The sequence below is a fragment of the Corynebacterium tuberculostearicum genome (genome assembly GCF_030229345.1).
In the GTDB taxonomy this organism is placed as follows: Bacteria; Actinomycetota; Actinomycetes; order Mycobacteriales; family Mycobacteriaceae; genus Corynebacterium; species Corynebacterium tuberculostearicum_G.
In genome coordinates this window covers 173,015-230,685 of sequence record NZ_JASPGP010000002.1, presented here as the reverse complement: position 1 = coordinate 230,685, position 57,671 = coordinate 173,015, and the positions used below count along the sequence as shown (strand labels likewise).

Sequence of the window (57,671 nt, the reverse complement as noted above, 5' to 3'; positions counted from 1 at the left end):
AAGTTGCGCTTGAACTTTTCTACCGCCTCAGGGTCGATGTCATAGATGGTGATGTCCTCAATACCCATAACGCCGCGGAAGCCAAGCGCCTGGAACTCGGACTGGGAACCCGCACCAACCATGGCCATGCGCTTGGAATCCTTGCGTGCCAAGTGCTTTGCCACCATGGCGGAGGTCGCGGCGGTACGCAATGCGGTAAGCAGCGTCATCTCGGCTTCGAAGGTGGGGTAACCATTGTCGACGTCGGCAAGCACGCCAAAGGCAGTAACGGTCTGGAAACCGCGAGCTGGGTTGGATGGGTGACCGTTCACGTACTTGAAGGAGTACTCCTTGCCATTGGAGGTAGGCATGAGCTCGATAACGCCGAACGGGGTGTGGGAGGCAACGCGCGGAATCTTGTCGAAGCGCTCCCACTCGCGGTAGTCGGCCTCAAGGTAGTCCACCATTCCGGTAATGATGTTTTCTACGCCTTCGCGCTGAATCCAGCGCGCCATATTCTCTACATCTACGAACTTAACAGCGTGGTTCATAAAAGTTCCTTTCTATTTCTTTGGGTGAAGGTCTGTTTGCGGTGCAGCCGGGAAGCTGGAGGTTGGCAGGTGCTTGGCCTTCCTCTCTTCCGCGATGGCGCGAATGCGGTCGCGCCATGCGTACCACATTGCCATAAAGACCGGAACGAGGAGCAGGGTCGATGCAAGTGCAAAGGTGCCGATTGGATAATCAAAGGCCATCAAGATAATGACTAGGCCAATGAAGATGAGCACTGCCCAGTCTCCGCCTTCGCCAAACGGCGAGCGGTATCCCGGTCGGGTGTAGCTTCCGCTCTTGGCCAGGCGCACAAATTTGAGGTGCGAGAGCGCAACTGCCGCCCAAGATGCCAATGTGCCCAAGGCTGCCAGGTTGAGCACGATTTCAAACGCCATCTCCGGCACCACATAGTTGAGGAAGACGCCTACCAAGCCCACCATGGCCGCCATGACGATGCCGCCGTAGGGCACGCCAGACTTGGACATGCGAGCGCCGAACTTCGGGCCGGAGCCGGAAGTGGACATGTTGTACATAATGCGGCCGGTGGAATACAGGCCGGCGTTGAGCGAGGAAATCGCAGCGGTAATAACGACAAGCTGGAAAATCGGGGCCGCCGCACCTACGCCAAGGGACTCAAAGAAGGTCACGAATGGGGAAACATCAGCGACGTAGTCGGTGTACGGCAGCACGAGCGTGAGCAGCAGCACGGAGCCGAAGTAGAAAATCAGGATGCGCAGCAGCACGTTGTTGACTGCACGCGGAATGTGCTTTTCTACGTTCTTGGTCTCGCCGGAGGTGGTACCAACGAGCTCAATGCCGGCATAGGCGAAGACGACGCCTTGGACGACGATCACGGCAGGCATCAGTCCGTTGGGAAGCCATCCGCCACTATCGGAAATCAGGCTGAAGCCGGTCGGGTCGCCACTCGGGTGGCCAAAGATGAGGACGCCGATGGCTACCAACATGAAGATGATCAGCGCGACGATCTTAATCAAGGAGAACCAGTACTCCAGCTCGCCGAAGATCTTCACCGAGAGCATATTAAATACGAGGATGCCGCAGATGACCACGAGCGCAAGTAGCCACTGCGGGACGGAATCGAGCCACGAGGTGTATTGGCTAAACCATTTGATGTAAATGGCTACGGCCGTGCCATCCGCCACTAGGGTCATAGCCCAGTTTCCCCAGTACAACCAGCCGGTGACGAAAGCTGTCTTCTCGCCATAAAACTCGCGAGCATAAGACACGAAGGAGCCGGAGCTGGGGCGATAGACGATGAGCTCGCCAAGTGAGCGCAAGATGATGTAGCCGAAGAAGCCACATACGAGGTACAGCACGGCGAGGAAGGGGCCTGCGTCCTGCAGGCGGCCGCCGGTGCCCAGGAGAAGGCCGGTACCGATTGCGGAACCGATGGCAATCATCTGCAGCTGGCGATTGCCCATTCCCTTTTGCAGGCCATGGTCTTCCGAGGCGTAGACCGCCTTTTCATTCTCGTGTGGCCCAGCTGGAGTGGGCGGAGAATTTACTGTCATAGGAGAGATCGTCCTTTCATTACGGTGAATGAGTCTGTTAGGTCACATTCCCTGCAAGAATACTAACGCACCACACTGTTACCCATGTCACCACTACCCCCATTGTGTTCAACAACGCAGTTGACAGGTTGGGAATGACGGTCAATCTCCCACCCCCGCAGCGAGACAAAAAAGAACCGCATGGCCGAAGACCATGCGGTTCTTAAAGCGCACCGAGAACTAGCGCAGCGGCTTCTGTGCCCACGTGCGAGCAGCCGCGGCACGCTGGCGGACAGTCTCGCGCTGCTCAGCCACGCGGACACCAGCGGTGCCGCCCTTGGTGGCACGAGAGGCCACTGCCCCGTCGATAGTGAGTACGTCACGGACGCTAGGCTTCAGCCGCTTGTCGACGCCCGCCAATTCCTCATCGGTGAGCTCCACTAGGTCGATGCCTCGCTCCTCAGCGATGCGCACGCAGGCGCCGGACGCTTCGTGTGCCTCGCGGAAAGGAACGCCTTGGCGAACCATCCATTCGGCCAAGTCGGTAGCCAGCGTGAACCCGCGCGGGGCAAGTTCACGCATGCGGTCCTCGTGGAAAGTCAGCGTGGACACCAGCCCGGTCATTGCCGGCAGCAGCAGGTTAAGTTGCGCGACCGAATCAACGATGGGCTCCTTATCTTCCTGCAGGTCGCGGTTATAGGCCAACGGCTGTGCCTTCAGCGTAGACAGGAGGCCAGTGAGGTTACCGATAAGGCGGCCGGTCTTGCCGCGGGTGAGCTCCGGAACGTCCGGATTCTTCTTCTGCGGCATGATGGACGAGCCGGTCGACCACGCATCATCGAGGGTGACATAGCCATATTCGGGCGTGCACCAGTAGATAATTTCTTCCGAAAGTCGGGACATGTCGACGGCAATCTGGGCCAAGACGAAAGCCGTCTCGGAGGCGAAGTCACGAGCCGCTGTGCCATCCAAGGAGTTCTCCGCGGCGGCATCAAAGCCGAGCTCCTCCGCAATGGCTTCCGGATCTAGCTGCAAGGAGGAGCCGGCAAGAGCGCCGGAGCCGTAGGGCGATACTGCCAAGCGCTTATCCAGGTCCTGCAGACGCTCAATATCGCGCAGTAGCGGCTGCGCATGGCCCAAAAGCTCGTGCGTCAAAAGAACTGGCTGCGCCGCCTGCGAGTGAGTTTTGCCCGGCATAATGGCGTCCGGATGTGCTGCCGCCTGATCAGCCAAGGCATCCACCAAGTCGCTCACCTGAGCCGCGGTATCGCGAATAGCATCGCGTACCCACATGCGAAACAGCGTCGCGACCTGGTCATTTCGGGAACGACCAGCGCGCAGGCGACCGCCTACCTCTGGGCCGACAATCTCGATGAGCCCGCGCTCCATCGCACCGTGGACGTCTTCGTCCGTTGGTGCTGGGCGGAACTCACCGGAGGCCACCTTCTCCCCTAGCTCGGTGAGGCCGGAGAGCATGGTGTCCAAGTCGGCGTCAGAAAGCAGGCCCGCTTTGTGCAGCACCTTGGCATGCGCCTTGGAGGCTAGGACGTCATATGGCGCCAGCACCCAGTCAAAGTGAGTGGACACAGAGAGGGCAAACATCGCCTCAGACGGTCCGCCGGAGAAGCGGCCGCCCCATAGGGCACCCTCATTAGTCTTATGCGGTTCCATGTGCTCCTACTTCTGCGCGCTGGTGGGGAAACCGCCGTCGCGGTCACGCTGGTTGGAAATCTGGGTGGACAGGCCGTGCAGCTGCACAAAGCCCTTAGCCGCGGTCTGGTCGAAGGTATCGCCAGTGTCATAAGTAGCCAGGTCGAAGGAATACAGCGACTGGCCGGAACGGCGTCCGGTGAGCGTGGCGGTACCGGCGTGCATGCTCAGGCGGATATCGCCGGTGACGTTCTCTTGGGACTCCTCAACGAAGGCATCCAGGGAACGCTTCAGCGGTGAGTGCCAGAGGCCGTCATAGACCTCCTCGGACCAGCGGGCATCGGTCAAACGCTTGTAGCGGGCCAACTCGCGCTCCACGGTGACATCCTCCAGCGCCTCGTGGGCCTGGATGAGGACCATGGCGCCCGGAGCCTCATAGACCTCACGGGACTTAATGCCCACCAAGCGGTCCTCCACCATATCCAGACGGCCAATGCCCTGCGCACCAGCGCGGCGGTTGACCTCTTCAATAATCTGCAGCGGGGACATCTTTTGGCCATCGACTGCCACCGGGATACCCTTTTCAAAGGAGATGATGATTTCATCCGGGGCATTACCCAGGCCTGGGTCCTCGGTATAGGCGTAGAGATCCTTTGTTGGTGGGTTCCACAGATCCTCAAGGAAACCGGTCTCTACCGCGCGGCCCCACAGGTTCTGATCGATAGAAAATGGCGAGGAAGCGGACTGCTCAATCGGCAGGTTGATCTCTTCCGCGAAGGCGATGGCCTTATCGCGGGTCCACGCATAATCGCGTGCAGGGGCGATGATTTCGAGGGAAGGATCCTGGGCGCGGAAGGAAACCTCGAAGCGTACCTGGTCATTACCCTTGCCGGTGCAGCCGTGGGAGACGTGGGTGCCACCGAATTCCTGCGCCGCTTTCACCAAGTGCTTGGTAATGAGGGGGCGGGAAATAGCCGATACCAGCGGGTACTGCTTCATGTACATGCCGTTTGCCTTGATGGTGGGAACACAGTATTCCTCTGCAAACTCATCCTTGGCATCGATAACGATGGACTCTACGGCACCGCAGTCAAGTGCACGCTGGCGAACCGATTCCATATCTTCGCCACCCTGACCCAAGTCCAGAGAAACGGCGACAACGTCACCACCGGTCATTTTTGCCAGGTATGGAATGGCAACGGAAGTATCAAGGCCACCAGAGTAAGCCAAGACTACGCGTGCGGACATGGTTAAGCTCCTTGTTCTATTGGAAACAATGCATCTAGGTACATAATATACGATGGTGGTGGGAATTGCCACCACCACCCTCTAAATATTCCGCGTGGTAAGCGTCACTGCCAGATCTGCGCCCGTGACGCCCTCGCGCGCCAAGACGAAGATGGTGTCATCGCCGGCGATGCAGCCAATGACATCGTGTAGCCCCACCCTGTCAATAAAGCTGGCAAGGTACTGGGCCGCACCGGCTGGGGTGCGCAGCATAGCTATATTGCCGGAAGAATCATGGGATACCACCAGCTCATCGAGCATGCGGCGCAGCTTTTCACGGGGGCCGCCCACTTGGTCTTCAAATTGCTCCAGCTCACCACCGACCACGTAGTAGGAACGGCCACCGTCACGCTTTACCTTCTTCGCCCCCAACTCATCCAAGTCACGGGACAAGGTGGCCTGCGTGATGTCGATGCCGTCTGCGAGGAGAAGCTCGGATAGTTGCACCTGGCTGGTGACGCGATTGCGATCCAAAATCTCTAGGATCTTGGCCTGCCGAGCATTGCGGGTGGTCGGGGTGTTCATTACTTAGTTGATCTCCTTATTTATTTCGAGCAACCAGACAAGAAGCGCTTTCTGCGCATGCAGGCGGTTCTCCGCTTCATCAAAGACGTGCGACTGTGGTCCATCAATCACCTCAGCCGTGACCTCATTTCCACGGTACGCCGGCAAACAATGTAAGAATATTGCATCCTTATGCGCTTTGCTCATTATGGTCGAATCAACCTGATATGGCAGGAACGGCGTACGCCTATCGCGGCTATCATTTTCCTGCCCCATAGAGATCCACGTATCCGTAATGACAACGTCTGCGCCTTCAACTTCATTAACGTCATCAGTAATGGTGATATTGCCCCGCTTGCGCGCGCGGTCGACAAATTCCTGGCGCGGCTGGAATCCTTCGGGCGCGATAATTGAGACATCCATGCCGGCCGTGGCGAATCCAATCATGTAGGAGTTAGCCATATTATTATCGCCATCGCCCAGGTAGACGGTCTTTTTGCCTTTGAGGTCACCCAAATTCTCACGACAGGTCAGCAGGTCAGCCAAAATCTGGCAGGGATGCAGGTCGTCGGAAAGCGCATTGACCAGAGGAACGGTAGTAGTCTCCGCCATCTGGAGAAGGTTGTCATGGTCAAAGGTGCGCCACACGATTGCCTCCACGTACCGCGAAAGCACCGCGGCCGTGTCTTGGTAGGACTCCCCTTTGCCCATCTGAGTGGTAGAAGTATCGACAGTAATGGCCTTGCCGCCCATATTCGCTACTGCGGTTTCAAAGGAAAAGCGGGTACGGGTAGACGTTTTATCAAAGAGCACCGCCACGGTCTTAGGCCCCTCCAGTGGGCGCTCTGCAAAGGGATCCTTCTTGAGCTTTTCAGCTAGGTCCAAAATGGTTGCTTGTTCTTGTGGGCTGAGATCGTCGTCAGCCAGAAAGTGTCGCAGGCTCATGCCAGTTCCTCCATTATCGTCCGGAGTGTTGTCAGTGCTGTGTCTAGTTCGTCGTGGGAAATAACCAAGGGTGGGGTGAGGCGGAGAACATTCTCACTGGGCGCGTTGAGGATGAGCCCCTGTGCAAGCCCGTCGCGCACGGCCTGCTTAGCCACTGGTTCCGCTAAAACAACGCTTGGCCGCAGCCTTGTCTAGGGCGCTGTGGAGTGCGGGAGCACTCACGGCGGCGTCGGTAGTAAGGCATACCAACATTGTTGCGAGAGAAGGGGCCATCATGCCTACTCCCTTGCCCATGGCCCCAACCAACCAGCCGTCCGCAGCATAGGTGGCTTCCTTGGTCACGGTATCGGTGGTCATAATGGCGGCGGCTGCCGCGCGGGCGTGTTCCGCACTCGTGCCAAGGCCCTTCACTACGTCGGCCGCACCAGCCAGCACCTTCTGCATTGGCATAGGCTCACCGATAAGTCCCGTCGAACAGGCGGCAATGTCTCCCTCGAGAAGGTGCAAGGAGTGAGCAACCTCAGCTACCAGCGCAGCGGCGTCCTTGTCCCCCTGTGCACCATTGCACGCATTGGCGTTTCCAGAATTGAAGATGACCGCAGCAAGCTTGCCATCGCCTATCGCCTTCCGGGAGAGTTTCACCGGCGAGGCCACCACGCCGTTGCGGGTAAAAACCGCCGCCGCGTCGAAGCGAGGTCCGTTATTGACCACCAAGGCCATATCGGGTGTGCTGGAGGACTTAATCCCCGCTGTAGTTGCGCCGGCGCTAAAGCCGGCGGGGCCGGTAATCCCAGCTGTACTCATTGTATTCTCCTAGTGCTATGGGGCCACAGCCGCTTGCGGCAGACCCAAGGTTTCATCCCAGCCAAGTGCCAGGTTCATGCATTGCAACGCGGCGCCAGCCGTTCCCTTGCACAGGTTGTCTAGCGCTGATGTGACAACGAGCCGTCGGGCGCGTTCGTCCACGTGAGCTTGGATATGGACCATGTTGGTGCCCACGACGTTCTGGGTTTCTGGTTGCTGCCCGGTGGGAAGGACGTGGCAAAAGGTCTCTTGGGCATAAAAGTCGCGGAATGCGCTCTCCACCTCGCGCTTGCCGACGCCCCCTTTAAGCCCCGCCGTAGTCGTAGCCAAAATCCCGCGTGGAAAAGGCGCGAGAACCGGCGTGAAGCTGACGGAGAGCTTCTCCTTGGCAAAAGGTTGCAGGTTTTGCAGGATCTCTGGGGTGTGTCGGTGCGTCCCGCCGGGCTTATATGCTTTGAGGTTTCCCATGGTCTCTGCGCCAAGTTGTGCTACAGAAGCTTTCTTCCCAGCCCCAGAGACGCCGGTGATGGCGATGACCGAAAGGTTCGGCTCAATGAGCTCGTGCGCCACGGCGGGCAGAACCCCAAGGGTGACCGCTGTGGGGAAACATCCCGGTACTGCCACCCGGTTGGTGCGGCGCAGCGCTTCCCTATTGCCGGGTACCTCCGGAATTCCATAGGGCCAGCTTCCGGCATAGTGGCCGCCGTAGAAGGCATCCCAGTCGGACTTGCTACGAAGGCGAAAATCGGCTGCACAATCGATCACGGTGGCCTGCTGGCCCAGTTGCTGAGCGATGCCAGCAGAGTGCCCGTGCGGCAGCCCCAAGAAGACGATGTCGTGCCCGCGAAGATTCTCAGCGGAAGTCTCTTCAATAACGCGATCCGCCAACTGAGGCAGGTGCGGCATGAGCTCACCTACCGTCTTCCCTGCGGTGGAATGCGCTGTGAGCGCGCCAATGCGCAGGCGGCCGCAAAGATAGGCCGAGTGAGATAGCAGCAGGCGCAGGATCTCACTTCCTGCATATCCGGTGGCGCCTGCTATTGCTACTGAAATCGTCATAAGCGTGACTATAGCAATAAATACACTCACCCGTATGTTATTCATACAAATTGGGGAAATCCCCTGGTTATTGCACTGCCTAGAATGAAAAAATGTATGAAAAAGGGGCGGTGAGCTATATCTCACCGCCCCTTCCTAGGGCCTAGCTATGCGCGCATCTCTGCACCCAGGCGCTGCTTAGCCAGCTCCGCTGCCGCCGTGCGGTGCTCGTTGACCTCCTCATCGGTCAACGTGCGATCCGCTGCACGGAACAGAAGCTGGAAGGCCAAGGACTTCTTGCCCTCACCCAATTGCTCACCACGGAAAATGTCGAAGAGCTGGACGGACTCGATGAGTTCGCCCGCCCCCTCTTCCACGGTGGCGCGCACGCGCTCTGCTGGGACGTCTTCATCCACCACGAGCGCAATGTCCTGGTGCAACGCTGGGAAGGAGGACAGTACCGGCGCAGGGAACTTCTCTTCCAATGGCATAGCGGTAACGTCCAGCTCCATAGCGCAGGTGCGCGCCGGCAGGTTCAGCGCTTCCAGAACCTGCGGGTGAAGCTCACCGGCATGGCCCAAGACCACATCGGTGCCAGCCACCTTCACGGCAGCACACCGGCCTGGGTGCCAGGGAAGAACGTGCGCGGCCTCAAGCTCGATATCCACACCGGCGGCGCGAGCGACCTGGCGGGCAGACTCGATGGCGTCGGCGTAGCTATATGCGCGTCCTTCGCCCCACGGGCCCTCATGCTCGATATTGCCGGTGGCCACCGTTGCAACGTGCAGCGGCTGCTCAGGAAGAGTATCCAGAAGTTCGGAAACAACCTGTTCAGAAGGTCGCTGCTCTACAGAGGGCATGGGCGATGCCTCGGCGCGCTTGAATGCCACCTGCTGCAGCCCATATAGGGCGAGGTCGCTGCGGCCACGCGCAACATTGCGGCCGATGGCCTCCAGCATGTTCGGAAGCAGAGTCGTGGACAAGATGGCCTTATCTGCCTCAAGCGGATTTTGCACCTCTACGGTGCGGCGGCGAGCATCATCCTTGTCCAAGCCCCACACATCAAAGGTGTCGTTCGCCACGAACGGGGCCGGCAATACCTCTGCATAACCGGCATAGGCCAAGCCGTGACCAATAGCGCGGCGACGCTTCTGCGCTGGGGTTAAGCCGCGACCGCCGGCCGGAGTAGGCAGGACGGTAGGAATGTCCTCCAAGCCCTCGAGACGTAGGACCTCTTCGATGAGGTCAACGTCCATGGAGATATCGGTGCGCCACGTTGCAGGCGTTACCTGCAGCATTTCACCCTCATCGGCGACAGTGCAGCCGACTTCCTCGAGGCGGGAAATAACGGTCTCGCGGGAGTAGTCTACGCCGGCATACTCGCTAGCCTTTGCGGTGCGCAGGGCAATGGGCTCGCGCTTGGCGACGTCCCCAATAAGCGTCCGGCCTTCCTCAATGGTGCCGCCCGCCAGCTGCTGCAAGAGCGCACATGCGGTGTCTAGAGCGACCTCTACAATCGCAGGGTCCACGCCGCGCTCGAAGCGACGCGAGGATTCAGAAGACAGCTTATGGCGGCGGGAGGTGCGCGCCACGGTAATCGGATCCCAGATAGCGGATTCGAAGACCACATCAGTGGTCTCCGCCGAGATTTCGGAGGTAGTACCGCCCATGACACCGGCCAGCGACTGGATGCCGTTGTCATCGCAGATGACCACATCTTCTGCAGAAAGCTCACGCTTTACGTGATCCAAGGTCTCAAACTTCTCGCCTTCGTCGGCATTGCGGACAACGAGATTTCCTTGGATAACGTTGGCGTCAAAGGCATGCATTGGGGCGCCCAAAAGCAGCATCACGTAGTTAGTAATGTCCGTGGGCAGGTTTACGCTGCGCTGGCCGCAGAGCATGAGCTCGCGCTCTAGCCAGAACGGAGTGCGTGCCTGCGGGTCGATGCCGCTGACCTTGCGGAGGCCGAAACGCTGCGCCTTGGTTTCGGGGTTGAGAGTGACGTCGATAAGCGAGCCCTGCGCCGCCGGAACAGCAGAGGTATCAATGCCAGCAACCGACGGATCCTCGGCAATATCGGCAAAATCCAGGTCGAAAGCCGAAGCGATCTCACGGCTCAAACCGCGCGCGGACAGGGCGTATCCGCGATCCGGGGTGATGTTGACGTCAAAGTCGGTATCATGCAGCCCAATAATCGGGCGAGCGTCCTCGCCTACCTTATCGGCGACGTCATCGCCCAAGACGATGATTCCGTTAGCCTGTGCGCCCAAACCGAGCTCAGCGCCGGAGCACAGCATGCCATTAGAGATGTGGTCGTAAGTCTCGCGCGCCGCAATCTTGAAGCCGCCAGGAAGCTCCGAGCCCGGAAGCGCCACAACGACATAGTCATTCAAACGGAAATTACGAGCCCCGCAAATGATGCCCTGCAGCTCGCCCGTGCCATTAGCCTGGCCTACATTTACCTGGCAGTAGCGGATGGGCTTTTTGAACTGCGTAAGTTCCTCGATCTCTACCACCTGGCCGATGACCAGCGGACCGGTGCTCTCCGGAACGGCAGCGTAGCCCTCGGTTTCAAAACCGACGCGCACGAATCCGGAGTCCATATCGGCAGCGGAAACGTTCCAACCAGGGTTCTTAGCGCCCAGGATGCGGGTGACCCAGTCTTGGGAAATAAGCATTAGTGTGTCTATCCTTTCTGGGTTTTAGGCCTGTACGCCAAACGGCAGGGTGAAGCGGACATCGCCTTCGACCATGTCACGCATATCGGTCAAGCCATTGCGGAACTGCAGCGTGCGCTCGAGGCCCATGCCGAAGGCAAAGCCCGTGTATTCCTCTGGGTCAACGCCTACGGCGCGCAGCACATTGGGGTTCACCATGCCGCAGCCGCCCCACTCGATCCAGCCAGCGCCACCCTTCTTATTGGGGAACCACACATCAACCTCGGCAGAGGGCTCGGTGAACGGGAAGTAATTCACGCGCATGCGCGTCGTGGTCTCCGGACCGAACAGGACCTTGGCCAAGTGCTCCAGGGTGCCGCGCAGGTGAGCCATGGTCAGGCCCTTATCCACGGCCAAACCTTCTACCTGGTGGAAAACCGGGGTGTGGGTGGCATCCAGCTCATCGGTGCGGAATACGCGTCCGGGGCAAGCGATATACAGCGGCACATCGCGCTCCAGCATCGTGCGCACCTGTACTGGGGAGGTGTGCGTGCGTAGCACCTGCTTAGAGCCCTCGCCGGAGACGTGGAACGTATCCTGCAGGGTACGTGCTGGGTGATCCGGCTTAAAATTCAAAGCGTCGAAGTTAAAGTACTCTGCCTCAACCTCGGGGCCATCCGCGATTTCCCAGCCCATACCGACGAAAATATCCGCAATGCGCTCAGAGAGTGCGGTAATTGGGTGAAGAGCACCAGTCTGGGTGCGGGTGGTGGGAATGGTGACGTCAACGGTCTCTGCTCGCAACTGCTCCTCGCGAGCCTTTTGCTCCAAGACATCCTTAACCTGGGCAAAGCGCTTTTCCATCTTGCCGCGGGCCATGTTGACAGCCTTGCCAGCGCTCTTGCGCTGATCCTTGGGCAGCTGCCCCAAAGACTGGCGAGCCTGCGGAATATAGCCGCTATCTCCTAGGTGCTCGCGGCGGGCTGCAGCCAGCTCATCGAGCGTTTCGGCTGCGTCGAAGGCTGCGATAGCCTTATCGGCCGCGGCCCCAAGAGCCTCTTCGGTCAATTCGATCTGCGGTGTATCGGACACGTACTTCGTACCTTCTTCTCGCGCGAAAACTAACGCGTGCAATCTTACTCTGTCCCGGCTAGCCCGACCGCCCCAGGGACCCCCTTTTCATTCGGGGATCTGCTTAGCTGTGCTCTTGGGCCTTCGCGGACTCATAAAGACAAATGCTGGCGGCTGTTGCCAGGTTGAGTGACTCAGCTCGCCCACGTAGCGGAATACGCACCCTCATGTCTGCTTCTTCAAGTAGTTCGCCGAGCCCATGTGCCTCGTTGCCAAAAAGCCACGCCGTTGGCTGAGACAAATCTGCCTCGGCAACGTCTACCTCGCCATCAGCAGCCGTCGCCACAATCTGCATGCCCGACTTACGCAGCTGCCCCAAGACGTCCTTAATATTGGGGTCTCGCGCTACCGGGACATGAAATAGCGAACCGGCCGAAGCGCGCGCTACCTTGCAGCTGAGTGGGTCGACCGTCTCGCCCGCAAAAATTACTCCATCTGCGCCCATGGCGTCGGAAGTTCTAATCAACGTGCCTGCATTGCCCGGCTCCGAAGTGAGCACGGGAACAGAAACCAAGCTTGGTTTGCCGTTAAGGATTTTGCCCGCGGACCACAGGACCGGCTTGCACAGCGCGAAAAGCCCCGTGGTGGTGGCGGTATCAGATAGATGCTTAGCCGCTTTATCGGTGATGGGATGTACGTACACTCCCATGTATCCACAGGCGGTAATAATGTCACCGAAGCGTTCTGCGGCCTTTTCAGTGACGAAAACATCGACAGCAGCGCCAGTAGACACCGCGGCATCTACGGCGTTTTCTCCCTCAATCAGGAATTGCTTCGCCTTTTTCCGGTTAGCCGCTCGGTGCAGCTTGGCTGCGTTAACAATGCGCGGGGTGCGTTCAGTAAAGGCAGAGTCAAAATCCAAATTCATGGCTCCTACCCTACCTACTAGTTGCCTAGCCCCAGACTCAGACCTAGCTGCGTATGCAAAACAAAAAATCCTGTTGCCCGTGTGGCAACAGGATCACAATGTTGAGTGCTACTTAGCTAGTGGCACGCCGCGGGCGTCCTTATCGTAATCTCCGGCGCCGGCAATAATCATGATGAACTCAATGAAGACCCAGATTCCGAGGATGGCCCAAAATGCGAATCCAAGCAAGAACCAGAAAGTAGCCCAGCCCAAGATATTAAGCACCAGCTGCGCTACGCCGAAGGTCGTGCGACCGGTATAGAAGTTATGCGCGCCGAAGGAGCCCAAGAAGAAGCACAGAAGCAAAGTCGCGATCCAAGACTTCTGCTGTCCCTGCGCCACATACTGCTGCTGCACCGGATAGGAACCCATATTCGGTTGTGGTGCATAGCCCTGGTTGTACTGCGGCTGGTAACCGGCCTGCTGGTTATAGGGGTTGTACTGCTGCCCCTGGTTGTTGTCATAGGACTGGCCAGAATACTCGCCATTTTCTGGTTGGTAGCTACCATTTGGGTTTGTCACAGGGAATCTGCTCCTTGGTCTCGGGGTCACTCGTGGTCTGGACTCAATGTAGCACGGGAGACCGAGCTCACTAGACAGATAGCGTGCAAAACGAACAAAGCCCGCTTCGCCCGGCACATAAGCCGGAGAAACGGGCGTTGTATTCCTAGTAACTAGGCAGCCTTAGGAGCGTTGACGTCCTCAGGCAGAGCAGCCTTAGCAGCCTCGCACAGTGCGGAGAATGCCTCGAAGTCATTGACAGCAAGCTCAGCCAGGATCTTGCGGTCAACCTCGATCTCAGCCAGGCGCAGGCCGTGGATGAGGCGGTTGTAGGTGATGTCGTTCATGCGGGCAGCAGCGTTGATGCGCTGGATCCACAGCTTACGGAACTCAGACTTACGGGCGCGACGATCGCGGTAAGCGTAAGTCATGGAGTGCAGCCACTGCTCCTTCGCCTTACGGTACAGGCGGGAACGCTGGCCGCGGTAGCCCTTAGCGGACTTCAAAATCGCGCGACGCTTCTTCTTTGCGTTAACTGAGCGCTTTACTCGTGCCACAGTGATACTTCCTTAATTCGAATTGTGATGGCGGATGTGGGTTGATTCGGCGCTATTATGCGCGGCCGAGCAGGCGCTTGACGCGCTTGGTGTCAGGCTGTGCGACTGCCTCGGTGCCCTTCAGACGACGGGTACGCTTGGACGGCTTGCCCTCCAGCAGGTGGCGGCGGCCAGCCTGCTCACGGCGCAGCTTGCCGGAACCGGTCACCTTGATACGCTTTGCGGTGCCCTTGTGGGTCTTCTGCTTCATGAGTATTAAGTCCTTAAATCCTACGTGGAATCTGGTCTACTTCTTGCCCTTGCGAACCGGACCCAAGACCATGGTCATATTGCGACCATCCTGCTTGGGGCGGGACTCAACAACGCCAACTTCAGCGACGTCATCGGCCAAACGCTCCAAGAGGCGGAAACCCAGCTCCGGCCGCGATTGCTCACGACCACGGAACATGATGGTCACCTTGACCTTGGATCCCTTCTCGAGGAAGCGAACTACGTTACCCTTCTTGGTCTCATAATCGTGATCATCGATCTTCGGGCGGAACTTCTGTTCCTTAACCACGGTCTGCTGCTGGTTCTTACGGGCTTCGCGAGCCTTCTGAGCCTGCTCGTACTTGAACTTGCCGTAGTCCATGATCTTGGCCACTGGGGGCTTTGCCTTCGGGGCTACCTCAACCAAGTCAAGGTCAGCCTCGTATGCAAGCTTGCGAGCATCATCGGTACGGACGATGCCCACCTGTTCACCACCGGGGCCTACCAAACGGACCTCGGGTACTCGGATACGCTCATTGATGCGAGCTTCAGCGCTGATTGTGGTTCTCCTCGATTAGGGGGTGTATGAGTAAGTAGTTCACCTACCGGGACCACAAACGAATCAAACCCGGTCTGCCAAAGACAGCCGGGAGTTCTCACAGTGCCAAGCACGAGTGCTTGGTTACCTTTACCTTTATCCTACGAACCATGTTCGCGGCATCGGGTGGGAGAAGCTCCGCTTGTGACCCACGAACCTCGAAAAGGCGTCATGGGCGGTAGTGGCTTTGAGGATAGCAGCTTCTACCCTTTCCACCAAATCGCAACTCGCTTAGCTGTCCTTGCATTGAGCAGCTGGTTCAATGTTGCCCTTCTCTACCCCTTTATCAACGATGTCCACTAACTCATGGGCGAGATACTTTACCGCTGGCTCGGCTTTGGCATAGTCCTCGCCATCGGTAACCACAGATAACGCGACGCCGACGCGCTTGCCAGCAACCTCATGAACGCCAAATTGGCGGTAGGTGTACTCATTGTCGTCCTCGTCCAAGCCCCAGCCGCTCTTGGCGCGGGTTCGCTTCTCTTTCGACAGACCAATCTTCTGCCAAGCCACAATGTCTTTGAGCACCTTGTGGACGTAGTCCGCCTCCTCAATGCAGGGCAATTCAGCACCGAAGACTGCTTGGTCTTTCAATGACCACGTGGAGTAGCCGAAGGCGGTGTCATGGATATCCGCGTGCGATCCATAGTCTTCGAGCAATTCCTCGACTGCCTTATCGGCGGAGCCTTCGCGCCATTGCACCTGGGACCACAAGGAGTAGGCGGCATCGTTATCGGATTCCTTGATTGCCAAGTCAACCAGGCTTTTATCCGCGCCGTCTTTCAGCGCCGCGATGGCGATTGGCACCTTAATGGTGGACCAGACAGGGCCCTTGCCCTTATCGCCCACAGCAATGGTGTCATCGCCGGCCGAAATAGCGACCCCAACCTTGGCGTGGTATTTCCTTGCGGTCTTGTCTACTGCACGGTCAAGCTGAGTGCGCACTGAGTCCGGGTCAGGTGCCGGAGAGCTAGTCGACGGCGCTGGGACGTTTTCAGTTTCAGGATCGCCGGAGCAGGCGCTCACAGTAAGCAGAGTGAGCGCTGCCAACAGGCTGGCACCGAGGCGGTAACTATTCACAGTGTCCCTACTTCAACATGTCCTTTAGGTACCTTCCGGTATAGGAGCCTTCCACCTGCGCAACATCTTCCGGGGTGCCCTGCGCGACTACGGTGCCGCCGCCGGCGCCGCCTTCCGGCCCCATATCCACTATCCAGTCCGCAGCCTTGATGACATCGAGGTTGTGCTCAATGATGAGCACCGAATTACCCTTGTCAACGAGGCCTTGGATAACCAACATCAGCTTGCGGATGTCCTCAAAGTGCAGACCAGTGGTCGGCTCGTCCAAGATGTAGATGGTCCTACCGTTGGTGCGCTTTTGCAGTTCCGAAGCGAGCTTAACGCGTTGCGCCTCACCGCCCGACAGCGTGGTAGCGGCTTGGCCGAGGCGAACATAGCCCAAGCCGACGTCGACAAGCGTGGCAAGGTAGCGGTGAATCGAGTTGATGGGCTCGAAGAAGTCCGCTGCCTCAGAAATTGGCATGTCAAGAACCTCAGCGATGTTCTTTCCCTTGTAGTGCACCTCCAGGGTCTCGCGGTTATAGCGAGCACCCTCACACACCTCACACGGAACATACACGTCCGGCAGGAAGTTCATCTCGATCTTGATGGTGCCATCGCCTTGGCATGCCTCGCAGCGCCCACCCTTGACGTTGAAGGAGAAGCGGCCGGCCTTGTAGCCGCGAACCTTGGCCTCCTGGGTTTCGGCAAAAAGGTTACGGATCTTGTCAAAGACGCCCGTGTAGGTTGCTGGGTTGGAACGCGGGGTGCGGCCAATCGGGCTCTGGTCAACCTGGACCAGCTTATCCAGGTGCTCCACGCCCTCGACGCGCTTGGCACGGCCGGGAACCTGGCGGGCACGGTTGAGCTTATTGGCCAGGGTCTTGGCCAAAATCTCATTGACCACGGTGGATTTACCCGAGCCGGAAACGCCGGTAATACACGCCAGCACTCCCAGCGGGATTTCGACGTTTATGCCCTTGAGGTTATTCTCGCGCGCGCCTACGACCTTCAGGGTGCGATCCTTGTCAATCTCGCGGCGGTGATCCGGGACGGCGAGCACCTTCTTGCCAGATAGATACTGGCCAGTCAGGGACTCCTCTACCCTTTCAATTCCCGCCGGTTCGCCTTGGTAGACCACCTCGCCACCATATTCACCGGCACGCGGGCCCACATCGACGAGCCAATCGGACTCCCGAATGGTGTCTTCATCATGCTCGACCACAATGAGGGTATTGCCAATATCGCGCAAACGCTGCAGGGTCTTAATAAGGCGCTGGTTATCGCGTTGGTGCAACCCAATGGAAGGCTCATCGAGCACATAAAGTACGCCGGCCAAACCGGAACCAATCTGCGTGGCCAGGCGAATGCGCTGCGCCTCGCCGCCCGAAAGCGTGGACGCACCGCGATCCAGGGTCAGGTAATTCAGACCGACGTCCAGAAGGAAGCGCAACCGAGCCTGGGTTTCCTTGAGTACCGCACCGGCAATGATTTCCTCGCGGTGGCCCAGAACCAAAGAGTCCAGGAATTCAGAGGCATCTTCAATCGAAAGCGCACACAGCCCCGCAATGGACTGCTCACCGTGTGTAGTAGAGGCCAAGCGGACGGCCAAGATCTCCGGCTTCAGGCGCGTGCCCTTACAGGTGCTACACGGCACGCGGCGGGTGTACTGCAGCAGGCGGTCCTTTTGGGACTGAGAATCAGTCGTTTCCAGCTTGCGGTGAATGAAACCGGTGGCACCCTCAAACGGCGCGGTCCAATTGCGTTGGCGCCCATAGCGGTTCTTGTAGCGGACCTGCACCTCCTCGTCCGTGCCATAGATGAGCGCGTGGCGCTGCTCCTTGGTCAATTCGCTCACTGGGGTCTTAGGGTCAAAGCCCATTGCCTTGCCCAGCCCCTCCACGAGCTTGACAAAGTAACGGGAGTTGGGACTGGAGTGCCACGGCTGAATCGCATCAACCGCCGGGGCATCCGGATCCGGAATAAGCAGGTCAACATCGACTTCCAGCTTGGTACCCAAACCATCACACACTGGGCAAGACCCGAACGGGGCGTTGAAGGAAAAGGCACGGGGCTCATACTCCTCAATGGTCAAGGTGTGGCCATTGGGGCAGGCGGCCTTTTCCGAATACGTGTGGGTGAGCTCTTCCCTATCCACGAACTCGATGGTGACCAGTCCATCGGCCAAGCGCAGGGCCGTTTCCACCGAATCCGTTAAGCGTTGCTTCTGCGAGGCCTTTACCTGCAAGCGGTCAACCACTACCTCAATATTGTGCTTGATCTGCTTCTTGAGCTTGGGAGGATCGCTGAGCTGATGGGTCTCTCCATCCACTCGCACGCGGGAGTAACCCTGCGCCGACAGGTCTTGGAAAAGATCCACAAACTCGCCCTTGCGCTTACGAACTACCGGTGCGAGCACCTGGAACTTCAGCTTTTCTTCCAGATCCAGCACCGCATCCACAATCTGCTGCGGCGTTTGGCGTTCAATCACCGCATCGCACTTTGGGCAGTGCGGCGTACCAGCACGGGAAAATAGCAAGCGCAGGTAGTCGTAGATCTCCGTGATCGTGCCAACCGTAGAGCGTGGATTATGGTTGGTGGATTTTTGATCAATGGACACTGCGGGTGACAGGCCATCAATAAATTCCACGTTGGGCTTGTCCATCTGCCCTAAGAACATGCGGGCATAAGAGCTCAAGGATTCCACGTAGCGGCGCTGGCCTTCAGCGAAGATGGTGTCAAAGGCCAGCGAAGATTTACCGGAGCCGGATAGGCCGGTAAAAACAACCATTTTATCGCGGGGGATATCGATATCCACGCCCTTGAGGTTGTGCTCGCGGGCACCGCGCACCACCAAACGATCAGCCACTGTGCTCAGACCTCCAGTACTAGGGATTGCAATCTTCCCTCGAATGTACCCGTAGGCTAGGACACATGACTAACGAGCTTCAGCTACATCAAATTTCCGTCTCCGAGATGGACAATAACTGCTACCTCCTACAGGCGGGCGAAGAGGGCTTGCTTGTCGACGCCGCCGATGACGCCCCCGCAATCCTCGACATGGCCCGCAAAGCCGGAGTGAAAATCACCGCGGTGCTTACTACCCACCGCCACTGGGACCACGTGCGCGCACTCGAGGAGATTTTGTCCGAAACTGGCGCTACTCACTACGCCTCTTTCCTCGATTCCCCCGCCATCCCAGCTGAGGTAGACGTAGAGCTGCGCGAGGGCGATTCCATCGAGTTCGCGGGCCTTCAGCTGCCCATCATTATCTTGCGCGGCCACACCCCAGGCGGGGCGGCACTTGTTGCAAGCATCGATGGCGTCACCAACCTCTTCGTAGGCGATTCCCTCTTCCCCGGCGGCTTGGGCAAGACCACCTCTGAGGGCGACTTCGTACGCCTATATAAGGACGTCACCGCGCGCATCTTTGATGAGTTCCCCGACAATACGATCGTGCGCCCGGGACACGGCAAGTCCACGACCTTGGGCGAGGAGCGCCCCAAGCTTGGTGACTGGTGGGAACGCCGCTGGTGATCCAACGGCGAATTTCCGCGTACAATGGTCTAGCACACGATAGGTCTAGAACAACGAGCTAAGGAGCTTTAAGGACTATGATTCGCAAGCTTGCCCGCCCCATGCTGGCATCCGTATTTGTATGGGAAGGCGTAGACAACCTGCGCAACGCGTCCGAGCATGTCAAGGAAACCGAGGGTTTCCTCAAAACCGTGCGCAAGACCGTTCCTTCTGAGTACCAGGGCTACATCCCTAATGACCCAGAACTAGTTACCCGCGCCATTGGCGGCGCTAAGGTAGGCGCCGGCTCCACCTTGGCTCTGGGCAAGGCACCGCGCACTTCCGCTGCGGTTCTGGCCGCCGCTACCCTGCCTAACCTGATTGGCAAGAATAACTTCTGGGCAGCAGACAACAAGGAAGACAAGGAATCCCGCCGCAACGGATTCGTTACCAACACCGCTTTGCTCGGCGCCCTGTTTATCGCTACCCAGGACACCGAGGGCAAGCCTTCCCTGCGTTGGCGCGCACAGAAGGCCGGCAAGCGCACGAATAAGAAGATTCAGCAGGCGCTGCCTACTAAGTCTGAATCCGAGCAGAAGCGCGAAGAGCTCTCTGCCCGTGCTAACGAGCTGTCTTCCAAGGCCGGCGACTGGATCAACGAGACCTCTGCCAAGGCACAGGCTTATGTAGACGACAACAAGGATGACTGGCAGTCCACCGGCCGCGGTCTGCTGGATACCGCCAAGTCCTATGTTGACGATGCCAAGACCTACGTAGAGGACAACAAGGACGATTGGCAGGAGTCTGGCCGCGGCTTGCTGGGCAACGCCAAGTCCTTCATCGAGGACTCGGTCGACAACGCCAAGACTTACGTTGAAGACAATAAGGGTGACTGGCTCGAGACCGCACAGGCTAATCGCGACATCGCCCGTACCCGTGCTGTGAAAGCAGCTACCAAGGCTCAGGCACGTGCCGATAAGGCCGTCGCCAAGCTGGATGGCGCCAAGTCGAAGCGCGCAAACAAGAAGGCCTCCAAGCACGCTGACAAGCTGCAGCAGGAGGCAAATAAGAAGATTGAGGCAGCTATCAAGAAGCTGGAAAAGCGCTCTAAGTAGCCACATCTTCCTTGGCCGAGTATCTCGGCGATGACTCAACGGCCCAGCCTTATGCTGGGCCGTTGTTCTTTGTCACAGCAGGGTCTAAACTCATCTCTCCCCCTCGCCGGACAGCGTGCCCGGCACCTTCCACCCCCATCAACGTCCAATCACCAAGGAGTCACGTGAACTCAGCATCCCAAAAGCACGCGGCGGCCGCAGGTTCCTCGGAGCGCGAAGCCATCGCTACGGAGCAAGATTATGTGGACGGCCTATTCTCCCGCCTCGACGATGAGGTGGCTGCTGCAAATGAACGGCTCAATGAGGTGCAGGCGGACGTAGATCCCTCCACCCCAGACGCGGATGCCTTGGTGCGCCGCGAAACGGAATACCACGGGCTCCAAGCCAAGCTCGATCGTCTCAATGTGGCCCAAATGGGATTGGTCTTTGGCCGCATCGACATCGACGCCCCAGGTGACAATCCCACCCCGGAAGGCCTAGACCGCCGCTACATCGGCCGCATGGGACTCGATGCGCGTGAAGATGACTATCGCACGCTACTGCTTGACTGGCGTGCCCCAATGGCACGGCCCTTCTACCTCGCTACTACCGCCCAGCCAGAAGGCGTGCACACCCGCCGCCAAATCCGCACCAAGGGGCGCACCGTCACGGGCATTCATGATGAAGTCCTCGCTGGCCCTGGCGTGCGTGAAGAAGAGGCCGGCGTAGCGAGCGAATCCGCTCTCTATCACGCTATGCAGCGAGCCCGCACGGGTCACATGGCCTCCATTGTTGAGACCATTCAGCGGGAGCAGGACGAGATTATCCGCGATAACACCCGCGGCGTGATGGTGGTAGAAGGCGGCCCCGGCACCGGTAAGACCGCAGTTGCGCTGCACCGCGTTGCCTATCTGCTCTATACCCACCGCGAGCTACTTTCTGCCACTGGCGTACTCATCGTTGGTCCCAACAGCAGCTTCTTGGACTATATTTCGCGCGTGCTCCCAGAACTGGGCGAGACCGGCGTGGTGCTCTCCACCATCGGCGGGCTCTTTCCTGGAATTGAGCCGGACCACGAAGAAGACCTCGTGGCTCGGGAAATCAAGGGCAGCGACGCCATGGTGGAAATCCTCTCCACCGCGGTCAAGGACTACCAGCTGCTTCCCGACGCTCCCCGCGAACTAGCAGTCGACGGCCTTACCTTAAGCGTCACGCCAAGCATGGTGAAAAGCGCCCGCACACGTGCACGCCGCTCGCGCAAGCCACACAATGAAGCGCGTGGTGCCTTCATTGAGCACCTCGTAGAGGACCTAGCCCAGCAAATGGCAGAAAAGGTCGGTGCCGATCCGCTCGGCGGAAAGAATCTCCTTTCCCGCGCCGATATTGATCAATTCCACGATGACCTGGCTGAGGACGCGGCGGTTACTGCCTTGATCGATGAGTTTTGGCCCGAACTACACCCCACCGATGTACTTGCTGCTCTAGTCTCCTCGCGCGAGCGCATCGCTTCTGCCGCGCACGGGTATGATGACGAAACCCAAGAAGCGCTCTACCGCGCAGAGGGGCGAGCATGGACGGATTCGGATGCGGCCTTGCTAGACGAGCTTGCCGTCCTCATCGGCCTACCCAACCCTGAAGAAAAGAAGGCAGCCGATGACGCCGCGTGGCGCGAGCAAGTGGCGGATGCGGAAGACGCATTGGATATCTTGTCTTCCTCCGAGTCCACAGATAATGACGATGACATGTTTGAAGCAGAAATCCTCTCTGCCCACGATGTCATCGACGCCGAAACCTTGGCGCACCGCCAGGAGGTACGCGATAAGCGCACCACTGCCCAACGCGCCCGCGAAGATCATACGTGGGCTTATGGTCACATCATCGTGGACGAAGCCCAGGAATTAACACCTATGGAGTGGCGAATGCTCTTCCGCCGCTGCCCTTCGCGGTGGATGACTTTGGTGGGTGATACCTCCCAGACTGGTTCCCCGGCAGGTGTTGATGACTGGGCCGAGGCCCTCGAGCCCTTCGTGGCTCAACGCTTCCGTCACCATTTTCTTACCGTCAACTATCGCACCCCGCAGCCCATTACGGAACTGGCCAATGGACTGTTGGAAATGATTAACCCTGACGCCATTCCGGCGACAGCCATCCGTGATGGAGTGCAGGTGCGCCGGCTTGAGCAGGGCACCTACACCCCTGGAGTACACAGCGAAGAGGACGGCAGGCTCACAGCGGTTATTGATGCCGCCACGGCGGAGCGCTACAAGGGCCTCGAGTTTGACCACGTGGTCGTGCTCGATCCGCAGCGCATCGTGGATGCCTCCCCACAGGGATTGCAGAACCTCTATGTCTGCATCACTCGTGCCACTCAATCGCTCACGCTCGTTGGTGACTGCGGCGAAGTTCTTTAGGCTCCCGTAAGCTTTATGCCATGGCCTTATCTGACATCATGCGCAAAGCTGAAAGCTCACTAAACTCCATTACTTTGAAGCGCTCCCAACGCCGTGGATGGCAGCCCCGGATTGTGGGATATACAGGTTATGGCACCACCGAACAGGTGAGAATCTTCGGCCGCGTACTCATGCACGATCCTGATGAAGGCAAGAGAGATACGTGGGGTCAGCGCGGTTACCAGCAGTTTCTTACCATTCAAGTAGGACACCACGACGTTTCGGTAACTATTGGGGAAAAGACTGTCACCGGCACCACCGATCGAAACGGATACATTGACTTACTAGTCCATGACCACGAACTAGAGCCCGGGTGGCATACGGCAACAATCGAGGCCGCAAACGCGAAAGCCGTAGAGGTCCAGCTACTTATCGTTGATCCGGCAGCCAAGATCGGCATCATTAGCGATATCGATGACACGGTGCTTGTCACGTGGCTGCCGCGTGCGCTCACCGCGGCGTGGAATTCCTGGGCCAAGCGCCCTAGTAAGCGACAGGCCGTTCCCGGAATGGCCGAATTCTATGCTCAGCTACAAGGGCGCTTCCCCCAAGCCCCAGTGTTTTATCTATCTACGGGCGCTTGGAATACCTTTGGCTCGCTCAAGAAATTCCTGTCCCACCATGGTTTCCCCGCGGGTCCCATGCTGCTGACGGACTGGGGCCCTACGGAAACGGGACTTTTCCGCAGCGGTCAGGAGCACAAGCGTGTTCAACTGCGCAATCTACTCATTGCCTACCCGGATATGCAATGGATTTTGATTGGCGATGACGGACAACATGATCCGCTCACCTACGGCGATGTGGCTAATGAGCACCCGGACCGGATTCACTCTGTGCTCATCCGCAATCTGAGCCCTCAGGAGCAGTTGCTCTCCCACGGCTCCCTGAGCCCTTTGGCCGATGCCAATGAGGAGGGCCACTTCTCTATTCCCTTGATTCAGGGCGCGAACGGCAATGCCATTGCCGCCGCATTCAACGCTGCACACCCTGCGGAGTAAGCTGCGCTTAACGACGAAACCCGCCTTGGCCTTCCAGCGAGACCAAGGCGGGTTTTAATCACCGCATTTAGCTGACGGTGTGAACGATCATTACGTCGCAGTCGGACTGGCGAGCAACGTCTGCCGGCACGGAGCCCAGCAGGCGACCGGTCAGGGAGTTGATGCCGCGGTTGCCCACGATAAGCAGGTCAGCATCGTTGTCGTTGACGATGGACATCAGGGCCTGCACTGGGGTGCCCGGGCGAACAGCGGTTTCGACCTTGGAAGCGCCGAACTTCTCGGCGTGTGCCTTAGCATCCTTGAGGTTTGCCTCCGCCTTCTCATCGCCCAAGATGGTTACGGAATCCTGGCGCAGGGTCTTGGAAGCCTGCTCCTGGTTCTCGTAGTAAGCACAACCGATAATCAGATTGGAATCGAATGCAGCGGCAATCTTAGCTGCTCGCTCTACAGCGAGGAGAGAAGACTTAGAACCGTCAGTACCGACAACGATCGTGTTGTAGTCGCTCATGATGACCTTTCTTTGTGGGTGTGTACCCGGAGTGTTTATTTAGCCTACAGAGGCATTACTGCCAGTGTAACAACGAAAAAAGATTAACGTTTCTCGCTGGTATTAACTACGACGACGTCTACCTTTGACTTGTGGGTTAGTTCCGTTGGGACAGAACCGAAGACTCGACCACGAACGGAATTCACGCCGCGGTTTCCCACCACGAACAGGTCCACGTCATAGTCCTGGCCTACTTCCAACAAGGCTTTTACTGGGTCTCCAGATTTCCCTACAATTTCAATGTGTTCCGCACCCTCTGACTCGGCGATACGGGTGGCATTGGTCAGGTAGGTACCGGCCATGTCCTCACTTACAACGGGCAGACCGGCTTCGTCGCCCCTCGGAGCACCAAGCATGGATCCAGCGTGGTTATAAAAAGCTGAGATGATGATCAGCTTAGCGTCGTACGCCCGTGCCATGGACGCCGCAGCGCGGACCGCGCGCAGGGAGGTTTCAGAGCCATCGGTCCCGACGGCAATGTTTTTATAGGTAAGCATTATTCTCCTTGCAGTTGAACTACTTCACAGTGACAACTAAACAGCGCTTCTGGCACTTATCCAGTATAACTAGCGCAGCCCTTTAGAAAAGTACCCGCGGAGCCAATCATCACTTTCAGGGGGAGAAAACTAGATTCCCGCTTCCTTCAATCCACGCAATTCCTTCTTTAGATCAGCAATCTCATCGCGCAGGCGTCCAGCCAATTCGAACTTGAGCTCGCGCGCGGCGGCACCCATTTGGGCCGAGAGGTCGTCGATAAGCGCCTGCACCTCATCGGTAGCCATGCTGGAAATATCCCGCTTCTCCACCACTGCAGAGGGGTCAGAGTTGGACTCTTCGTCCCCACCGTCTTCATAGACTTGGTCAAGGATATCGGCAATCTTCTTCCGCAAAGGCTGCGGGTCAATGCCGTGTTCCTTGTTATAGGCTATCTGCTTTTCGCGGCGTCGCTCCGTCTCCTCGATTGCCTCTTGCATCGAATCGGTGATTCTATCGGCATACATAATCACCTCGCCAGAGACGTTACGGGCAGCACGGCCGATGGTCTGGATAAGCGAGGTGGTAGAGCGCAAGAAACCTTCCTTGTCCGCATCCAAGATGGCAACGAGCGATACCTCGGGGAGGTCAAGTCCCTCACGCAGGAGGTTAATGCCCACCAGCACATCAAACTCGCCAAGGCGCAATTGCCGCAAAAGCTCGACGCGCTGCAACGTATCGATATCCGAGTGCAAGTAGCGCACCTTAATCCCCTGCTCCAGCAGGTAATCGGTGAGGTCTTCTGCCATGCGCTTAGTCAGCGTCGTCACCAGAACTCGCTCTTGCTGCGAAATGCGGGTGCGTACCTCATCAATAAGGTCATCAATCTGGCCCTTAGTGGGTTTGACGGTAACCTTTGGATCCACCAGACCTGTCGGGCGAATCACCTGCTCCACGTACTCACCGTCCGAGGACGTAAGTTCAAAGTCACCTGGGGTGGCAGACATATAGACGGTTTGTCCCACACGCTGTTCAAACTCATCAAAGGTCAGCGGGCGGTTATCCACTGCGGAGGGCAGCCGGAAACCGAACTCCACCAGGTTGCGCTTGCGGGACATATCTCCCTCGAACATGCCGCCGATCTGTGGGACCGTGACGTGGGACTCGTCAATGATGGTGAGAAAATCCTCGGGGAAGTAATCCAGCAGCGTCGCCGGTGCGGAACCGGCCGGACGGCCATCGACGTGGCGGGAGTAGTTCTCAATGCCGGAGCAAAAACCTACCTGCTCGATCATTTCTAGATCGTATTCGGTGCGCATGCGAAGTCGTTGTGCCTCAAGCAGTTTGCCGCGGTTTTCTAGGTCTTCCAAGCGCTCGGCCAATTCCTCTTTGATGGCGGCTACGGCCTTTTCCATGCGTTCGGGTCCTGCCACGTAGTGGGTCGCGGGGAAGATGCGCACCTCGTCTACTTCCTCGATGACATCGCCAGTGACGGGGTGAATGTAGTAGAGAGAATCAATATCATCACCGAAGAATTCAATGCGCACTGCCCGCTCTTCATAAGCCGGAATGATATCGACCGTGTCGCCCTTGGCACGGAAGGTACCGCGGGTAAATCCCACATCGTTGCGTTCGTATTGGATATCCACCAACAAACGCAGGAATCGGTCTCGGTCCAACTCCTCGTCCACGGAAATGATGACTGAGCGATCCAAATAGGACTGCGGGGTACCCAAGCCGTAAATGCACGACACGGAGGACACAACCACCACGTCCCGGCGGGACAGCAGGGCCGAAGTAGCCGAGTGACGCAGGCGCTCTACGTCCTCGTTGATGGACGAGTCCTTTTCAATATAGGTATCCGTCTGCGCAATATAAGCCTCTGGCTGGTAGTAGTCATAATAAGAGACGAAGTACTCCACCGCGTTATGCGGCAAGAGTTGGCGCAGCTCGTTCGCTAGCTGCGCTGCCAGGGTCTTATTTGGCGCCATCACCAGCGTGGGTCGCTGCTGTTTTTCGATCAACCACGCAGCTGTGGCGGACTTACCTGTACCGGTAGCACCCATGAGTACGACATCGCGCTCATCGCGGTTGAGGCGTTCATTGAGCTCTGCAATAGCAGCGGGCTGGTCGCCGGCCGGTTCGTATTCAGAGACAACCTGAAACTCACCCGGGGTGCGCTCGACCTCGCTGACGACGCGGTGCTCAGAATTTGGAATAAGAGGATGTTCAGCAGCAAAAGCCATGCCCACTACTCTACTGCTTATACGGCGCGGCTAACTATGTGCTCAAGGCAAGGAGTTCTGCGCGGTGCGCAGCCACTCTTCCAGCTCGCCGGTGGTCTCCCACAGCGCATAAACAGAAGACGTCTCTGGTCGCATCGCACTATTAATGCGGCGGCGCAGCCACGCTTTAGACTGCGGCGTATACAGGGGCGCAAGATCCTCGCGGTGGATTCCTTCCGGCAGCGCATCAGCTTTCAGCTTCAACAAGGCGCCCAGTGCGATCATGGTTTCTGCGTCATCGGAGTCCATGGGCTCTTCGGCACATGACTTCTGAAAGGCCTTGAGATCGAAAGAGCCATCACGCAAGCTAGCGAGCAGTTCTCGCGCTGCGTGATTATCAAAAGGCCCAGTATCCCACGTTCCCACGGCGAGTAGCTTAAGACGCGAAAGTTAACGCAACTTCGAAACTGCGTAAACTCTAACCACCCAACGGTTAAAGTTTGGGTGACCCCGCGTCTATGACTCCGCTTCTATACGGTTCATGACCTCGGCCGCTCGCGCGCGCAGCTGCTCCAGCGTGCCATTGTTGTCGATCACGTGCGTGGCCGCGGCCAATCGCACCTCATCAGGTACCTGCGCTGCAATGCGACGGCGCGCATCGTCCTCTTCCAGACCGCGTGAAGCAACGAGGCGACGGACGCGCTCTTCTACGGCCACGTCGACCACGATGACGTAGTCCATGTCTTTGTCTAAACCGTTATCCACCAATAGCGGCATATCGTAAACGGCAAAGTCATAGCCTTCTTCACGTGCCTCCTCGAATTGGCGCTGCGTTTCCGCTTGGATGCGTGGATGGGTAATGGAGTTCAACAAATCGGTATGTTCCTTATCCACAAAGGCTCGCCGAGCCAATTCTTTGCGGTTGAGGCTGCCGTCCGCCAAGAGGATATCTTCTCCGAATACTGCCGCCAGCTCCGCTAACGCAGGCCGCCCGGGCTTGACGACGTCGCGCGCAATGCCATCGGCGTCAACCACACGCCACCCTCGTTCGCGGCAGAGCGTTGCAACTGTTGACTTGCCACTGCCAATCCCGCCTGTAAGGCCAATGAGTTTCATGGCAGCCACCCTACGCGAAAAAGAACCCCGCCATACGCGATGGTGCGGGGTTCCTCTGTCGCTTTAGGTGTCAGCGTTTCTCTATTCCGCTGCTTCCTCCGGCTTCGGGGGAATGCGGAGCAACTCATCATTCGGAGTGACCTGGCCGGCTTCGCCGGAGACCGCGCCAAACTTGGTGGCGTTGGTAACTACGACCGGAGTAATCAAGTTATAGCCCTTGGAACGGATGAATTCCGGGTCAAAGCTAATCAACTTATCGCCCGCGGCAATGCGTTGCTTCTTTTCCACGTGCACGTCGAAGCCTTCGCCGCCCAGTTCCACGGTATCGAGGCCTACGTGGATGAGCAGTTGCACGCCATTGTCGAGGCTGAGACCTACCGCATGGCCGGACTTTTGAACGGTGAGCACCTTGCCGTCGGCAGGCGCATAGACGGTATTGCCAGTTGGCTGGACTGCCATACCAGGCCCCAGCTTTGCCCCAGCAAAGATAGGATCTGGGACTTCCGAAAGGTCAACTGCCTCGCCCTCCAGAGGGGAATCCAACACGATGTCCTCCTTGCCAGCCTGCTTGGCGGCAACACCAGTAGCAGCAGTGCCCGCAGCGCTGGCAGCAACGGCGCCACCCGCATTCGAGGACACGCCCTTTTCGGTCTTAGTGGACTTGAAATCCGAACGAGCAGCTACGTCATCCACCGATTCGCCCTGTTCGCGGGCGATGCGCTCCAAGTCTGCCTGCTTTTCTTCCGCCGTGCGGTAGCCAAAGAACAGGGTCAGGAAGAAAGAGGTAAGGAATGCAGCCGTGATACCAAGGACGTAGCCCAGCTGCGGCGTCATAGCGCCAGTGGTCAACGCAGAGGTAAAGACGAAGGCCTCAGCGCGGACATCGAAGATACCGATGATTGCGCCGCCTACCGCACAACCTGGCAGCAACCGGTAGTAGCTGCGGCGGAAGCGCAACAAGATGCCATAGAGGGAAGGCTCAGACACGCCACCGAGGATGCCCGCTGCGAAGGCACCGATAGAAACCTGGCGCATGGCATTGTTCTTTTCCCTGAAGGAGATAACCATGACTGCGCCAACGACGCCGAAGCAGGCGAAGTTCCATGCGCCCATCGGGCCTTGGATGAAGTCGTAGCCGTAGGTTGCGATGTTCTGAATCATGATGACATTCAGCGGCCAGTGCAGGCCCATCGGAACGAGGAATGGGTACAGCAGCGGAATGACGATAGCCAGGATGAACGGCGAGAAATCATTGATTTGGTACAGGACCCAGGAAATGCCATTGCCCACACCAATGCCGAACGGGCCGAGCAGGAAGGCTGTTGCCGGAATCATAATGAGCAAGGAGAAGAACGGCACGAAGACCATATGAACTGCACTCGGGATGATCTTCTTTAGTCCCTTTTCCACCCAGTACAGGCCGATTGCGGCCAAAATGGGCGGGAATACCTGGGAGCCGTAGGAGTTGATGACCAACGGCAGGCCAAACACGTTGACGGTATCGCCTTGCTCACCCAGCGACATGAATTCGGGGGTCAAAAGTGCCGCGGGAATAGCCGCGGAGACCCACATATTCGCACCCAGCTTCTGGGCCGCGGTTGCACCGACCATTACGGGCAAGAAATAGAAGACCGACTGGAACATGGCATGAGCCAGCCGGAAGCCTTCTGGTTGCTCCTCCAGCGGTGCGCGGAAATCCTGGATGTGCGCCGTGTCCGCCAGGATGAGCAGCATGATAATTAGCGAAGCGCCGAGCAATGCCCACAGGACCGGGCGGAAAGTATCAGAAAGGAACTCGAAGCAGTAATCTACCCAGTCATACTTACCGCGAACACCGTCATACTCCTTCTTGGAGGACGCCTCCTTGTCACCAGAAGCATGCACACCGGGTTGCTTGATGATCTCGTTGTAGTAGTCAGCAACGCCGCCGCCCATGACTACCTGGTAGCCGTGAGCACCCTGGGGCACGGTACCAAGCACCGCTGGGTCGCTATCGAGCTTTTCTTGGTCAACTTTCCCCGCATCGGCAAGTTGGAAGCGCAGGCGCGTTGCGCAGTGCGTCAGCGACGTGATGTTGTCGGCGCCGCCGATACTTTCAACGATGTGGGTGGAAGTGTCCTTGATAGATGCCACTTCTTACTCCTCAGTTCAAATACCACTTATAACCAGTACTGCACTGGCTATAACGTCAGGTTTGAGTATAAGAGGATTCCCACATGAACAAAAGCCCGTTTTGTTGGCCTTCCAGGGACTTTTTCTACCTGGGAGTGCTTCACCGCTGGTCAACCACCTAGAGGTGCCAAACAATCTGGCAAACGATTGCACAAACTGTCTAAAAGATCACAAAAGCCGCGCCCACCCCATCTAGGTGATGAAGTGGGCGCGGCCGTGAGCCAAGCCCTCAGGCTTAGCGGAAACTAAGCGGAAGCTTAGTTGCCAGCGAGCTTGTCGCGCAGTGCAGCGAGCTGCTCGTCGGAAGCCAGGGAGCCGCCAACCTCTGCCTGAGTCTCGGATGCCGGAGCTGCATCGGAGGAATCAGAGGAGTAGTTGGAGGACTCTGCAGACTCAGCAGCCTCAGCGGCTGCGGCGCGGTTGCGCTCGATCTGAGCGGTGTGCAGGTTGAAGCGACGCTCGGACTCTGCGTAGCGTGCCTCCCAAGCCTGACGCTGCTCGTCGAAGCCTTCCTTCCACTCGTTGGTCTCAGGGTCGAAGCCCTCAGGGAAGACGTAGTTGCCCTGCTCGTCGTAGGAGTCAGCCATGCCGTACTTGGACGGATCGAACTCTTCGGTGTAGTCCTCGTCTGCCTGCTTAACGGACAGGGAGATACGACGACGCTCGAGGTCGATGTCGATGACCTTGACCATAACCTCCTGGCCAACGGTGACAACCTGGTCCGGAACCTCGACGTGGCGCTGAGCCAGCTCGGAGATGTGAACCAGGCCCTCGATGCCCTCCTCGACGCGAACGAAGGCGCCGAACGGAACGAGCTTGGTGACCTTGCCCGGAACGATCTGGCCCACAGCGTGGGTGCGGGCGAATACGCGCCACGGATCTTCCTGGGTAGCCTTCAGGGAAAGGGAAACGCGCTCGCGGTCCAGATCGACATCCAGAACCTCAACGGTTACCTCGTCACCAACGGTGACAACCTCAGATGGGTGGTCGATGTGCTTCCAGGACAGCTCGGAAACGTGAACCAGGCCGTCGACACCGCCGAGATCGACGAAGGCGCCGAAGTTGACGATGGAGGAAACAACGCCCTTGCGGACCTGGCCCTTCTGCAGCTGGTGCAGGAACTCGGAGCGAACCTCGGACTGGGTCTGCTCCAGGTATGCACGGCGGGACAGGACAACGTTGTTGCGCTGCTTGTCCAGCTCGATGATCTTTGCTTCCAGCTCCTGGCCGATGTACGGCTCCAGGTCACGGACGCGACGCATCTCAACCAGAGATGCAGGCAGGAAGCCACGCAGGCCGATATCCAGGATGAGGCCGCCCTTGACAACCTCGATAACGGTACCGGTAACAGGCTCTTCCTTGGCCTGCAGCTCCTCGATGGCGCCCCATGCGCGCTCGTACTGTGCACGCTTCTTGGACAGGATCAGGCGACCTTCCTTGTCCTCCTTGGTGAGAACAAGTGCGTCAACCTCATCGCCGACCTCAACAACCTCGTCCGGGTTGACGTCGTGCTTGATGGACAGCTCGCGGGAAGGGATAACGCCTTCGGTCTTGTATCCGATGTCCAGCAGTACCTCGTCGTGGTCAACCTTGACGACGGTGCCCTCGACAATGTCACCATCGTTGAAGTACTTGATGGTGGCGTCTACAGCTGCGAGGAAGTCCTCTGCGGTTCCGATATCGTTAATCGCAACCTGCGGGGTGTTAGAAGATGGCATATTGAAAAAATGCTCCGAATAAATGTAGGAAATCGAAATTGGACAACTGCGCGTCTCTCGAAAAAAGCTTGCTAAGCTGCGCAAATGCAGCTAAAAAGAGGAATATTCGATCCCGCCTCGTGATTGCTTAAAGCCTTCCTACAGGGGCTTAGAACAACCCGTGGCATAGACACGCCCATCCAACACTACATCTGTCCAGCTTAAAGGGCAAATACACGGACCAACTATTTCGCAAAGGAATTTCTCCCACCGTGACTTCCCCCTCGCACGCAAACCAGGCCTACTGGGATAGCGACGCCGCCAATTATCACGCCGAACACCCCGACTACCTTTCCTCCTTTTATTGGTGCCCAGAAATGCTCCACGAAGACCAAGCACACTTGCTAGGCGACGTCTCGGCTTCCTCCGTACTCGAAATTGGCTGCGGCTCCGCCCCGTGCACCGAATGGCTGCAGTCGCGCGCGCACTTTGCCACCGGTTTCGACATTTCCCGCGGCATGCTCAACCATGCTGGACCCGGACTTCCCTTAACGCAGGCCGATGCACTGGCACTCCCCTACGCCACGGACTCTTTCGACGCCGCATTTTCAGCGTTCGGAGCCTTTCCCTTCCTTGCCAACCTTGACTTAGCCTTAAGTGAAGTCTCCCGCGTTCTTAAACCATCCGGTCGCTTTGTCCTCTCGGCCACCCATCCCATGCGCTGGATCTTCCCCGATGATCCCACCAACCTAACGGCCGATATTAGCTACTTTGATCGTGCCTATCTGGAGCAAGACCGCGATGGCAACCTCACCTATGCGGAGTTCCACCGCACCATCGCCGACTGGTTTCAGGCTTTACAGGGTGACGGTCCGTACCTCATCGAGCGCATCATCGAGCCCGAATGGCCAAGGGGACTCACCACTACGTGGGGACAATGGTCACCAGAGCGTGGCGAAATCTTCCCCGGCACGATTATTTTCGTCTGCCGGAATTGCCGCTAACCTATGGGCATGTTTCTGGATCGAATTGGCCTACTCCTGCGCCGCGGCTTGGCGTGGTGGATCGACGCCTTCCTGGCAGCGGCCGTTATCGTTGTGGTGCGCTGGGCCATTAATGCGCTTGCCGACGCCCCCTTAACCGGCCAAGCCCTGGAAATTTACAACGCTGTGGCCCTCGCCCTAGTCTTTTATGCCTACCGCGTATGGGCCGAGGCCACGAAAACAACCTCGCTAGGAAAATGGTCGCTCAAGCTGGAGATCGTCGCCACCCACCCCGGCGTGCGCGCGGCCTGCCTGCGCAATTCCTGGCTGTTATTTTCTATGCTCACACTGACGGGAGTGCCGCTTATTGTGCCGTTGCTACTCGGCGTCCTAAGCGTGAGTGTCCTCGCCTTCGGCCAAACCCCTTTTGACATGCTCGCAAATTGCTTAGTCGAGCGCCGACCTCAGATGGACACGCCTTCTTTTCGCGGCACCAAGTAATACAGGAGCGCAAGGACTACCAGGACAGCGAACATCCAGGAAGATGGGAAGAGGAATGCTAGTGCCGTAGCTACCACCATCACCGCTACGGCCGTTAGCCTCCTGACCTTCGGGTTAGGCGCCACGCGGGCGACCGTCATGGCGGCCACAAAATACCCCGCCGCAATAATCCCGTATCCGATGGCATAGGCCTTGTGTTCTGCAAGAAACCGTTCAAGCCCGAGGCCAGCAATATCGATGGCTAGAAAGTTTACTTGAATGGCCCAAAGGCTTTCAAAGAAGCGCAGGCTCCATTTATTCGTCTTCTCTTCTAACGCCACGGCTCGGCAATTCCTTTCTTGGCTTTTCGACTTACACTCATAACTTTTTCCGCACAGAAAAGGCTACCTAAAAAAACTTAGTGCGCATCCCGCCACAACTTTTGAACTTTCCGCATTGCATAGCCGGGCATGCCCAAGTCCTCGATGGTTTGCTTATTCCACGTTCCACGGACCTGTCCTTCCACCACGATGGCGCGGCGAAATACCCCGCGGTTTCCAGGAACAAGTACCTCGTGGACTTCCTTCGTCATCGCAAATAGACGGTCTTGATAACCCAAGATGTACTCGTCAAATGCCCCCAGCAGCAATACCGATTGCTTTTTCGCGCTTCGGCCATTTCCACTACCTCAGCCAAAACAAAGTCCTGGGATTCTTCCCCACACCGCACGATATCCGGGGGAAGGTTTTCAGCTGCTGGCCTTATTAGGCTTTGCGGTAGCTTTGTCCACCAGGCAAAGTCTTGCAGAGTTGCCGGACCGTGAGTGCGAAAGTACCGGGTCATCAATTCCGCGGTAGCCACAACCTTATCGCCGTTGTAAGTCTCCTCTAGACCCGGCAAATCCACCGGTGTAATGAGCTGATCGGCTCCGGAATAGACGGCGTGACCGCTTTCCATTGCTACACGCACAACGTGCCAGAAAGGCACCTCGGGCAACGTTGTAGCAGCCCGTTCTTTGAGCTCGGCGCGCGAAAGTGGACGATCAATTAGCTTGTTCACCTCCGGTCGTAGCTCAACATCACCCTTGCGGCCCTTTGCACAAAGTTCTGTTATCCAGCCTATGTCCTTGATAGAAGCCGCGAAGAGGGTATTGCGCATGGGATAGCCACGCACAATATTCCCAGCATCCGAGTGGTCTTCCGCCCGCAAAGCAAGTGAGCGCCGTACGGAATGCAGGTCTTGGCCTTGCATGACGCCGAAGGCGCGGGCTGTCTCCTCAGCGCTCTCCCACCGCCTCATGGTTAGGCCTTGCGAGGCGAGCCTCAAGCGCGCCTTTTCCCGGCGGGAGAATATAACCGAGCTAGTGGGCTGCGGCATCCCAATCCTTGCCGGCTCCGGCGGAGACCTCTAGCGGCACGTTCAGCTCGATGGCTGAGTCCATCTCGCGCTCGAGAATCTCGCGAACCTTGTCTGCCTCACCGGGGGCGACTTCAACTACCAATTCATCGTGCACCTGGAGCAGCACGCGGGACTTCATCCCTTGCAGTGCGCGGTCCACGCGAATCATCGCCACCTTAATAATGTCAGCGGCAGTGCCCTGAATCGGCGCGTTAAGCGCTGCGCGCTCCGCGTTCTCGCGTGCTAGGCGGTTATCGGAGTTAAGCTCTGGCAAGTAGCGGCGACGGCCGAAGAGCGTTGCCGTGTAGCCATCCTTGCGGGCTTGGACCACGACTTCATCGAGGTACTTCTTCACGCCGCCAAAGCGCTCAAAGTAGCTTTCCATGATGGACTTTGCCTCCCCTGCCGGAATGCCCAATTGCTGGGATAGGCCGAAAGCGGAAAGTCCGTATACCAACCCATAAGACATTGCCTTAACTCGGCGGCGCAGCTCGGGTGTCACTTGGTCAACGGGAACGTCAAAGACTCGGGAGCCAACATAGTTGTGCAGGTCTTCGCCTTCCTTATAGGCCTCGATGAGGCCTGGATCGGCGGAGAGGTGCGCCATGACACGCATCTCAATCTGCGAGTAGTCCGCAGTCATGAGTTCATCGAAGCCATCGCCCACGATGAAGGCAGAACGAATCTGGCGGCCTGCTTCGGTGCGCACGGGGATGTTTTGCAGGTTGGGTTCGGTGGACGACAAACGGCCGGTAGAGGCCACGGTTTGGTTAAACGTGGTGTGAATGCGGCCGTCAGGCTGCACGGTTTTGATGAGACCTTCCAAGGTGGTCTTCATCTTCTGGTACTCGCGGTGTGCCAAGAGGTGATCCAGGAAGGGATGAGGGTTCTTAGCCGCGAGCTGTTCTATCTCCTTGGCCGCGGTGGAATAGCCCGTCTTCGTCTTCTTAGTCTTGGGCAGCTCGAAGGTCTCAAAGAGCACGGTTTGCAACTGCTTTGGCGAGTTGAGGTTGAGCTTGTCATCGCCGGCAAGCTCGCGAGCGGCGCGCTCTTGTTCGGCAACCTGCTCTACAAAAGCATCCTTTTGCGTTTCGAGAATGTCAACGTCGACGGCGATTCCGGTAGCCTCCATGCGCGCCAGAATTGTCACGAGCGGCAGTTCTAGGTCGGTATAAAGCTCGAAAGAGTCAATCTCCTGCAGCTCCGCAGTGAGCCGTTCTGCCAGCTCCATAATTGCCGCGGCCTGATCAACCAGGGAGGAATCATCCAGGAGAGACAGCTGCTCCGTGGCGGCGCTGAGGGTCTTTTGGAGGTGGCGCTGGTAGACGTCGGCAAGCGCGTAGGTGCGCTGACCTGGGCGAAGCAGGTAGGCAGCAAGGGCCGTGTCATGGGCAATGCCGGCAAGCTCTATCCCACGACCGGCAAGCATATGAAAGGCCGCCTTTGCCTCGTGGAAATACTTCGGCGCATCAGATGCCAACCACTGGGCTAGGGCCTTATCGTCCTCAGCAGAAAGATCGCCCAGCTCCACTTGCAGGCCGTGGCGTTCCTGGTCCACGAAAGCAATCGCAGACGCATCGCCCTGCCCCGGGTTTCCCTCGCCTTGGACATACACCGCGACATGCTCGCGGCCGGGCAGCCACTGGGACAGCGGCTCATCATCGATGACTGTCTCGAGCTCTTGGACTTCCTCGGTCTGTTCGGCTGCCTCAGCACCATCATTGGGAATGGCTGCGAGTACGCGATCGCGCAGGTTGGTACCGAACTCCAGGTCGTCGAACTTGGCGGCAACGTCGGCGACCTTGGCTTCCTTAAAGGCCAAGTCATTTGGACCGACCCCTAGGTCCATGTCCGTAATCATCTGGGTGAGCTTGCGGTTCATCTGCACCTGCTCGATGCGCTCGCGGAAGTTATTGCCCACCACGCCCTTAATTTCCTCGGCGTGCTCTACCAAGGATGCCAAGTCTCCATACTTGACTATCCACTTGGTGGCAGTCTTTTCACCTACCTTTGGGATGCCCGGCAAGTTATCGGAAGGATCGCCACGCAACGCGGCAAAGTCTGGGTACTGCGCAGGTGTAAGACCGTACTTCTCCTCTACTGCGGCGGGGGTAAAGCGGTGGAGCGTGGATACGCCCTTCATGGGATAGAGCACCGTCGTGGACTCATTAACTAACTGCAGGTAGTCACGGTCGCCGGTGACGATGAGGGTCTCATAGTCTTGTGCCTCGGTTGCGAGAGTGGCCAGGATGTCATCGGCCTCGAAATTCTCCCGGGACAGGGTGGTAATTCCCAGTACCTCGAGCACCTCGCGAATGAGGTCTACCTGACCCTTGAATTCCTCCGGCGCAGCCTCGCGCTGGGCCTTATAGTCCGGAAACATCTCGGTGCGGAAGGTTTTGCGCCCCACGTCGAATGCCACCGCAATGGCGTCAGGGGTCTCTTCCGCCACGATATTAGAGAGCATCGATAAGAAGCCATACACGGCATTGGTGTGCTGGCCTCCTGAGGTGGAGAAATTATCCACCGGCAGGGCATAAAAGGCACGAAAGGCCATAGAGTGGCCGTCAATGAGCAGAAGTCGAGGCTGATTAGTAGTCACCTGCCCCATCCTAGAGAAGCACACCGACATCCGAACACCCCGGTGCAGATTTTGTGGATGACGTGCGCATTCCCCCGCTGCCCCTACCCAATTAGGAATTCGCCTAGTGCCTGCGCTACTATTTTCACAGTCAAAGGCAGTCCGCCTTTGGATTGTGCGCCCCTGTAGCCCAATTGGCAGAGGCAACGGATTCAAAACCCGTCCAGTGTGAGTTCGAGTCTCACCAGGGGCACAACGAGATAAGACCTCGGTTTCCACTAAATAAGGAAACCGAGGTCTTTGCTTTAGCCCAGTTCAGGCAGGGTTGGCAGGTGATACTTGCGCAGTAGCGCGTTGATTTGCGGAATCGAGGTCTTCAGTTGCGGGAGGGCGAGGCCGATGAGGCCGGCCACGCCCGCGATGCCGAGGATTGCTCCCAGAACGGCGGGCTTGGAGCTCGCGTCGCTGCTCGATGCGGAGCTTCCCGTGGCAGGCTGCGTGGTATCGGCCGGCTTGCCGTCCCCGTGTGCACGGGCGGTAAGCCATTCGTCCTTGCCCAGAACGCCCTGGGTCAGGCGGGTCTCGCCGATCCAGCCGTACCACGGGTCCTGCGGGCGCTGGTTATCAAAGCCGCCGCCCATGACCCACTGCAGGTCGCGCGGGAGAAGGCCTTCGGCGCCTACGGCATTGCGCAAGATGGGCGCGCCGTTGATAAACATTTCCACGCTATCGCTTTGTGGATCATTGACCACGGCGATGTGCATCCACTCGTCCTTGGGCACCTCGTGGGACCATACGGTAGAACCGCTTCCCTGCTTCGGCTCCGCCCACCAGCGCAGCTCGCGGAGATTGGAGATACCAAACATGACGGTGGGATCCGTGTCCTCAGAGCCGTCAACCAACTTATTGATGGCAGAGTCGCGACTGAGCGCGCTTCCCCAGCCATGCTCGGCACCATTGAAGTCTTCAGGAATCTTGACGAAGGATTCGAAGGTGTACCCCTTGGTGGTGTCCACATTATTGGCGGCCGCGCCCTTGTCGGTGCGGAACTCGGCATTGCCAACCTTGCCGGCAGGGTCGGACCAGAAGAGCGAGCCGGAATCAGAGGACAGCGGGTGATGGTCAGAGCTATAGGTCACCCGGTCACCTAGCATGGCGCCAGAGCGATGCAGGTCACTGCCCGAATCGCTGGCAATATCGGGGACGGTGGTGCCGCGGCCGGCAGGGGCGCCGTCGGCAAGCGCATGCCCGTCCTTGTCTTGGGCCTGGCCCGGGCGCCAGTGGAATACGGTGTGGTCGTTCTTGGCAAAGTCATCCGCGCCCGTGGGCAGCTCATCCTCCGCGATGGTATAGGGCCTATAGCCTTCCGCGGCGATGTCGCGCGCACGCTGAGCTAGGTCCGGCTGGTGGCCCTCGCCCACGGTGAAATCCGGGGAAAAGGAGGAAAAACGCTGCTCAAAGTCGAACGGAATGGCGTAGCTATCGCCCTTATCATCCAGGGTGAGCTTGTCGAACTGCGTCAGCTCCTCGTGCGGTTTCTGCGCCACCCACGGCGAGAGCGCGGTCATCTCCAGCTGCTTGCCGGAAAGGTCGAACTCGAGCACGCCCAGCAGACCATTTCCGCCCTGATAGGCCATCTGATAGTCCTGCAAGATGGAAACGACATCGTGGCCGGCATCGTTCTTATCCACGCGGTAGCCCGCACCGTGGTGGTGGCCGCCCATCACCAAGAAAACCTGGTCGTTGCGCTTGATGAACGTATCCCACAGACCCTTGCCGTAATCGTCAGAATAGAAGACGTTTCCCTCGCCATCGATATTGAGGGCTTCGTGCGTCGTGACGATGACGGGAAGATCTGGGTGCTTATCGATGATGCCTTGCGCCCACTCCACAGCTTTTTCATCGGCGCGCCAGCCCAAAGCGAGGTTGAGGTACTTCTGCCCCTCAGCCTCAAAGATGTGGGCCTCGGAGTCATTATTGACCGCAGTGTAGCGCTCTTGGAAGGTCTCCGGATTAGCAGCCTTGGCGCGACCGGCGCTAAACCACTTGTCATACGGGTGGGCCGCCGCACCCTCGACGTCCATGTCGTGATTGCCGGGCAGGATGGAGTAGTTCAGATCCGAGTCGTCGAGGACCTGCATGGCCTTATCGGCTACCTGCCATTCACCCTCCACGTTCCACTGGTCTACAACGTCACCCAGGTGGGTGACGAAGTCCATGTTCAGCTCGTCTTGGTGGTCTACCAACCATTGAGTTTGGGCCAAGTAGGGTTCGCTTCCGTAGCGAGCTTGGGCCAAGTTGCCCGTCTCCGGGGTGGAATAGCGCGAATAGAACTGGGTATCCGGTAAGACGCCGATGCTGAAACGAGAGCCCTCGCTTGGCGACGCCCCCTCGGCCCCAAACTCCGCAGCACTTGCGGCCGGTACAACAACGAGGTTTCCCACCACCGCGGTTGCAGTTAGCGCAGGCAGGACGAAACGATTTTTCATAGAGAGTCCTTTAAGACTGGAAAGGAATGCTTGCTCAGGGAAGATGGCGGGAATACGCAAGGGATTCTAGGACGTGAAGCTTTCAGCTAGTTGAAGCCCGCGTAAACAGGAGACTGAATAATGGGAAACTTATGGTTGCCTCTGGAAGAGACATCTTCTCGTGTGAGATTCCGTATAACCTGCCCCAAACTGCATAGTTGCATTGGGGTGCATTAAACTGACAGAATATTCATGAATGCGGTTTTACCTCTACGGTTAGGGAGAAGACCCTCCCCTACCGCGGTAGGTAGATCACCGCCCTCTAATGAAAGATATGCATTACGATTCACAGTGGTTCGCCTAGCCTCCCACTTCGGCACTTTTCTGCTGCCTTGCTAGGCCAGTCGCCCTCCGCACCAGCCCCCTCCCAGGTAGATTTTTATTTTATGCAGTACATTTTGAACGCTATCCGCGGCGCCCTCATCGGCATGGCCGAGCTCGTACCGGGCATCTCCGGTGGCACCGTGGCGCTCATCGTGGGCATTTATGAACGCGCAGTCCACAACGCCAACGATCTCATCTCCGGCCGCTTCAAGAAGGTGGAATGGAGCTTCCTCATCTCCGTAGCGATCGGCATGTTCATCGCCGTCTTCGGAATGTCCACCGTGCTTTCTAACTTCGTAGATAATCACGTATCGGCTTCCGGAGCGCTCTTTTTGGGCATGGTTGCCGTGTCCATTTTTGTACCGCTATCCATGCTTTCTAAGCAGGAGAGGCTACGCCCCTCGTCCATCATCGCGTTCGTCGTTGCCACGATTGCCATCTTCTTTATCACCGGATTCACCTCCGAACCGCACGAGAACCCCAGCCTTATTGTGGTCTTCTTCGCCGCCGCCATCGCGGTATGCGCACTCATCCTGCCTGGCATCTCCGGCTCGCTCATCCTGCTGACCATGGGCCTCTACCAGCCCATCATTGGTGCCGTTTCAGATCGTGACCTAGGCACTATCGCCGTTTTCGCGCTGGGTGCCCTGTGTGGTCTTGCGGCGTTTATCAAGGTATTGAACTTCCTGCTGGATCACCACCGCGCCCCTACGCTGATGGCTATGGCAGGTTTCATGCTCGGTTCTCTGCGCGCACTGTGGCCCTGGGGAGCTGACCAAGATGCCTCTAGCGGCATCATCATCGGCATGTTCATCCTCGGTGCACTCATCGTCTCCGCCTTCATCTTCGTAGATATGAAGAAGGCCCGCGCTATAGATGAAAGGACGGCGCAAAAATAATGCCGCGCTCGTTTTCTCGCCGCGCAACTATCGCCGCGGTCCTCGTCCCCACGCTGAGCCTGGGCGCCTGCGTCACCAACGAGGAAGATTCCACTCCGGACGGCTGGGAAGAACCCCATTCCGCAATGGTGCCGGAAATTGCCGCCATGTATGACGACAACGATGGCGTCCTCACTGCCGGAACTAACCCACCCTATGCCCCATTTCAGCTTAAGGATTCCCACGGGGCGCTCCAGGGCGTCGAACTCGATCTTGCGCACGCCGTTGCCGGCGTCTTGGGACTCGATTTCCAGCCCGTGGAACAGGACTTCTCCATGATCCTGCCCGCCGTGCAATCGGGCCAGATTGATATGGGCGCATCCGGATTCACGGATAACCCCGAGCGCCGCAATGAATTCGACTTTGTAGATCACCTCTACGCCGGCATCCAGTGGGCAGAACGAGTAGACGGACCTAAAAAGGTTGACCCGGATAATCCTTGCGGCTTGACCGTTGCGGTGCAGCGCACCACGGTATCTGAAACCGACGATGTGCGGCCCAAGAAGGATGCGTGCAACGGCGATCTCACAGTCTTGTCTTATGACACCGGTGACAACGCCGCGCTGGCGGTACTTATGGGACGCGCAGATGCCCTGTCCGCAGACTCCCCAGTAACGGCGTGGGCTGTGAATCGCTCCGAAGGAAAGATGCGGCAGGTAGGCGATATGTTCCAAGCATCGCCCTATGGCTTTGCCGTACCCAAGGATTCCGATTTGGGCAAGGCCTCTGCCGCGGCACTGCAACACCTCATCGAAACCGGTGAGTATGCAGAAATTTTGTCCCGCTGGGGCATCGAGGATGGCTTAATAGACCAGGCAATGATTAATGAAAGGCCGATCAATGGTTAATGAAAATGCGGCGACGCCAGCTACGGCAGAGCCTAAGGAAAAGCCCGCCAAGATCGAGGCGCGACCTCTACGCCACCCGTGGCGCTGGGTATTCGCCGGCCTGCTTATCGTGCTCGGCGTGTGGTTCATCATCGCCTCCGCCCGCAACGAGGCCTTTGGCTGGGACACCTACTTCCAGTATCTCTTTGATAAGCGCATTGCACTTGCCTCCCTCCACACCATCGCCATCACCATTTTGTCCATGATCATCGGCGTTGTCGGTGGTGCCATACTTGCGGTTATGCGCATGTCCCCGAACCCGGTGCTGCGCAGCGTCTCCTGGATATTCCTCTGGGTCTTCCGTGGCACGCCGATCTATGTGCAGCTGGTGTTCTGGGGCCTGCTCTCCGCCATCTACCAGTCCATCAACCTGGGCTTTACCGAGGTATCTTTGCAGACGATCCTCACCAACGCCTTCTTCCTTGCGGTGATGGGCCTAGGCCTCAATGAAGCCGCCTATATGGCCGAGATTGTGCGCTCCGGTATCACCTCCGTTCCCGAGGGGCAGAAGGAAGCTTCCAAGGCACTGGGCATGTCCTGGTGGATGACCATGCGCCGCACCGTCCTTCCGCAGGCCATGCGCATTATCATCCCGCCCACAGGCAATGAGTTCATTTCCTTGCTCAAGACCTCGTCCCTCGTGGTGGCCATTCCTTATACCGAGGAAATCTTCGGCCGTTCCACGGATATTTCCGCCGCCCTCTTCCAACCCATCCCGCTGCTACTGGTCGCAGCGTCCTGGTACCTAGTGGTTACTTCCCTACTGATGGTGGGGCAGTACTTCCTAGAGCGCCGCTTTGAGCGCGGTGCCACCCGCGAACTCACCGGCCGCCAACTCGCCGCGCTGGCAGACGCTGAAGGAACCATCCCCCGCAACGTATCCGTGATTTCGGAGGCTAAAAACTAATGGCTACTCCCATGATTTCCGCCCAGAACGTCCATAAGTCCTTCGGACAGCTCGAGGTCCTCAAAGGCATTGACCTTGAGGTCCAGCCCGGCGAAGTGGCCTGCCTACTAGGCCCCTCGGGCTCCGGCAAGTCCACTTTCCTGCGCTGCGTCAACCACCTTGATAAGGCGACGGCCGGCCGACTCTACGTCGACGGCGAGCTGATTGGCTACCGCGAAAAGAACGGCACCCTGTATGAGATCAGCGAGAAGGAAGCCGCAGAACAGCGCTCCGATATCGGCATGGTCTTTCAGTCTTTTAACCTTTTCCCCCACCGCACGGTGATTGAAAATATCATTGAGGCACCGGTGCAGGTGAAAAAGATTCCGGAAGAGACCGCCCGCGCCCGCGCTATGGAGCTGTTGGAGGACGTTGGACTTGCTTCCAAGGCCAATAACTACCCTGTGCAGCTCTCTGGCGGACAGCAACAGCGCGTGGCCATCGCTCGTGCGGTGGCTATGGATCCTAAGCTTATGCTTTTCGACGAACCTACGTCCGCCCTCGACCCCGAGCTCGTCGGCGAAGTGCTGCGCGTTATGAAGGATCTCGCCGCCGAAGGCATGACCATGCTCGTAGTCACCCACGAGATGGGTTTTGCGCGCGAGGTAGCCGATAAGGTCTTCTTCATGGACGGCGGCGTGGTCATTGAGTCCGGCAGCCCAGCTGAGGTTTTGGATAACCCGCAACAGCCACGTACCAAGGACTTTTTGGCTTCGCTGCTCTAATTCCCGCAGCACTCCGCAGAGTGCCTTCAGCCCGCCGCCCTCTTCCGCGAAGAGGACCGGCGGGCTTTGTCGTGGCTTACTCGTCTATGAAAGCGTCAAAATGCCCCGAATCAGTGCGCTGGCCGCACCCAACCCGGCAACGCTCAGTGAGAGCACGCGGGCCTTTTCTCGCGGAACGCGCTGGGAAATGCGGGTGCCGGCCCAAATTCCGACGAACATACCTAAGACTCCGGCGGGCCACATCACCCAAGGCAGGCCATCAAAATGCGCCGCACCAGTAAGCGTCTTGGTCATCACGGAAAAGAATCCGCCTACGACAAAAATCGGCTGCAGCGTCGCAGCGTAGACATGTTGGGGCCACTTTGCTGCCTGGGCGTAGACGGTAATAACTGGGCCGGCCACACCGGCCAAGGTATTGGTAAACCCTCCGAGAATACCGGCGGAGATGGCAGGGCCTTTGCCCTCCATCGGCGGGACAAACTTCTTTCCAAAAGTGACAACCCCCAGTGCGGCCAGAAGCGCAGCGCCCACTACGATCATGAGCCCTGCCGTGTCCATGCGCCTAATGAGCAGCGCCGCGGCCAAGGAACCAATCACCATGACTGGGGCGATGAGGCCGAACTTCTTCCAGCTCACATTCTCGCGCACAGAATACGTTGTCAGAATCGCATTTATGCAGGCCAGAACGTTGATCACCAAGATGCCTTCGACCGGCCCCATGATCAACATGAGGATGGGACCGCCGATGAGACCGAGCCCCATTCCGGAGACCCGCTGCAGCGTCGAACCAACGACAACGACGAGGAAAATAACCAGGGCGAGGCTCACTGACGGTATTTCTCCTTTACCGCACGGCCTACGGATTCGGGGAACATCCCCGTTACGTCGCCGCCAAACTTTGCTACCTGCTTACACAGCGAGGAACTGATATAGCCGTACTTCTCGTCCGTGAGTAGGAAGACGGTATCGATACCGGAAAGGCGCCGATTCATCTGCGCCATGGGCAGCTCATATTCATAATCCAGAGAGCTACGCAGTCCCTTCACTAGGACGTCTGCCCCATGCTCCGTGGTGTAGTCCACCAACAGCCCGGAGCAATAATCCACCTTGATGGAAGAATCCACGCTCTGGCGGATAAGTTCCATGCGTTCCTCCACGCTAAAGAGCCCAGAAGGCTTGTCAGGGTTACCGGTTACCAACACGGTGACCTCATCAAACATCTGGTTAGCGCGATTGATGATATCGACGTGACCTAAGGTAACGGGGTCGAAGGATCCAGGGCAGACGGCCTTAGTCATGCTACTTTCGCTTTCTTTTCAGGGGTTTAGTCTTCGGCGTCCTCGCTGCCGGGACGGGTATAAACCGCCATATCCATGCGTGCGATGCCAAAGGTGCGCTTCTTCAGCTTCTGGCCGGTGGGCTCAAAACCAGCAGGCCACACCGTATCTGCGGAATCGACGTGGCGCTCAATTACTACCATTGCGTGATCAGTAAGCACCGGTTCGATGGCAGCAATGAGTGCATCCACCTCATCGAAAGCATAGGGCGGGTCTGCAAGCACCAGGTCAAAGTGTTTGCGCGGGGCACTAGCCAGGTAAGTGCCTACCTTCATCTCTTGCACACGCACGCCGGGATGCTTGACGACGCCCATGTTGTGCCGAATGATCTTTACCGCATCGGCCGAAGATTCCACCAGTACTGCTTCATCTGCCCCTCGGCTCGCCGCCTCTAGGCCTAGGGCACCAGAGCCAGCAAAAAGGTCGAGCACCGAAGATCCCGCAAAGCCCCACCGTGCAGTAAGGGATGAAAACAGCCCTTCGCGGGCGCGATCTGCGGTAGGCCGGGTTCCTTCTGCGGGCACTTTAATGGTGCGTCCGCGAGCTTCGCCGGCAATAATGCGCGTCATTTATGCTTCTCCAATCTCCATCAAAAGGTCTCCGCCCACCACATCACTAAAGTCAGAGACCACGATAAGGTGGACCTTTCCTGGTCCCGGACTTTCTACGGGAGCCTCGAGCTTCGTGGCTTCAACGGTCGCAAGCGGTACTCCGGTATCAACAGTGTCTCCCACATTCACATGGCAGCGGACGATGCCCGCGAAGGGGGCGTAAATTTTCATGCTTCTAGGTTAACCCGTCTTAGTTCTTCTCCAAGTATTCCTGTTCGCTTTCGCTCAAATTACGCGTGAGTTCCTCAGCCAACTCGGGATTGCGCAACACCATGGCGCGCGCATCCGTGTGGGTGCGCTCCACAATGTCTTGGTCATCCGCCAAGTTCAGTAGCCGCAGTGTGCGGTGCGTTCCGGACTGCATGGTGCCCAAGATGTCGCCCTCTTGGCGCTGGCGCAAATCAAGCTCGGCCAGTTCAAAACCCGAGGACGTTTGGGCGATCTGAGTGATACGACGGAAGGACGGAGTGTTATCGGCTGCCGTCGTGTGCAAAAGGCAGACGGAGGCATTGCCACCTCGTCCCACACGCCCTCGCAACTGGTGCAACTGGGAAACGCCGAAATGCTCGGACTCGCGAATGAGCATCACCGTGGCATTGGGAACATCCACGCCCACCTCAATGACCGTGGTAGAGACCAAGATATCGATCTCTCCCCTAGCAAATGACGTCATTACCTCGTCTTTATTGGGCATCTTTCCATGCAAGATGGCTACCCGCAGTCCCTTGAAAGGACCGTTTTCTAGCTGCTGTGCAAGCTCTAGCACTCCGCCTTTGCCTTCAATGCGCGGGCAGACGATATAGGCCTGATGTCCGTGGGCAACCTCCTCGCGTATGCGCTCGAGTGCGCGTAGCACCCAGGTCGGCCGCCACTCGGCCACCACTGCTGACTGAATAGGTTTGCGACCACCGGGCAGCTCGGTCAGCGTTGATACGGCGAGGTCGCCAAAGACGGTCATCGCAATGGTGCGCGGAATCGGTGTTGCTGTCATCACCAGCACGTGGGGGCTAAGGGCTTCACGTGCCTTTAACCGCAGGCTATCGCGCTGCTCTACACCAAACCGGTGTTGCTCATCTACGACGACCAATCCAAGGTTAAAAAACTCCACGGTGTCTTGGATAATCGCATGGGTTCCAATGATGATGTCCGCGTCACCGGAGACAATATCCAATAAAGCCTGCCGCTTGTCCGCCGTACGCATGGAGCCGGTCAGGAGTACCACCTTTACCCCTTCGGGAACCGCGGTCCCGATGGAGGCAGCGTGTTGGGAGGCGAGCACTTCCGTAGGCGCCAACAGTGCGGCCTGCGTTCCTGCGTCAACAGCCTGCAGCATAGCGCAGGTGGCCACCATGGTTTTGCCAGAGCCGACCTCACCTTGCAGCAATCTCATCATGGGCAGCGGGCGAGCAAGATCGTCTTCGATCTCGCTAATGACGCGACGCTGCCCTTCAGTCAGATCAAAGGGCAGATGACTCAGCAATTCCTCGCGATAGCCGCCTAAGGTAGCCGGCATGGTAGAAGCGGTGCGGGCTTCGGCATCGCGCTGGCGCAATGCCATCACCAAACCAATAGACAGAGCCTCGTTGTACTTCAGCCGCTGAATCGCACGGTACGGGCCTGCTTCGCCCGGCTCATGGATTTCCCGCACTGCCTTATCGAGGCTGATGATCATCTGATAGTCCAGCGGTTCCTCAATCGGCGGGGTCTTAGATAAGACGAAGTGGATAGCGCCCATGATGTACCACGAGGTCACCTTGGACGTAGCCGGGTACACCGGTATCCATTCGCGTTCCAAGAGGAGCTGGTCGAGCCTGCCAAACTGCGACAGGCTCCGCAACGAGCCGGTGGCTTTTGGGCGGTGCTTCTTGCCTGATTCGGCCGCTGGCTGGCGGTAATCATCCAGTTCGCCATCGGGGCGGCCGAAAGCATCAATCTCTACAAAGTCCGGCTGCTGCAACTGCGGCTGGTTGCGAAAGAACTTAAGCTTGCCGCTCATCATGACGCGCTGTCCGCGGTGCAACATTCGCATCACGTAATTGGCATTGAAAAAAGTCGCAACGATGCTGCCATCGAGCTGCACATTGATGATGGTGGTCTTGCCCGAGTCATGGCGGGTGAATCCGGTAATGGTTCCGGTAACCGTGACGATATCGCCCTCAGCAGCGTCTCCTAGGCCGACGTCTTTGTTGTGGCGGATATAGTCTCGCGGATAGTGAGCTAAGAGCTCACCGCAGGTCTCATACCCCAGCGCTTTGGTAATCTTCGCGGCGTCCTTCGCCGCAAGCACCTCCGTCAAAGGGCGGTTGTCCTGCCAGCCGAGCATTGCTATTCCACTCCGATTTCGGTTGCGATATCCGGTACTTTCAGTGCCATAACGTCCACGCGAAGCTGTTGAGCTAGGTCCTCCTGGTCTAGGTCAAGGGCGCTTAAGACTGTGACCTGCTCACCGCCTTCTGCTAAGAGATCGCGGCAAGTGGCAATGATTGATTGCGGGGTTTCCTGGCTCGGGTAAGCCACTCGCATGGACTTGGCAGCATCACGCATGGCGGCGACGACGGCACCAGTATCTGGGTTATCCGGTTCATAGACGGAGATCGCGGCTAAGGCTGCAGCCAGGGATTCCGCGGGCACTACTCGCCCAGCAGCGGTCTGCGAACTCACGCCGGTAGCAAGAACGATGTCCTCGTGTTCCGCCGCAATGGGATCATCCGGTGGCACAACGCTCACCCCCGCAGATGCCAGAAGATCAGTGATGGGCCCGGCTGGTGCGGCGGCAAACACTCTACGAGAGATCGGCGTTTCGGAGGCAGGTTCGGTGTGAGGAGGCAGGACCTCAAGGTGGAGGTTGGTTACCTCTCCTGTACCAAAGGCGGTTTCGATGACCTTGCCTGCCTGGCGGGAGTGGATATGTACATTAGCGCTGTCCTCGGTGGCCCGAGCGATAACGAGACTATCTCCCAACGGTTCAATTGCTTTCTGCAGCGTGTTTATATCTCCCTCGAAGAAAAAGACCACTTCCAGTTCAGTTTCCGGCTCCGGTTCGGGCAGGCCTGTGTGCCCGGTCGAGCCTTCGATCTCAGCAAGGAGAGACTCTAAGAGGATAACGAGGCCAGCGCCGCCGGCATCCACTACTCCTGCCTCGCGCAGGGCTGGCAATTGCGAAGGAGTGCGCTCGAGGGCCGCTTCCGCGGCAACGATTGCGGCGCTCACAATACTGTGCAAGGTTGCGCCTGGGTGCGCTTCAGCGTCATCGGCGGCCTCAGCTGCTGCCTTCAAGACCGTGACAACTGTGCCTTCCACCGGTTCGACAATGGCTCGGTCCACCAGCTCCACGGCCTGCTGCAGGGAGCGGGCAAAGACAGCACCGTCGATAACTGAGTCCACAGTTGACTCGGCAATGCCGCGCAAAACCTGAGACAGCACCATTCCCGAGTTCCCGCGGGCACCACGCACCGCCCCGATCGCAAGGGAGTCAGCGACATCGCCGCCATTGTCCAGCTCCGCTACCGCTGCCTCCATCGTATGCGCCATATTTGAGCCCGTATCGGAATCCGGTACGGGAAAGACATTGAGCGCGTTGATCTCATCGCGGCGATGGGCTAATTCCCCCACGGCGCGGGTGGCCCAATTGCGCATTCCGTGGGAATCCAGCGTGCTGGGGTAGGACATGCGCAATAGTTTACAAGCGCCAGTCTATTTCCTGTGCGCCTTGGTCTCGCAAAAGGGCGTTTGCCCGGGAAAAGGGCTGAGAACCAAAGAAGCCGCGGGTGGCAGAAAGCGGTGAGGGGTGTGGGGACTTGATACAGGGGGCGTCGGGAAGAAAGCGCTCACACGCTTGCGCATCCCGGCCCCAGAGAATCGCTACCATGGGGCTGCGGTTGAGCGCGCGAATGGCAGCCTCTGTGATCTCTTCCCAACCGATGCGGCGGTGCGAACCGGCTTGGCCTGGGGCTACGGTAAGCACTCTGTTAAGCAGCAGCACTCCCTGGTCCGCCCAGGCGCTCAGGTCACCGTCTGCCCGGCCGTCGATACCCAGATCATCGTGCAGCTCGCGGTAAATATTGACCAAGGAACGCGGCGGTTTCACACCTGGGCGAGTGGAGAAGGCCATGCCCATGGCGTGTCCTGGGGTGGGATAAGGGTCTTGGCCGACGATGAGCACGCGGACATCGTCCAGCGGCATCTGCAACGCGCGGCAGACGTCCTCGGCCGGGGGCAAGTAGTCCTGCCCCTCAAGAGCATGGGAGATCTGTGGCCATTGGCTTTCTACTACCGGCGCCAGCACCGGTTCCCAGGAAGGGTGGTAAGTGGGATGCATGGTTAAAAGCTCAGCCAGCCTTTCTGATAGCTCGGTGTCGTGCCTCCCAGCGTAACCCCGCAGCCGCGGGTTACGGTGCCAATCTTTCGGAATCCCGAGGGCGCGTTCTTTGCGGTCGTGCCGATGAGGGTGTGGTCTTCCCCGCCGCTGAGTACCCATTCCCAGGGATCGCAGCCGAGTAGATCCGCGGCCTGGCACAGCAATTCTTCCGGTTGCAAGGCCTGCGGATCCAAGTCCATGTGCACGCAGGAGTGCTCGGCCATCGTCGTGCAGTCTTGAATCAGACCGTCTGAGTTATCGGTCATTGCGGTCACCCCCGCGGCACGGGCAATGACGCCGCGGCCGGGGTTGAGCCAGGGGGCACAGTGGGCGTCGATAAGCGGCTGCAGGTGCTCATACCCTGCAGGAAGGTTCCGGCCAAAGCGCTCCAACAAGGCTAAGCCGGCGGCCGAGTGGCCGATCTTGCCATGCGCTACCACCTGCTGACCTGCTCGCGCTCCGTCCAAGGTCAAGGCGGGAAGGCTGCCGCCTAAGAATCCTACGGCCGTGATATTAATGACCAAGAGATCGGACTTCGTAAGGTCGCCGCCTACCAACTCGGCGTTATAGAAAGAGCTATGCTCCGCGATTCCCTCGGCGATGCCGCGCACGAAGGGCACTGGGGTATCACCTGGCGCGGCGATTGCAAGGAGGGCGGCAACCGGTCGGGCACCCATAGCTTCCACATCGGCAAAATTGCGCAAGATGGCCTTCTTGCCAATCTCGCGCGGAGTAGACCACTCGCGCAGGAAATGGCGCCCCTCCACCATCAAATCGGTGGCCGCCACGGTGCGTGAATTTGGCGGCGCACTGGGCAGAACCGCGGCATCGTCTCCATTGAGCCCACTGGAGGCCACGGAGGTAATTTCCCGGATGGCGGCGCGTTCTCCCACATCTGCGAGAGTCTGAGTTAAGTTCACCAGCTTCCTTTCGATACTATGAGCCCTTATGACATCCCAATTTAACCGCACCGCGATCTTCATTTCACTTGGGTTGTCCATAGTGATGGTTCTGGCGGTCCTTTTCGGCGCAAAATACGTATTCAATAACGTCGCCAAAGCCCCCGTGGCGGTCTCCCCCGTGGAGTCTAAGGAGGCAGACTCGCAAGCCTGCCGCAGCTTTATCGACGCCCTTCCGGATCAGGTCATGGATAGGCCACGTGCCGATATTGCCGAGCCCGTACCTTCCGGTGTCGCGGCTTGGGCCGCTACCTCAGACGATAAGGTCACCGTGCGCTGTGGCGTGGATATGCCTTTCCAGTACACCGAGTACTCCCAGACCCAGGACGTAGAGGGCGAACAGTGGTTCCAGGTGCGTGATGCCACCCCTGGCTCCAACCTCACCACTTGGTATGCGCCGCAGCGCTTCCCCATTGTCGCGGTCACTGCCTCCACTGACGCAGAGCCAGGCGAGCTGAACGACGCCCTCTCTTCCCTCGAAGAAAAGCCTGCCACTGCCCACGAGGCGCCACTCAAGGCTCTCAAGGCGGGTGATGACCAGATGTGCGCAGAAGTAGACAAGGCCCTGCCCGATTCGGTGGCTGAGGGATACAGCCGCCGCAAGGTAGAGGAAAAGAATACCTATGTCTGGAGCGCCGAAGGCCGCGAAGACATCGTCGCGCGATGCGGCGTAGCCAAGCCGGAGAACTATCGCGCCGGAGTCAAGCTCCAGCAGGTTAACGATATTCCGTGGTTCGAGGACACCACCTTGGCTCACGGCACGACCGCAGGCACGTGGTTTGCCCTCGGCCGCGAGGACTACCTTGCGCTACACGCCCCACAAGATGCCGCGCAGGCGGCACTGGTGGAAATCGGCGACGTTCTCGCAGAGCACACGGCCGAAAAGTAGGCAGCGCTTAGGCCTACTTGGCTAGGGCCTGCTCGATAAGCGCCTCGAGCAGCGCCGGGTACTCGACGCCCGAGGCCGCGAGCACCTGCGGGTACATGGAGATCGGGGTAAAGCCCGGCAGGGTATTGATCTCGTTGATGTACACGGAGTCCTCGGTGACGAAGAAGTCGACTCGGGACAGACCCTCGCAATTGAGGGCCTCGAAGGCGCGGATTGCCATGTCGCGTAGCTTCTCGGTCAACTCGGGCGCGAAAGGTGCGGGGATTTCGGCGGTGACCACATTGTCGAGGTACTTGGTGTCGAAGCCATAAAAGCCCTCGTCGGAATCATCGATACCGGCGAGCAGCGCCGGGACGGAGGCCAGCAAGGTGCCATCGGCATAGTGAAGTACGCCGATTTCTACCTCTTGGCCAACGATTTCCGGCTCCACCAGGATTTTCTCGTCATCCTCTAGCGCCAGGGCGACGGCTGCGGGGAATTCCTCCCAGGTAGAGACCTTGGATACGCCAATGGAGGATCCACCGCGTGCGGGTTTAACAAAGACGGGCAGGCCTAGTCGCTGCTTTTCGTCTTCGCTTAGCTCGGTGCGGCCTTTGAGGATGACCTCGGGCGCTACTGGCAGGTCTGCCGCCGCCAGCACCTTCTTGGTAAATTCCTTATCCATGCCCACCGAGGACGCCAAGACCCCTGGGCCTACATAGGGCAGGCCGGAAAGCTCAAAGAGTCCTTGAACTGTACCGTCCTCACCAAAGGGTCCGTGCAGAATGGGAAATACCACGTCGACCTCTGCAAAGAGCGTGCCGTCGGTGACGTTGTGGAACTGTCCCCTGGCATTGGGATCAAGAGAAAGGGTCAGCTCCGCACCTGGGCTGACCTCCGGCATAACACCATCGACAATTTCTAAGCCCTCCGTGGTGCCGGGCGTCCACGTGCCCTCACGGGTAATGCCGATGGGCACCACCTCGAATTTCTCTGGGTCGAGGTGGTTCATGATCGCGCCTGCGGATACGCAAGATACGGAGTGCTCGGTGCTACGGCCGCCGTAGATAACGGCCACGCGGGTCTTTTCAGTCATGCCCGCAGATTTTACCCTCGACCTACTCCGACTTCTTGGACCGACCCATCAAAGAGATGATCATGTCTTCCACCGCCATGCCCTCGTAGCACACGCCATAAACCGCGTGCGTGATAGGCATCTCTACCCCGGCCTGCTGGGCGAGGCGATAGATGGAGTCACAGGAGTAGACGCCCTCTGCGACCTGGCCATTGGTCGCGGCCTTGGCCTCTTCAATCGTGCCGCCTTGGCCCAGGCGGTAGCCAAAGGTGCGGTTGCGCGACAATGTCGAGGTGCACGTTGCCACCAAGTCGCCCATGCCTGCGAGGCCGGAGAAAGTAAATGGATCCGCGCCGAGCTCTACTCCCAGGCGAGTAATTTCCGCCAGACCGCGGGTGATGATGGTGGCCATGGTGTTATTGCCCAGCCCCTTGCCAGAGGCGATACCACAGGCCAAGGCGATGACGTTTTTGCAGGCGCCGCCGATTTCCGCGCCTATAACATCGGTATTGGTATAGGGCCGCAGGTACGGCGCGGCGACCGCTGCTTGCACGCGCTGAGCGCGGTCTTCATCGGAGCAGGCAATCACCGTGGCGGCCACTTGGCCGGCAGCAATCTCCTTGGCCAAGTTCGGCCCAGACAGTACCGCCACGCGGTCTGCTGGCACGCCGGCTGCATCCATAATGACCTCGCTCATGCGCTTGAGCGTGGCGGTCTCTACACCCTTAGAAATGGAGACCAAGGTGGCGTCTTCCGGCAAGTGCGGCGCCCACTTTTCCACGTTGGCGCGCAAGGTTTGGGAGGGAACGCCGAACACGACGACGTCGGCAAGCGCCAGCGCTTCCGCATCATTGTGGGTGGCCCTCACTGCGGCCGGCAGCCGGGTATCCGGCAAATAGTCCGGATTGATGTGGGTCTCGTTGATAGCCTGCGCCAATTCCGCGCGGCGCGCCCACAGGCGAACGTCATTTCCGGCGTCCGCAAAGACCTTGGACAAGGTAGTGCCCCAAGAACCAGCACCCATCACGGCAACATTAACCATGGTGTCTCCTCCAAACGTGCAAATCTATAACCCCAACCTTAAAGCATGCCCGTCCCCCGTGGGGCGAGGATGCACAACGCGCCTTACCCGTGGGACAATGGGCGCTTAGACGTTGTTTTCAAACACCCAATTTGTGTGGAAAGGCCCCGTGGAGGCAGACGATGCCCAATATTAAAAAGATGCACGAAACCGACAAGGATCAGCAGCACGAGGAGTTTATTTCCGGCCGCCATCAGGAAATCCCGGTGGACCCCGCCAAGGAATTCCACCGCACTACCCTTGCCGCCGGCGCCGTAATCTGGCGCGGCTCCCCGCAGGACCCAGAAATCGCGCTCATCCACCGCCCCCATTACGATGACTGGTCCCTGCCCAAGGGCAAGGTCGATCCCGGCGAGTCCCTGCCTACCACTGCTTCCCGCGAAATCCTGGAGGAAACCGGCTTTAGCGTGCGTCTGGGCAAGCTCATTGGCAAGGTAACGTACCCAGTCCAGGGCCGCACTAAGGTGGTCTACTACTGGGTGGCCAAGTACCTGGGCGGAACCTATTCCGCCAATAGTGAAACCGATGAGCTACGGTGGCTGCCCATCGACGAGGCGCAAGACCTCCTGTCCTACGACGTTGATACCGCGGTAGTAGCCAAGGCGGCTAAGCGCCTACGCATCGCGCCCGCTACCCGCGTGCTTTATGTGCGCCACGCACGCGCGCATGAAAGCGGTAGCTGGCAAGGCGATGACAACCTGCGGCCACTGGATAAAAAGGGCCGCCGCCAAGCAGAGATGCTGGTGCCGATGCTCAGTGCCTTCCAGCCCACCGCGATTTACTCAGCCTTGCCCCAGCGCTGCCAGCAGACGGCTGCCCCGCTCGCCGACGAACTAGGCAAGGACATTTCCATCAACAAAAACTTTGGTGACGAGGCCTGGGAGAACGACCCAGAAGCAGCCAAGAAAGCTTTCCGCCGCGTGGTCAACGAAGGCGGCGTTCCCGTCGTCATAAGCCAGGGCGCCACCATTCCTGGCATCATTGAGGACCTTGCCCCGAAGTTCCTCAAAAAGCCCGTGGACAAGCTGAAGTTTAAGAAGGCTTCTGTATGGGTCTTGTCCTTTAACAACGGCGAGCTCACCGGTGCCGATTACCTTGCCAGCCCGCTGCCGGTGCGCTAGTTTCCTGGTATCTCACCGATCAACAATTAAGGCCCTGTCCGCCCACCGTACTCGGTGGACCGGCAGGGCCTTCTGTGCACTCCTATTGTGCGACTACGCAGCTTTCTAGCCGCGCAGTCCAAGGGTGCGGCGGACAAAGAGGACCGTAATGAGTGTATTCAGCGCCGGGAACAAAATGATGCCGACGATAGTAAAGCTCAGCACGGCGTACAGCACACCAATGAGCACGAGCACCAAGATGGTCACTCCAACATTCTTCTTTGCCACCTCGATGGATGCACCAAAGGTTTCGCCCACGGATAGCTCAGGGCGTGCAGCCTTGACGGCTGGCATCCACGTGAAGAAGAAGGCAGCAAAGAGGCCCGGGATAATCAGGAGGAAAAAGCCCAGAATGACAACCACGATCGACAGAAAATAGACCGCCATGAGTCCGGCGATATTCTTAAGGCTAAGGAAGTCCGTTATCTGCAGCGTGCCGGTATCCACCTGCTTATTGGCGGCCTGGTACCAGGTGCTATAGGCCCAAATCATCACGAGGAACATCGCAATAAAGACAAGAACCATCACTGCAACCAGCCCGCCAGTAAGAGCAGCATCGGACCCCGCACTGCTGTTGGCTAGGGCATCAATGGATGATCCGCTGCCTGCTAGGACCGCAATCAATAGCAAGTAGAGGATAAACATCACTACGCCCTGGATCAGTGGGCCAAAAATCCATTGTGCCCAATTGCGACCAAAATACCGGAAGCTATCGCCGATGACCTGAATAGCATCTACATCTTGGCCAAACAGGGAATCGTCTCCCGGATACGGGCTTCCGGCGTATCCGGGTTGGCCGTATTGCTGCTGTCCATACTGTTGCTGGCCAAACTGCTGTTGACCAAAGTGCTGTTGGCCGTAGCCAGGCTGGCCATTCGCATCGTGCCCATGAGAAGCAGACTCATTGCCGGCTCCGGGATACTCTGCCCCGTTGTTTCCTGAATTGAAGGAATCATTATTCGAATAGGGATTGCTCATAAGTCTAAAGCTAGGGTGATACTTTGTTGCGGGAAACTGGAGCAAACAATTGTTACCTATACGTTACCGAGTTGTACCCCCATTTACCCCAAGGCAGAAGTTTAAAGTTCACGTGTGAGCGCACGGCGCCCCTACGGCTTCTTCGCGTAGCAAAACTGTAGGGGCACTGCTGGCCCGTCGATCGCCATCGATTCTTCTGCTATTGGGCGTGAACAGCGGGCTTGAAGCTGGGGCGACGCGATTCGTACGCGGCGATAGCATCCTCGTTGCGGAGCGTAATGCCGATGTCATCCAGCCCTTCCATCAACCTCCAACGGGTGTAGTCATCAATATCGAAGCGGTAGGTATTTTCACCCACCGTGACCGTTCGGGCCTCCAGGTCCACGGTGACCTGGGTTTCTCCTGCTTCCAGCTGTTTCCAGATGAGCTCAATATCTTCTTGCTCCATCAATCCAGTAAGCAGTCCGGACTTTCCAGCGTTGCCGCGGAAAATATCAGCAAAGCGGGAAGAAAATACCGCGCGGAAACCGTATTCACTCAACGCCCACACGGCGTGCTCACGGGAGGAACCGGTGCCAAAATCACTGCCCGCGAAAAGCACCGAGCCGTCCTTGAATTGCGCCTGATTGAGCACAAAGTTGTCCTCGGAGCGCCAATTTGAAAATAGGCCATCTGAAAAGCCGGTACGCTTGACCGACTTCAAGTAGCGCGCGGGGATGATCTGGTCAGTATCCACGTTGGAAGCGCGCAGGGGCACGCCCGTTCCCGTATGCGTAATAATTTTCTCCATTGTCAATGCCTTTCTAAGCGCTTAATCCAGATCTGCCGGACTAGACAGGTAACCGGTCACGGCAGTCGCGGCAGCCACCTGCGGGGAGACAAGGTGCGTGCGCCCACCAGGGCCTTGTCGCCCCTCAAAGTTGCGGTTGGAGGTGGAGGCGGATCGCTCGCCCGGAGCCAATTGGTCTGGGTTCATTCCCAAGCACATCGAGCAACCGGCAGTACGCCACTCCGCGCCGAACTGTCGGAAGACTTCGTCGAGGCCCTCCTCCTCCGCTTGGGCCTTGACCACGGCAGAGGACGGCACGACCATCATCCGCGTATTGGCAGCGATGGTGCGCCCCTTGACCACGTCGGCCGCAGCGCGCAGGTCTTCAATGCGGGCATTGGTACAGGAACCGACGAAGACGGTATCGATCTTGATATCGCGCAGTGGAGTACCTGGCTGCAGGTCCAT

At 58.2% G+C, this 57,671-nt stretch carries 53 protein-coding genes, 1 tRNA gene and 1 pseudogene (2 of these 55 running past the window's edge); 13 read left to right on the top strand and 42 right to left on the bottom strand.

The annotated features are described in order from the left end of the window. From QP884_RS02640 to uvrA, 17 genes and pseudogenes are all read right to left on the bottom strand, one after another. Positions 1-530, bottom strand: the 5' portion of a protein-coding gene (locus tag QP884_RS02640; protein WP_005327880.1) for an ornithine cyclodeaminase. Its footprint begins 508 nt before the window's first position; 530 of the gene's 1,038 nt are visible here — the first part of the coding sequence; it begins with the start codon at positions 528-530; its stop codon lies beyond the left edge, outside the window. A gap of 12 nt (positions 531-542) precedes the next feature. Next, positions 543-2,060, bottom strand: coding sequence for an amino acid permease (locus QP884_RS02635; RefSeq protein ID WP_284820561.1), 1,518 nt, complete (start codon positions 2,058-2,060; stop codon positions 543-545). 219 nt (positions 2,061-2,279) lie between these two features. Further along, positions 2,280-3,710 (bottom strand): argininosuccinate lyase, encoded by a 1,431-nt coding sequence (argH, locus tag QP884_RS02630; RefSeq protein ID WP_284820559.1) that lies wholly within the window; start codon positions 3,708-3,710, stop codon positions 2,280-2,282. Positions 3,711-3,716: 6 nt separating this feature from the next. Continuing rightward, a complete protein-coding gene (locus tag QP884_RS02625; RefSeq protein WP_284820558.1) occupies positions 3,717-4,937 on the bottom strand; it encodes an argininosuccinate synthase in 1,221 nt (406 codons plus the stop codon). A gap of 81 nt (positions 4,938-5,018) precedes the next feature. Beyond that, positions 5,019-5,501 (bottom strand): arginine repressor, encoded by a 483-nt coding sequence (locus QP884_RS02620; RefSeq protein ID WP_005323257.1) that lies wholly within the window; start codon positions 5,499-5,501, stop codon positions 5,019-5,021. Between the two features lie 3 nt (positions 5,502-5,504). Continuing rightward, positions 5,505-6,425 carry an ornithine carbamoyltransferase gene (gene argF / locus QP884_RS02615; protein WP_284820557.1) on the bottom strand — a complete coding sequence of 307 codons (921 nt, stop codon included), beginning with the start codon at positions 6,423-6,425 and terminating at the stop codon, positions 5,505-5,507. A gap of 177 nt (positions 6,426-6,602) precedes the next feature. After that, positions 6,603-7,229: pseudogene (locus tag QP884_RS02610) on the bottom strand (bifunctional ornithine acetyltransferase/N-acetylglutamate synthase); the annotation flags it as partial. A gap of 15 nt (positions 7,230-7,244) precedes the next feature. Further along, positions 7,245-8,288, bottom strand: coding sequence for an N-acetyl-gamma-glutamyl-phosphate reductase (argC, locus tag QP884_RS02605; RefSeq protein ID WP_284820556.1), 1,044 nt, complete (start codon positions 8,286-8,288; stop codon positions 7,245-7,247). Positions 8,289-8,434: 146 nt separating this feature from the next. After that, complete coding sequence (gene pheT / locus QP884_RS02600) at positions 8,435-10,948, bottom strand: phenylalanine--tRNA ligase subunit beta (RefSeq protein ID WP_284820555.1); 2,514 nt, start codon at positions 10,946-10,948, stop codon at positions 8,435-8,437. Between the two features lie 24 nt (positions 10,949-10,972). Further along, on the bottom strand, positions 10,973-12,019 hold the full coding sequence (gene pheS / locus QP884_RS02595; RefSeq protein ID WP_284820554.1) for a phenylalanine--tRNA ligase subunit alpha: 1,047 nt from the start codon (positions 12,017-12,019) through the stop codon (positions 10,973-10,975). Between the two features lie 103 nt (positions 12,020-12,122). Beyond that, entirely contained in the window at positions 12,123-12,926 is an 804-nt protein-coding gene (locus QP884_RS02590; protein WP_284820553.1) for a TrmH family RNA methyltransferase, read from the bottom strand. Positions 12,927-13,034: 108 nt separating this feature from the next. Further along, positions 13,035-13,487 carry a TM2 domain-containing protein gene (locus QP884_RS02585; RefSeq protein WP_204609207.1) on the bottom strand — a complete coding sequence of 151 codons (453 nt, stop codon included), beginning with the start codon at positions 13,485-13,487 and terminating at the stop codon, positions 13,035-13,037. Positions 13,488-13,639: 152 nt separating this feature from the next. After that, positions 13,640-14,023: a 50S ribosomal protein L20 gene (rplT, locus tag QP884_RS02580; protein ID WP_005323264.1), complete on the bottom strand. Its 384-nt coding sequence runs from the start codon at positions 14,021-14,023 to the stop codon at positions 13,640-13,642. Between the two features lie 55 nt (positions 14,024-14,078). Next, positions 14,079-14,273 (bottom strand): 50S ribosomal protein L35, encoded by a 195-nt coding sequence (rpmI, locus tag QP884_RS02575; RefSeq protein WP_005323265.1) that lies wholly within the window; start codon positions 14,271-14,273, stop codon positions 14,079-14,081. A gap of 36 nt (positions 14,274-14,309) precedes the next feature. Beyond that, positions 14,310-14,831, bottom strand: coding sequence for a translation initiation factor IF-3 (gene infC, locus QP884_RS02570; RefSeq protein WP_080970442.1), 522 nt, complete (start codon positions 14,829-14,831; stop codon positions 14,310-14,312). Between the two features lie 270 nt (positions 14,832-15,101). Next, on the bottom strand, positions 15,102-15,950 hold the full coding sequence (locus QP884_RS02565) for a hypothetical protein (RefSeq protein ID WP_284820552.1): 849 nt from the start codon (positions 15,948-15,950) through the stop codon (positions 15,102-15,104). 7 nt (positions 15,951-15,957) lie between these two features. Then, positions 15,958-18,798: an excinuclease ABC subunit UvrA gene (gene uvrA / locus QP884_RS02560; RefSeq protein ID WP_284820550.1), complete on the bottom strand. Its 2,841-nt coding sequence runs from the start codon at positions 18,796-18,798 to the stop codon at positions 15,958-15,960. 65 nt (positions 18,799-18,863) lie between these two features. On the opposite strand from uvrA, the gene QP884_RS02555 reads away from it, so the two are divergent. The 4 genes from QP884_RS02555 (at position 18,864) to QP884_RS02540 (ending at position 23,987) form a co-directional block, all read left to right on the top strand. After that, a complete protein-coding gene (locus QP884_RS02555) occupies positions 18,864-19,466 on the top strand; it encodes an MBL fold metallo-hydrolase (protein ID WP_204609214.1) in 603 nt (200 codons plus the stop codon). 77 nt (positions 19,467-19,543) lie between these two features. Then, positions 19,544-20,560, top strand: a complete 1,017-nt coding sequence (locus QP884_RS02550; RefSeq protein ID WP_284820547.1) for a DoxX family protein — start codon at positions 19,544-19,546, stop codon at positions 20,558-20,560. Positions 20,561-20,724: 164 nt separating this feature from the next. After that, entirely contained in the window at positions 20,725-22,950 is a 2,226-nt protein-coding gene (locus QP884_RS02545) for a HelD family protein (protein ID WP_284820546.1), read from the top strand. A gap of 20 nt (positions 22,951-22,970) precedes the next feature. Further along, a complete protein-coding gene (locus tag QP884_RS02540) occupies positions 22,971-23,987 on the top strand; it encodes an App1 family protein (RefSeq protein ID WP_284820544.1) in 1,017 nt (338 codons plus the stop codon). A 67-nt stretch (positions 23,988-24,054) separates the two neighbouring features. On the opposite strand, the gene QP884_RS02535 is transcribed toward QP884_RS02540, so the two are convergent. From QP884_RS02535 to rpsA, 7 genes are all read right to left on the bottom strand, one after another. After that, positions 24,055-24,495 (bottom strand): universal stress protein, encoded by a 441-nt coding sequence (locus QP884_RS02535; protein WP_204609222.1) that lies wholly within the window; start codon positions 24,493-24,495, stop codon positions 24,055-24,057. A gap of 83 nt (positions 24,496-24,578) precedes the next feature. Then, positions 24,579-25,031, bottom strand: coding sequence for a universal stress protein (locus QP884_RS02530; protein ID WP_005323274.1), 453 nt, complete (start codon positions 25,029-25,031; stop codon positions 24,579-24,581). Between the two features lie 129 nt (positions 25,032-25,160). After that, positions 25,161-27,254: an excinuclease ABC subunit UvrB gene (gene uvrB / locus QP884_RS02525; protein WP_284820542.1), complete on the bottom strand. Its 2,094-nt coding sequence runs from the start codon at positions 27,252-27,254 to the stop codon at positions 25,161-25,163. A gap of 42 nt (positions 27,255-27,296) precedes the next feature. Next, positions 27,297-27,659: a DUF4259 domain-containing protein gene (locus QP884_RS02520; protein ID WP_005327840.1), complete on the bottom strand. Its 363-nt coding sequence runs from the start codon at positions 27,657-27,659 to the stop codon at positions 27,297-27,299. Positions 27,660-27,749: 90 nt separating this feature from the next. Further along, a complete protein-coding gene (gene coaE / locus QP884_RS02515) occupies positions 27,750-28,349 on the bottom strand; it encodes a dephospho-CoA kinase (protein ID WP_284820541.1) in 600 nt (199 codons plus the stop codon). A gap of 81 nt (positions 28,350-28,430) precedes the next feature. After that, positions 28,431-30,482, bottom strand: coding sequence for a glucose PTS transporter subunit IIA (locus QP884_RS02510; RefSeq protein WP_284820539.1), 2,052 nt, complete (start codon positions 30,480-30,482; stop codon positions 28,431-28,433). Between the two features lie 296 nt (positions 30,483-30,778). Continuing rightward, a complete protein-coding gene (gene rpsA, locus QP884_RS02505; protein ID WP_023021654.1) occupies positions 30,779-32,239 on the bottom strand; it encodes a 30S ribosomal protein S1 in 1,461 nt (486 codons plus the stop codon). Between the two features lie 251 nt (positions 32,240-32,490). Between rpsA and QP884_RS02500 the strand changes: the two genes are divergently transcribed. Both QP884_RS02500 and QP884_RS02495 read left to right on the top strand, forming a co-directional pair. Next, positions 32,491-33,222, top strand: a complete 732-nt coding sequence (locus tag QP884_RS02500; protein WP_284820538.1) for a class I SAM-dependent methyltransferase — start codon at positions 32,491-32,493, stop codon at positions 33,220-33,222. 9 nt (positions 33,223-33,231) lie between these two features. Beyond that, positions 33,232-33,702 (top strand): RDD family protein, encoded by a 471-nt coding sequence (locus tag QP884_RS02495; protein ID WP_284820537.1) that lies wholly within the window; start codon positions 33,232-33,234, stop codon positions 33,700-33,702. On the opposite strand, the gene QP884_RS02490 is transcribed toward QP884_RS02495, so the two are convergent. From QP884_RS02490 to polA, 4 genes are all read right to left on the bottom strand, one after another. Beyond that, entirely contained in the window at positions 33,666-34,022 is a 357-nt protein-coding gene (locus QP884_RS02490; RefSeq protein ID WP_284820536.1) for a hypothetical protein, read from the bottom strand. The two genes, QP884_RS02495 and QP884_RS02490, sit on opposite strands and share 37 nt — an antisense overlap. Positions 34,023-34,099: 77 nt before the next feature. Then, positions 34,100-34,300, bottom strand: a complete 201-nt coding sequence (locus QP884_RS02485) for a hypothetical protein (RefSeq protein WP_284820534.1) — start codon at positions 34,298-34,300, stop codon at positions 34,100-34,102. Then, positions 34,270-34,932 carry a DNA glycosylase AlkZ-like family protein gene (locus QP884_RS02480; RefSeq protein ID WP_284820565.1) on the bottom strand — a complete coding sequence of 221 codons (663 nt, stop codon included), beginning with the start codon at positions 34,930-34,932 and terminating at the stop codon, positions 34,270-34,272. The genes QP884_RS02485 and QP884_RS02480 overlap by 31 nt, the downstream gene beginning before the upstream one ends. A gap of 109 nt (positions 34,933-35,041) precedes the next feature. Continuing rightward, the gene (gene polA / locus QP884_RS02475) at positions 35,042-37,690 is read right to left on the bottom strand and encodes a DNA polymerase I (protein WP_284820532.1); all 2,649 of its coding nucleotides are present in this window, start codon (positions 37,688-37,690) and stop codon (positions 35,042-35,044) included. Between the two features lie 149 nt (positions 37,691-37,839). On the opposite strand from polA, the gene QP884_RS02470 reads away from it, so the two are divergent. Next, positions 37,840-37,913, top strand: a tRNA-Leu gene (locus QP884_RS02470). Between the two features lie 52 nt (positions 37,914-37,965). Here the strand turns inward: QP884_RS02470 and QP884_RS02465 are convergent. Continuing rightward, positions 37,966-40,149 (bottom strand): LamG-like jellyroll fold domain-containing protein, encoded by a 2,184-nt coding sequence (locus tag QP884_RS02465; protein WP_284820531.1) that lies wholly within the window; start codon positions 40,147-40,149, stop codon positions 37,966-37,968. Positions 40,150-40,574: 425 nt separating this feature from the next. On the opposite strand from QP884_RS02465, the gene QP884_RS02460 reads away from it, so the two are divergent. The 4 genes from QP884_RS02460 to QP884_RS02445 are packed head-to-tail and all read left to right on the top strand — an operon-like array spanning position 40,575 to position 44,008. After that, positions 40,575-41,411, top strand: coding sequence for a DUF368 domain-containing protein (locus tag QP884_RS02460; RefSeq protein WP_284820529.1), 837 nt, complete (start codon positions 40,575-40,577; stop codon positions 41,409-41,411). Beyond that, complete coding sequence (locus QP884_RS02455; RefSeq protein ID WP_284820527.1) at positions 41,411-42,298, top strand: ABC transporter substrate-binding protein; 888 nt, start codon at positions 41,411-41,413, stop codon at positions 42,296-42,298. The genes QP884_RS02460 and QP884_RS02455 overlap by 1 nt, the downstream gene beginning before the upstream one ends. Further along, positions 42,291-43,244, top strand: a complete 954-nt coding sequence (locus QP884_RS02450) for an amino acid ABC transporter permease (RefSeq protein WP_150851377.1) — start codon at positions 42,291-42,293, stop codon at positions 43,242-43,244. Before QP884_RS02455 ends, QP884_RS02450 begins: the two co-directional genes overlap by 8 nt. Next, positions 43,244-44,008 (top strand): amino acid ABC transporter ATP-binding protein, encoded by a 765-nt coding sequence (locus QP884_RS02445; protein WP_005323289.1) that lies wholly within the window; start codon positions 43,244-43,246, stop codon positions 44,006-44,008. The genes QP884_RS02450 and QP884_RS02445 overlap by 1 nt, the downstream gene beginning before the upstream one ends. Positions 44,009-44,092: 84 nt before the next feature. Here the strand turns inward: QP884_RS02445 and QP884_RS02440 are convergent, their stop codons facing one another. The 8 genes from QP884_RS02440 to QP884_RS02405 are packed head-to-tail and all read right to left on the bottom strand — an operon-like array spanning position 44,093 to position 51,314. Continuing rightward, the gene (locus QP884_RS02440) at positions 44,093-44,836 is read right to left on the bottom strand and encodes a sulfite exporter TauE/SafE family protein (protein WP_284820525.1); all 744 of its coding nucleotides are present in this window, start codon (positions 44,834-44,836) and stop codon (positions 44,093-44,095) included. Beyond that, positions 44,833-45,306 carry a pantetheine-phosphate adenylyltransferase gene (coaD, locus tag QP884_RS02435; protein ID WP_005323291.1) on the bottom strand — a complete coding sequence of 158 codons (474 nt, stop codon included), beginning with the start codon at positions 45,304-45,306 and terminating at the stop codon, positions 44,833-44,835. The genes QP884_RS02440 and coaD overlap by 4 nt, the downstream gene beginning before the upstream one ends. A 26-nt stretch (positions 45,307-45,332) precedes the next feature. Continuing rightward, a complete protein-coding gene (rsmD, locus tag QP884_RS02430) occupies positions 45,333-45,914 on the bottom strand; it encodes a 16S rRNA (guanine(966)-N(2))-methyltransferase RsmD (protein WP_250412288.1) in 582 nt (193 codons plus the stop codon). Then, positions 45,915-46,127 (bottom strand): biotin/lipoyl-containing protein, encoded by a 213-nt coding sequence (locus QP884_RS02425; protein WP_284820523.1) that lies wholly within the window; start codon positions 46,125-46,127, stop codon positions 45,915-45,917. Positions 46,128-46,146: 19 nt separating this feature from the next. Continuing rightward, a complete protein-coding gene (locus QP884_RS02420; RefSeq protein WP_284820522.1) occupies positions 46,147-48,279 on the bottom strand; it encodes an ATP-dependent DNA helicase RecG in 2,133 nt (710 codons plus the stop codon). A gap of 2 nt (positions 48,280-48,281) precedes the next feature. Beyond that, positions 48,282-49,625 carry a DAK2 domain-containing protein gene (locus QP884_RS02415; RefSeq protein WP_284820521.1) on the bottom strand — a complete coding sequence of 448 codons (1,344 nt, stop codon included), beginning with the start codon at positions 49,623-49,625 and terminating at the stop codon, positions 48,282-48,284. A 10-nt stretch (positions 49,626-49,635) separates the two neighbouring features. Further along, positions 49,636-50,274 carry a uracil-DNA glycosylase gene (locus QP884_RS02410; RefSeq protein ID WP_284820519.1) on the bottom strand — a complete coding sequence of 213 codons (639 nt, stop codon included), beginning with the start codon at positions 50,272-50,274 and terminating at the stop codon, positions 49,636-49,638. Positions 50,275-50,276: 2 nt separating this feature from the next. Beyond that, positions 50,277-51,314 carry a thiamine-phosphate kinase gene (locus QP884_RS02405; RefSeq protein WP_284820518.1) on the bottom strand — a complete coding sequence of 346 codons (1,038 nt, stop codon included), beginning with the start codon at positions 51,312-51,314 and terminating at the stop codon, positions 50,277-50,279. Between QP884_RS02405 and QP884_RS02400 the strand changes: the two genes are divergently transcribed. Further along, positions 51,262-52,161, top strand: coding sequence for a DUF3515 domain-containing protein (locus QP884_RS02400; RefSeq protein WP_284820517.1), 900 nt, complete (start codon positions 51,262-51,264; stop codon positions 52,159-52,161). The genes QP884_RS02405 and QP884_RS02400 overlap by 53 nt on opposite strands. Before the next feature lie 13 nt (positions 52,162-52,174). Here the strand turns inward: QP884_RS02400 and QP884_RS02395 are convergent, their stop codons facing one another. Continuing rightward, the gene (locus QP884_RS02395; protein ID WP_284820516.1) at positions 52,175-53,236 is read right to left on the bottom strand and encodes a D-alanine--D-alanine ligase family protein; all 1,062 of its coding nucleotides are present in this window, start codon (positions 53,234-53,236) and stop codon (positions 52,175-52,177) included. A gap of 22 nt (positions 53,237-53,258) precedes the next feature. After that, positions 53,259-54,257, bottom strand: coding sequence for an NAD(P)H-dependent glycerol-3-phosphate dehydrogenase (locus tag QP884_RS02390; RefSeq protein WP_284820515.1), 999 nt, complete (start codon positions 54,255-54,257; stop codon positions 53,259-53,261). Between the two features lie 161 nt (positions 54,258-54,418). Between QP884_RS02390 and QP884_RS02385 the strand changes: the two genes are divergently transcribed. Next, positions 54,419-55,417: an NUDIX hydrolase gene (locus tag QP884_RS02385; RefSeq protein ID WP_284820513.1), complete on the top strand. Its 999-nt coding sequence runs from the start codon at positions 54,419-54,421 to the stop codon at positions 55,415-55,417. A 105-nt stretch (positions 55,418-55,522) separates the two neighbouring features. Here QP884_RS02385 and QP884_RS02380 read toward each other — a convergent pair whose 3' ends face one another. From QP884_RS02380 to leuC, 3 genes are all read right to left on the bottom strand, one after another. After that, the gene (locus QP884_RS02380) at positions 55,523-56,434 is read right to left on the bottom strand and encodes a hypothetical protein (protein WP_250409205.1); all 912 of its coding nucleotides are present in this window, start codon (positions 56,432-56,434) and stop codon (positions 55,523-55,525) included. A 199-nt stretch (positions 56,435-56,633) separates the two neighbouring features. Further along, entirely contained in the window at positions 56,634-57,224 is a 591-nt protein-coding gene (gene leuD / locus QP884_RS02375) for a 3-isopropylmalate dehydratase small subunit (RefSeq protein ID WP_284820511.1), read from the bottom strand. A gap of 21 nt (positions 57,225-57,245) precedes the next feature. After that, positions 57,246-57,671, bottom strand: partial view of a 3-isopropylmalate dehydratase large subunit gene (leuC, locus tag QP884_RS02370; RefSeq protein ID WP_250409204.1) — the final stretch only. It continues 996 nt past the right edge of the window; 426 of the gene's 1,422 nt are visible here — the last part of the coding sequence; its start codon lies beyond the right edge, outside the window — the gene reads right to left on this strand; its stop codon occupies positions 57,246-57,248.

Bases quoted from the DNA above. Each gene is read 5' to 3' on its own strand.
- QP884_RS02635 (WP_284820561.1), bottom strand. From the start codon at position 2,060: ATGACAGTAAATTCTCCGCCCACTCCAGCTGGGCCACACGAGAATGAA.
- argH (WP_284820559.1), bottom strand. From the start codon at position 3,710: ATGGAACCGCATAAGACTAATGAGGGTGCCCTATGGGGCGGCCGCTTC.
- QP884_RS02625 (WP_284820558.1), bottom strand. From the start codon at position 4,937: ATGTCCGCACGCGTAGTCTTGGCTTACTCTGGTGGCCTTGATACTTCC.
- QP884_RS02620 (WP_005323257.1), bottom strand. From the start codon at position 5,501: ATGAACACCCCGACCACCCGCAATGCTCGGCAGGCCAAGATCCTAGAG.
- argF (WP_284820557.1), bottom strand. From the start codon at position 6,425: ATGAGCCTGCGACACTTTCTGGCTGACGACGATCTCAGCCCACAAGAA.
- argC (WP_284820556.1), bottom strand. From the start codon at position 8,288: ATGACGATTTCAGTAGCAATAGCAGGCGCCACCGGATATGCAGGAAGT.
- pheT (WP_284820555.1), bottom strand. From the start codon at position 10,948: ATGCTTATTTCCCAAGACTGGGTCACCCGCATCCTGGGCGCTAAGAAC.
- QP884_RS02590 (WP_284820553.1), bottom strand. From the start codon at position 12,926: ATGAATTTGGATTTTGACTCTGCCTTTACTGAACGCACCCCGCGCATT.
- rpmI (WP_005323265.1), bottom strand. From the start codon at position 14,273: ATGAAGCAGAAGACCCACAAGGGCACCGCAAAGCGTATCAAGGTGACC.
- QP884_RS02555 (WP_204609214.1), top strand. From the start codon at position 18,864: ATGACTAACGAGCTTCAGCTACATCAAATTTCCGTCTCCGAGATGGAC.
- QP884_RS02550 (WP_284820547.1), top strand. From the start codon at position 19,544: ATGATTCGCAAGCTTGCCCGCCCCATGCTGGCATCCGTATTTGTATGG.
- QP884_RS02540 (WP_284820544.1), top strand. From the start codon at position 22,971: ATGGCCTTATCTGACATCATGCGCAAAGCTGAAAGCTCACTAAACTCC.
- QP884_RS02535 (WP_204609222.1), bottom strand. From the start codon at position 24,495: ATGAGCGACTACAACACGATCGTTGTCGGTACTGACGGTTCTAAGTCT.
- QP884_RS02530 (WP_005323274.1), bottom strand. From the start codon at position 25,031: ATGCTTACCTATAAAAACATTGCCGTCGGGACCGATGGCTCTGAAACC.
- uvrB (WP_284820542.1), bottom strand. From the start codon at position 27,254: ATGGCTTTTGCTGCTGAACATCCTCTTATTCCAAATTCTGAGCACCGC.
- coaE (WP_284820541.1), bottom strand. From the start codon at position 28,349: ATGAAACTCATTGGCCTTACAGGCGGGATTGGCAGTGGCAAGTCAACA.
- rpsA (WP_023021654.1), bottom strand. From the start codon at position 32,239: ATGCCATCTTCTAACACCCCGCAGGTTGCGATTAACGATATCGGAACC.
- QP884_RS02495 (WP_284820537.1), top strand. From the start codon at position 33,232: ATGTTTCTGGATCGAATTGGCCTACTCCTGCGCCGCGGCTTGGCGTGG.
- QP884_RS02480 (WP_284820565.1), bottom strand. From the start codon at position 34,932: ATGCAAGGCCAAGACCTGCATTCCGTACGGCGCTCACTTGCTTTGCGG.
- polA (WP_284820532.1), bottom strand. From the start codon at position 37,690: ATGGGGCAGGTGACTACTAATCAGCCTCGACTTCTGCTCATTGACGGC.
- QP884_RS02465 (WP_284820531.1), bottom strand. From the start codon at position 40,149: ATGAAAAATCGTTTCGTCCTGCCTGCGCTAACTGCAACCGCGGTGGTG.
- QP884_RS02460 (WP_284820529.1), top strand. From the start codon at position 40,575: ATGCAGTACATTTTGAACGCTATCCGCGGCGCCCTCATCGGCATGGCC.
- QP884_RS02455 (WP_284820527.1), top strand. From the start codon at position 41,411: ATGCCGCGCTCGTTTTCTCGCCGCGCAACTATCGCCGCGGTCCTCGTC.
- QP884_RS02450 (WP_150851377.1), top strand. From the start codon at position 42,291: ATGGTTAATGAAAATGCGGCGACGCCAGCTACGGCAGAGCCTAAGGAA.
- QP884_RS02445 (WP_005323289.1), top strand. From the start codon at position 43,244: ATGGCTACTCCCATGATTTCCGCCCAGAACGTCCATAAGTCCTTCGGA.
- coaD (WP_005323291.1), bottom strand. From the start codon at position 45,306: ATGACTAAGGCCGTCTGCCCTGGATCCTTCGACCCCGTTACCTTAGGT.
- rsmD (WP_250412288.1), bottom strand. From the start codon at position 45,914: ATGACGCGCATTATTGCCGGCGAAGCTCGCGGACGCACCATTAAAGTG.
- QP884_RS02425 (WP_284820523.1), bottom strand. From the start codon at position 46,127: ATGAAAATTTACGCCCCCTTCGCGGGCATCGTCCGCTGCCATGTGAAT.
- QP884_RS02420 (WP_284820522.1), bottom strand. From the start codon at position 48,279: ATGCTCGGCTGGCAGGACAACCGCCCTTTGACGGAGGTGCTTGCGGCG.
- QP884_RS02415 (WP_284820521.1), bottom strand. From the start codon at position 49,625: ATGTCCTACCCCAGCACGCTGGATTCCCACGGAATGCGCAATTGGGCC.
- QP884_RS02410 (WP_284820519.1), bottom strand. From the start codon at position 50,274: ATGCATCCCACTTACCACCCTTCCTGGGAACCGGTGCTGGCGCCGGTA.
- QP884_RS02400 (WP_284820517.1), top strand. From the start codon at position 51,262: ATGACATCCCAATTTAACCGCACCGCGATCTTCATTTCACTTGGGTTG.
- QP884_RS02405 (WP_284820518.1), bottom strand. From the start codon at position 51,314: ATGGACAACCCAAGTGAAATGAAGATCGCGGTGCGGTTAAATTGGGAT.
- QP884_RS02395 (WP_284820516.1), bottom strand. From the start codon at position 53,236: ATGACTGAAAAGACCCGCGTGGCCGTTATCTACGGCGGCCGTAGCACC.
- QP884_RS02390 (WP_284820515.1), bottom strand. From the start codon at position 54,257: ATGGTTAATGTTGCCGTGATGGGTGCTGGTTCTTGGGGCACTACCTTG.
- QP884_RS02385 (WP_284820513.1), top strand. From the start codon at position 54,419: ATGCCCAATATTAAAAAGATGCACGAAACCGACAAGGATCAGCAGCAC.
- QP884_RS02380 (WP_250409205.1), bottom strand. From the start codon at position 56,434: ATGAGCAATCCCTATTCGAATAATGATTCCTTCAATTCAGGAAACAAC.
- leuD (WP_284820511.1), bottom strand. From the start codon at position 57,224: ATGGAGAAAATTATTACGCATACGGGAACGGGCGTGCCCCTGCGCGCT.